We start from the raw sequence: 55,714 nt of genomic DNA, 5'->3' as shown, positions 1-55,714 counted from the left end.
GTGGCTGGGCGATGATGGATTTGGCCTTGTTGGGGCCATGCTTGGATGGCTTTTTGCTCATGGTCGATGCTCTTGATGGGGGGATGCGGCGCAAATAATCTGCCGAAGTCAGGCCGCTGTAAAGCCCATGAATTGTAAACGCAATCAAAAGTGTGGAAGGGGGCTTGCCCCCGATGATGGTGTTTCAGTCAATACATGTGTCGACTTCAGCTCCGCCATCGGGAGCAAGCCCCCTCCCACATTGGTTCTGTGGTGTGTGGAAACTAGGGTTATTCCGCTGGCAATGTCAGGCGCTGACCGGCCATCAACAGCGACAAACGGCTGAGGCTCATCCACGGTGAACCCGCCGCCTGGCCCTTGATCTGTGCATCAATGCGCTGCGCCTCCAGCAACAGCTGCGCCCAGCGTTGCGCCGAGTGCCGTTGCAGGGCTTTGCTCATCAGGGGTTTGCGCTTGTCCCACACCGGTGGCCGAGCCTGGCTGAAGCATTTGTCCAATGGCGTGCCTTGACTGTATTGCAGGGCAATGTTCGCCAGTACCCGCAACTCCCGGGCCAGGGCCCAGAGAATCACCGGTGGCTCCACCCCTTCGCCGCGCAGGCCTTCGAGCATGCGCAGGGCATGGGCGGGCTCGCCGTTGAGGATCGCATCCACCAGCCCGAACACGTCAAAACGTGCACTGTCTGCTACTGCGCCTTGGACGGTCTCGACGGTAATCTGCCCGTCTTCGGCCATCAGCTTGAGCTTTTCGATCTCCTGAGCGGCGGCAAGCAAGTTGCCTTCGACCCGCGCGGCGATCAGCTCCACTGCATCCTGTGTCGCGGACAGCCCCGCCTGGGACAGGCGCTGGCGAATCCATTGCGGTAACTGATTGCTGTCCACTGGCCAGATCTGGATGAACTGGGTGTGCGCCCCCTCCACCAGGGCCTTGCCCCACTTGGTCTTCTGCGCGCTGCCGTCGAGCTTGGGCAGGCTGATCAGCAACACCGTGTCTTCGGCGGGCCGCGAGCAGTATTCCATCAGTGCCGCCGCGCCCTTATCGCCGGGCTTGCCCGACGGCAGGCGCAGCTCCAGCAGGCGTTTTTCGGCGAACAGCGACATGCTTGCACCGGCTTGCAGCAGCGTGCCCCAGTCGAAACTGGCGTCGGCGCTGAATACCTGGCGTTCATCGAAGCCCTGCTGGCGTGCGGCGGTACGGATGGCGTCGGCGGCTTCCTGGCACAGCAGCGGGTCATCACCGCTGACGATGTAGACAGGCGCGAGGCCACCTTGCAGGTGTTTGGCGAGTTGGGCGGGGGCGAGTTTCATAGGCAGGGTGAGCGGGGCGCCTGGGGCGCCCCGTCTGGCTTACTCGACAGGTACTTCAACAGGCGATTGTTTCGGCGTGTTGTCTTCGTACTCTTTCGCGGCTTTCAGCGCGTCGGCATCGGCCTTGGCCTTGTCGTCAGCGCGTTGCTGCAAGGTTTCGAGTTGTTGCGGAGTCAGCAGCGACAGGCGCAGGACCATGCGTTGCACCAGCTCGCGACGCATCTCCTTGCGCACCTGGATGATTTCGGAGTCCGAACCCACCAGGTTGTTACCATCGTGGCTGACAATCTTCTGCACCTGAATGTCGTCATTCATCAAGGGCAGGCGATCGCGGCCCTGGATTTCAAAACTGAGCACGGTGCTCAGTTCGATATCGGACGCGCGCCCGGCGCTGGCGTAGCTCAGGTTGCGCTGGGTTTCTTTCTCGTTAGCCAGGAACAGCTTGTAAGTCGCGCCGGTGTAGACGTGCACGCCGCTGTTTTGCAGGACCTGGCGCAGCTGGGTCACGGTCTCGCTGTAGGCGTCGCGAGCGCTGACGTCCAGTTCCTTGATCGTCAGGTCATTGGTGCCGGTGCCGCGCAGCTGGAAGCCGCAAGCGCTCAGCAGTACGGCAAGGCCCATAACCAGCAGATTGCGTTTGATCATTTTTGTTGCTCCCCTTGAAACCATGTGGGCCTTATCGAGGCCCTGAAGGCTTTGTTCGGCGCAGGGCTTGAGCCCCACGCCCGATCCGATTAGCTAGCGACGATATTGACCAGTTTGCCAGGCACCACGATCACTTTGCGGATCGTCAGGCCTTCGGTAAAGCGCAGCACGTTCTCGTTGACCCGTGCGGCCGCTTCGACTTCTTCACGGCTGGCACTGGCCGGCATGTCGATCTGGCCACGCAGTTTACCGTTGACCTGGATGACCAGTTGCAGCGTGTCCTGTACCAGGGCGCTGTCATCCTGCACCGGCCAGCGTGTATCGATGACCGCATCGCTATGGCCCAGGCGGCTCCACAGTTCGTGGCTGATGTGCGGCGTGATCGGCGCCAGCAGCAGGGTGACCGTTTCCAGGCCTTCCTGCACCAGTGCGCGATCCTGTTCGGTCGCTTGCGGGGCTTTTTCCAGCACGTTCATCAGCGTCATCACCTGGGCGATGGCGGTGTTGAACTTGTGGTTCTGGCCCACGTCCTGACTGGCTTGCTTGATGGCCAGGTGAGTGCTGCGGCGAATGAGTTTCTGCTCGTCGCTCAACGACGCTACGTCGAGCTTGGCCGGCAGGCCCTGGCTGACATGGGCGTGCGCCAGGCGCCAGACGCGCTTGAGGAAACGGTGCGAACCTTCGACGCCGGAGTCGGACCATTCGGCGCTCATGTCAGGCGGCGAGGCGAACATCATGAACAGGCGGCAGGTATCGGCGCCGAACTGATCGATCATTGACTGAGGGTCGACGCCGTTGTTCTTCGACTTGGCCATCTTCTCGGTGCCGCCGATTTCCACCGGCAGGCCGTCAGCGATCAGTTTGGCGCTGATGACCTTGGCTTTGCTGTCGCGCTCAAGCTCGACGTCCGCCGGGTTGAACCAGGTGTAGGCGCCATTGGCTTCGCGACGATAGTAGGTCTCGGCGATCACCATGCCCTGGGTCAGCAGGTTCTTGAACGGTTCGTTGGAGCTCACCAAGCCTTCGTCGCGCATCAGCTTGTGGAAGAAGCGCGCGTACAGCAGGTGAAGAATGGCGTGTTCGATACCACCGATGTACTGGTCTACCGGCAACCAGTGGTCGGCTGCGGTTTTTTCCACCAGGCCGCCTTCGTAATGAGGCGACGCGTAGCGAGCGTAGTACCACGAGGACTCGACGAAGGTGTCCATGGTGTCGGTTTCACGCTTGGCAGGCTGGCCGCATTTCGGGCAACTGCACTCGTAGAACTCGGGCATGCGTGCCAATGGCGAACCGGCGCCGTCCGGCACCACGTCTTCCGGCAGGACGACCGGCAGTTGGTCTTCCGGCACCGGCACGTCACCGCAGGTTTCGCAGTGGATGATCGGGATCGGGCAGCCCCAGTAGCGCTGGCGGCTGATGCCCCAGTCGCGCAGGCGGAACTGGGTGCGCGAGGCACCGAGGTTCTTCTTGATCAGTGCAACTTCGATGGCGTCGAAGGCACCGGCGAAGTCCAGGCCGTCGAACTCACCGGAGTTGATCAGCGTACCGTGCTCGCCGTAGGCGTCTTGCCACGGCGCCGGGTTGGTGTCGCCCGAACTGGTGCGCACCACCGACTTGATCGGCAGGTTGTACTTGGTGGCGAATTCGAAATCGCGCTCGTCGTGGGCCGGCACAGCCATTACTGCGCCATCACCGTAGTGCATCAACACGTAGTTGGCGACCCATACCGGCAACTTCTCGCCGGTCAGCGGGTGCTCGACGAACAGGCCGGTCGGCAGGCCTTTTTTCTCCTGGGTGGCGACGTCGGCTTCAGCCACGCTGCCGCCTTTGCATTCGGCGATGAACGCCTGCAGCTCGGGGTTGTTCTGTGCGGCCTGGGTGGCCAGCGGGTGCTCGGCGGCCACGGCGACGTAGGTCGCGCCCATCAGGGTGTCGGGACGGGTGGTGAAGACTTTGAGTGCGCCCGCTTCGCCGATGGAGTCGACGTTGTACGGGAATTGCACTTCCATGCCCTTGGACTTGCCGATCCAGTTGCGCTGCATGGTCTTGACCTGTTCAGGCCAGCCCGGCAAATCGTCGAGGCTCGACAAGAGTTCATCCGCGTAGGCGGTGATCTTGAAGTAGTACATCGGGATTTCGCGCTTTTCGATCAGCGCGCCGGAGCGCCAGCCGCGACCGTCGATCACCTGTTCGTTGGCCAGGACGGTCTGGTCGACAGGGTCCCAGTTCACGGTGCCGCTTTTTTTGTAGATCACGCCTTTTTCGAACAGGCGGGTGAACAGCCATTGTTCCCAGCGGTAGTAGTCCGGCTTGCAGGTGGTGACTTCGCGGGACCAGTCCACCGCCAGGCCCAGGCTGCGCAGCTGGGTCTTCATGTAGGCGATGTTTTCGTAGGTCCACTTGGCGGGGGCCACGTTGTTTTTCATCGCGGCGTTTTCCGCCGGCATGCCGAAGGCGTCCCAACCCATGGGCTGCAGGACGTTCTTGCCTTGCATGCGCTGGTAGCGGGAGATCACGTCGCCGATGGTGTAGTTACGCACATGCCCCATGTGTAGCTTGCCGCTGGGGTAAGGGAACATCGATAGGCAATAGAAAGTCTCCTTGCCTGGCTGTTCACTGACTTCAAAGGACTTTTGCTCGTCCCAGAAGGTTTGGGCGGCATTTTCTATTTCACGGGGCTGATATTGTTCGTGCATGGCTACTTTTGAACTGAATAGGGGTGGCCTAATCCTCTTCGGTGCAACGTTCAGGTTGTTCGACACCAAAAAGCGGCGCGTCCGTGCCCAAACCCTGCGGGAAGTGGAGTTACAGGAAGCGCCGTAGCATACATGACCCCACTCTATCGAGGGAAACCCTGATTGCGCGGCGAGGGCCGTCTGTCGCGGCGCCGGGCAGGCGCAGCCACGGGGACTACGCTGTTTATTGGGGAGCAAGTCTTTCTTCAATGAGGTGAGGGGATGGTCGAATCGCAGCGAATCGCAACGAAACCGGAAATCTACGAAGGACTGATCGACCGATTGGGTCGTGCATTGGATGCAGCGAGGACCGCGGGCCGATTGCGTGATGAACGGCCCGTCGAGTTGGAACTGCGCGGTTTGAGCCGTGCGGAGCTGGAACTGATCAAAGCTTACCTGGAACGTAACAAGCGCAGTGCGCCTCCTTGGGTGGCAACCCCGCCAGCCAAAGAGCCTACGCACTCAGCCAAGGTGGTGTGGCTCAAGGACTTGTCGGCCGGTCGTGGCCCGGAAAGGCTCCGGTCCGCCCGCTTCAAGTAGTTCACTCGCCTGAATCACGTCATCGTGCCATGTCACTGTAAAGATTGTCGCTGAACCCCGTTACACCTTAGGCTTCGGGCATCTTTGGAGATGCCCGATGCCTATTCGTTATTTCATCAAACAACTGCTCCTGCCACCCGGCATCCTCTTGCTGCTGCTGGCCCTTGCCTGGTGGTTTCGTCGCAGTCGCCCACGTTTGGCCGGCTGTTGCTTTGCCCTGGGGTTTGGCGGCATGTGGTTGATCAGCCTGCCGGTGACGGTGGAGTGGGGCGCGCGTGCCCTGGAGGCCGAACCGCCGTTGGCCCGTGAAGACTGGTCGACCCTGGCCCAGCGCGCCGACGCCATTGTGGTGTTGGGCTCGGGACGCGAGCGCGGCGACCCGGCATGGGGTTCTGATCAGCCGACCGGTATCGGCCTGGAGCGCCAACGGTATGCCGCGCGATTGGCCAAGGCCTCCGGGCTGCCGGTGTTGACGACCGGCGGCCTGCATTACGGCACGCCGCCCAGCGAGGCACAATTGATGGCGGTGTCGATGCAGGATGACTTCGGCGTTGCCGTGCGCTGGAAGGAAGAGCGCAGCCGCACCACCTGGGAAAACGCGCAGATGAGTGCCGAGATTCTATTGCCTGAGGGCATCAAGCGTGTGGTGGTCGTGACCCAGGCCTGGCACATGCCGCGTTCGGTGTGGAGTTTTGAACAGGCCGGCTTCACCGTGGTGCCGGCGCCGGTGGGGTTCCTGGGCGTGGACAACGCCCGGCCGCTGGGCGGCTGGATGCCTGAGTTCAAGTCGGTGTGGCAGAGCGGGCAATTGATCAATGAGGCGGTGGGGCAGGTGGGGTATCGGTTGTTCTATCGATAACACCGTCCCTCCCACATTGGTTTTGCATTGTCTGTTAGACGGTTTTTGACATCCGGCCTGCCAGCAACGCCCAGCCAAACAACCCCAGGCACACGATGATCAGCGGCCACGAGCGCCATTGCAGGTACGGCGTCAGGTTATGCATTGGCACCACTTCGCCGTAGAGAATGCCGCGTTCGAACTGCGGGATCTGCACGGTGATCTGCCCAAACGGGTTGATCAACCCGGTCACGCCATTATTGGTGGCGCGGATCATCCAACGGCCAGCCTCCAGTGCACGCATCTGCGCCATTTGCAGGTGCTGCAAGGGGCCGATGGAGCGGCCGAACCAGGTGTCATTGCTGATGGTCAGCAGCAGGTCGCTCTGGGCTGAAAGGCCGGCGGCGAATTCCGGGTACACCACTTCGTAGCAAATGAACGGCGCAATCTGATAGCCCTTGGCTTGCAGCATGGGCTGGTCGGCAGGGCCACGGGCGAAGTCCGACATGGGCAGGTCGAAGAAGGCAATCAGGCCGCGCAGCATATCCTGCAGCGGCACGTACTCGCCAAACGGCACCAGCTTCTGCTTGAGGTAGGTACCGTCACCTTCACCCACCACGGTGATGCCGTTGAAGTAGCGCTTCTGGTGATGCACTTCCTGGCGTATCGGCACGCCGGTGATCAACGCGGTGTGCCGGTCGGCCGCAAACTTGCCCATCATCCCCAGGTAGCCCTCGACGGACTCCTTGAGCACCGGCACCGCCGTTTCCGGCCACACCAACAGGTCGACCGGCTTGGAGCTGAAGCTCATGTCGCGGTACAGCGCGAGCTGCGCATTGAGCTGCTCAGGGTCCCACTTCATGCTTTGTTCGACGTTGCCCTGGATCGCGGCGACGGTCAGCGGCGCGCCGGAAGGCGTGGTCCAGGCATGATGCTTGAGCGCCAGGCCGATGGCCCAGGGCGCTACCAGCAACACCAGGCCAGCGCCGATAAAGGCATTGCGCTTGGCCGCCAGCAGGCGCGGCAGGTTGCACAACAGGGCCGCCGTCAGTGCCAGGGCAAACGAAATCAGCCACATGCCGCCCACTGGCGCCAGGCCGGTGAGCGGGCCGTCGAGCTGGCTGTAACCGGAGTACAGCCACGGGAATCCGGTGAGGAACCAGCCGCGAAAGGCTTCCTGGCCGACCCACAATGCGGCAAACGTGAGCGCATCTGCCAACGGTGCTTCATTGCGACGCAACCAGCGCGCCCATAGCCAGGCGGGCAGGGCGAAGAACCAGGCAATGGCGGCGGTGAACAACAGCATCAGGAGCCCCGCCAGCAGCACCGAAGCGCCGCCGAAGTGGTGGATGCTGTAGTAGATCCAGCTGGTACCGGCGCCAAACAGCCCGAAACCGAAGCACCAACCACGGCCCAAGGCCTGACGCGGCGTCAGTTCCCGCAGTCCGATATAGAACAATCCGACCGCGACCAGTGCAAATGGCCACAGGTCGAACGGCGCCAGCGCCAGGGTGGTGATGGCGCCGGCCACCACGGCCAGCAAATTACCGGGCCAGCCGGGGCGGGTCAGACGGCGCATATCAATCCTTAGCGGGCTATAGGTGTCAGGCGAATCAAGTGGATGCGGCGGCTGTCGGCATTCAGGATGCGGAAGCGATAGGCGCCGATCTCGGTGGTTTCGTTACGCTTTGGCAGATGCCCGAACGCACTCATTACCAGGCCACCGACGGTGTCGAACTCATCGTCGGAGAATTCGCTGTCGAAGAACTCGTTGAAGTTCTCGATCGGCGTCAGCGCCTTGACCAGGAAGTCACCACTGGGCAGCGGCTTGATGTAGCTGTCTTCTTCGACGTCGTGCTCATCTTCGATGTCGCCGACGATCTGTTCCAGCACGTCTTCGATGGTCACCAGGCCCGCCACGCCGCCGTATTCGTCGATCACAATGGCCATGTGATTGTGGTTGGCGCGAAATTCGCGCAGCAGCACATTCAGGCGCTTGGATTCGGGCACGAAGGTGGCCGGACGCAGCAGGTCCTTGATGTTGAAGCTGTCACCGTTCTCCTTGAGGATCAGCGGCAGCAGGTCCTTGGCCAGCAGGACACCCATGACGTCGTCATGGCTTTCACCGATCACCGGGTAGCGCGAGTGCGCCGAGTCGATCACGGCCGGGAGGAATTCCCGTGGGGTCTGGGTCGCCTTGATGCTGATCATCTGCGAACGCGGGACCATGATGTCCCGAACCTGCAGGTCAGCCACCTGGATGGCGCCTTCGACGATGGCCAGCGCTTCGCTGTCCAGCAACTTGTTCTGATGGGCCTCGCGCAGCAGCTCCAGCAGCTCCTGGCGGTTTTTCGGCTCGTGGGCAAAAGCCTGGGTCAGTTTACCCAGCCATGACTTTTGCCCGTTGCTCGATCGGTCTTCGCTCATAGCGATTACTCTAAATCCTTTGATGTGACAGTTGAGTGTTGATCAGTTTTCGTCGTCTGCATACGGATCAGGGTGACCCAATTCTGCAAGCAACGTTCGTTCCAGTGCTTCCATTTCCTCGGCTTCTTCATCGTCTATATGGTCGTAACCCAAGAGATGCAGGCAGCCGTGGATGACTAGATGGGCCCAGTGAGCCTCGAGTTCCTTGCCTTGTTCCTTCGCTTCACGCTCGACCACCTCGACGCAGATCACCAGGTCGCCCAGCAAGGGGATGTCCAGTAACTCATCGGGTACGTCAGCGGGAAACGACAGCACGTTGGTCGCGTAGTCCTTCTGGCGCCAGGTGTGATTCAGTTCGCGACCCTCGGGCTCGTCCACCAGGCGGATGGTCAGTTCCGAGTCGGCGGTGCGCTGGCGCAGGGCCAGGGCGCACCATTGCCGGAACTGTTCTTCGCTGGGGGCGGGCGCTTCGGTGGCCAGCTGCAGGTCAAGCTCAAGCATCGCGGCGAACGTCCTTGGCCGGTGCGTCATCGCGGTGGTCGAAGCGCTCATAGGCTTCGACAATGCGCTGCACCAGCGGGTGGCGGACCACGTCCTTGGGCATGAAATGCGTGAAGCTGATACCCGGCACATCCTTGAGCACCTCGATCACCTGGGCCAGGCCGGACTTGGTGCCTTTGGGCAGGTCGACCTGGGTGACGTCACCGGTGATCACGGCGGTGGAGCCGAAACCGATCCGGGTGAGGAACATCTTCATCTGCTCGACGGTGGTGTTCTGGCTTTCGTCGAGGATGATGAAGCTGTTGTTCAAGGTGCGGCCGCGCATGTAGGCCAGCGGAGCAATCTCGATCACCTGGCGCTCGATCAGCTTGGCCACGTATTCAAAGCCGAGCATCTCGTACAGCGCGTCGTAGAGCGGGCGCAGGTACGGGTCGATCTTCTGGGCCAGGTCGCCGGGCAGGAAGCCGAGTTTTTCACCGGCCTCGACCGCTGGGCGCACCAGCAGGATACGGCGTACTTGCTCGCGCTCGAGGGCGTCGACCGCACAGGCCACGGCCAGGTAGGTCTTGCCGGTACCGGCGGGTCCGATGCCGAAGTTGATGTCGTTGCCGAGGATTTCCTTGACGTAGCGCTGCTGATTCAAGCCGCGAGGGCGAATCATGCCTTTTTTGGTACGCAGGGCAACGCTGGCTTCGGCCACCGGGTTGTTGGCCAGGTCTTCCACGGCGGACTCCTGCAGGTACAGGTGCACCGTTTCCGGCGACAGTTCACTGCCCTTGGTCTCGCGATAGAGGCGACGCAGCAGGTTTTCTGCAGACGTGGTGTGTTGGGGGTCGCCAATAAGCTCGAACTGATTGCCGCGATTGCGGATCTCGATGCTCAGGCGTTGTTCGATCAGGCGTAGGTGCTCGTCGAACTGTCCGCACAGGTTGGCGAAACGGCGAGCCTCAAAGGGCTCGAGGAGAAAACGATGGGGTTCTGCTATGGGTGCGTTCAAGGTTGCTTTTAGCCGCCCTTTGGCTGTTTAAGTGAAAGAGAGGATAACGCCAGTGACGCGGGTACGAAAGCACTTACGTCATTGGAATGTTGCACGGTTCCAATGTGGGAGGGGGCTTGCCCCCGATAGCGGTGTGCCGGCAATCAATGAGTGCTCTGATTCGCCGCCATCGGGGGCAGGCCCCCTCCCACACTTATTGCACCAGCGACCCACGCAACGAGTGCGGTTGCGCCGCATCGATGTGCACATCGGCAAATTGGCCGATCAGGGTTGGATTGTCGCAACGGAAGTTGACGATCCGGTTGTTCTCGGTGCGGCCCTGCAATTCGCCAGGGTCTTTTTTCGAGTAGTCGGTGACCAGGATGCGCTGGATCGAACCGACCATTTGTCGGCTGATCTCGAAACCCTGCTGGTTCAGGCGATGTTGCAGCGCGTTCAAGCGCTCTTTTTTCAGCGCTTCCGGCGTTTCGTCCAACAGGTCCGCCGCCGGGGTGCCTGGGCGCTGGCTGTAAACGAACGAGTAGGAGAAGTCGAAACCGACGTCTTCGATCAGCTTCATGGTCTGCTGGAAGTCTTTCTCGGTTTCGCCGGGGAAGCCGACGATAAAGTCCGAACTGATGCAGATGCCTGGCACCGCTGCGCGCAATTTGCGCAGTTTGGATTTGTATTCCAGGGCGGTGTGGTTGCGTTTCATCGCCGAGAGGATGCGGTCCGAGCCCGACTGCACCGGCAAGTGCAGGTGCTTGACCAGTTCCGGCACTTCGGCATGGGCCTGGATCAGGCTGTCGGAGAATTCCAGCGGGTGCGAGGTGGTGTAGCGAATGCGTTCGATGCCATCCACCGCAGCGACCACGCGGATCAACTCCGCCAGGTCAGCCAGGCGCCCGTCGTGGGTCAGGCCGCGATAGCCGTTGACGTTCTGGCCCAGCAGGGTCACTTCGCGCACGCCGTTTTCGGCCAGGTGGATGATTTCTGCGAGCACGTCGTCAAACGGCCGGCTGACTTCTTCACCACGGGTGTAGGGCACTACACAGAAGGTGCAGTACTTGCTGCAGCCTTCCATCACCGACACGTAGGCGCTCGGCCCGTCGATGCGCGGCTCGGGCAGGTGGTCGAATTTTTCGATTTCCGGGAACGAGACGTCGACCTGGGGCAGCTTGGTGATGCGTGCGGCGTCGATCATTTCCGGCAGGCGGTGCAGGGTCTGTGGGCCGAAGACCACGTCGACATACGGCGCACGGTCGCGGATCGCGGCGCCTTCCTGGCTGGCCACGCAACCGCCGACGGCGATCACCATGTCGGGGTTGGCCAGTTTCAATTCGCGCCAGCGGCCCAGCTGCGAGTACACACGGTCCTGGGCTCGCTCACGGATCGAGCAGGTATTGAGCAGGATCACGTCGGCATCTTCGGCGCGGGCGGTGACTTCCAGGGCCTGGTGTTCACCCAGCAGGTCGACCATGCGCGAGCTGTCGTACTCGTTCATCTGGCAACCGTGGGTTTCGATATAAAGCTTCTTGGCCATGGGAATCGTCAACTGGTGGTAAAGAACCGCGCATTATAGGGGTCATGCCCATCGGTTCCTAGCGCTGTGCATCGGGTGCCATGCTATAGTTCGCGCCCTCTTTTATATCCCCCATGTGTTCCTCACCCACCATGACCAAACGTGAAGCTCCAATCTATAAGGTGATTTTCCTCAACCAGGGCCAGGTGTTCGAAATGTACGCCAAGCAGATCTATCAAAGTGATCTGTGGGGCTTCCTGGAAGTGGAAGAGTTCGTCTTTGGCGAGCGCACGCAGCTGGTCGTCGACCCTGGCGAGGAAAAACTCAAGGCCCAGTTCGAAGGCGTGGTGCGCAGTTTTGTGCCGATGCATTCGATTGTGCGCATCGACGAAGTCGAGCGCCTGGGCACGCCGAAAATCAGCGAAGCCCGGGGCATGAGCAATGTCATGCCGTTTCCGATGCCGATGCCTGAAAAGTGAATTTCAACTATTTTGTAGGGCGTTTCTGATTTTGCTCTCTCGTGCATAGACATTTTGTTTGAAAAATAGCAGATTTTGTTTATGCAGAGAGGGCGTCATGAATATACCAATAAGAAAGTGCCTCGACGTTTCCCCTGTTTTAGTGGCGTTTTAGTTTCGCTTGTTAATTAATGAGCCGTCAAAAAAGTTTGCTTTTGAAGCGTGGGCATTAGCGCGCTGTTGCACTATTACGCCACGCTATTAGTTAACACCGAGTTTCTTTTCACGCAGTCATCAACGGACTTATCTGTTCGGGAGTAGCCTTGTGCGCGATCCTCGTTATGACATTCTGTTTGAACCGGTACAAATAGGCCCGGTTCGCACCCGCAACCGTTTTTATCAAGTTCCCCACTGTAATGGCATGGGTCATGTGCATCCGTCTGCCATGGCCCGTATGCGCGGTGTAAAAGCCGAGGGAGGGTGGGGCGTGGTCTGTACCGAAGAATGTGAGATCAGCCCGCTGAGCGAGTTCTCTCCCTACATAGAGGCGCGTTTGTGGGATGAACGCGACATTCCGGCACTCGCTCGGATGTGTGAGGCGGTCCACGAGCACGGTTCTCTGGCCGGCGTCGAGTTGGCGTTCAATGGTTACTCCGCGCCCAACCGCTACAGCCGTGAAATCCCCTGGGCGCCCTCCAATACGCCAGTGCGTGGTTATGACCCCGTGCAGGCGCGGGCCATGAGTCGTGCCGATATCCAGCAGTTACGCGCCATGCACCGCGCAGCCGCCCTGCGGGCGCGGGACGCGGGTTTTGACATCATTTATGTCTATGCCGGGCATGACCTGAGCGTGCCATTCCATTTCCTCACGCCGCGTAATAACCGCCGCACCGATGAGTACGGCGGCCTACTGGAAAACCGCGTGCGCCTGTTGCGCGAACTGATTGAAGACACCCGCGATGCGGTCGGTGATCGGTGCGCCGTGGCGGTGCGCCTGGCGGTGGATGAGCAGATGGCCGGCGGTCTGTGTCGCGAGGGCGAAGGTACTGAAATTTTCTCGATGCTGGCGAACTTGCCGGACCTGTGGGATGTAAATGTCGCCGATTGGGCCAACGACAGCGTCACCGCGCGCTTTGCCTCGGAAGGTTATCAAGAGGCCTTCCTGCTGGGACTCAAGTCGCTGACCTGCAAGCCGGTCGTAGGCGTCGGGCGGTTCACCTCGCCGGACACCATGGCCTCCATGGTCCGCCGTGGCGTTCTCGACCTCATTGGCGCGGCCCGCCCTTCGATTGCCGATCCTTTCCTGCCAAATAAGATTGAAGAGGGGCGCGCTGAAGAGATCCGTGAATGCATTGGCTGCAATGTGTGTGTCAGTGGCGATCACACCAGCACGCCTTTGCGTTGTACTCAGAATCCAACCATGGGCGAGGAGTGGCGGCGCGGCTGGCACCCCGAGTCGGTGAAGCGTACGTATGAGCCTGGGCGCGCCCTGGTGGTCGGCGCCGGCCCTGCAGGGCTTGAGTGCGCGCGGATACTGGGCGCGCGAGGGATGGACGTTGCGCTTGTAGACAGCCAGCGCACGCTGGGCGGACGCGTAGCCCTGGAGGCGCGGCTTCCGGGGCTGGCGAGTTGGGCGCGAGTCATCGACTATCGACAGGATGCCTTGAGCCGCCTGGCATCGGTCGAGATATATCGGGAAAGCCCATTGCAGGCCCAGGACATCCTCGACTTTGCTGCCGAACATGTGTTTATCGCCACCGGCTCTCGCTGGCGGCGGGACGGGCTGGGGCGCGCCCTGCGGTGCACGTTACCGGGTCTGGAGTGCCTGCCCGTGCTGACGCCGGACGATCTGATGGCGGGTGTACTGCCGCCTTCACCGGTGCTGCTGTTCGACGACGATCACTATTACATGGGCAGTGTATTGGCCGAGCACTTGGTGGCGCGGGGCGTGGACGTGGTATTCGTCACCCCGGCGGCGGATGTGGCGGCGTGGACCCACAACACCCTGGAGCAGCATCGCATCCAGCGTCGGCTGCTGGAGTTGAATGTCACGATCATCCCGTCCCACACACTGGTCAGCGGTATGCCGGAAGGTGTGCTGGCCGGGTGCGTCTACACCGAGCGAACTCGCTTTATTCCAGCAGCGTCCCTGTTGTTGGTCACGTCCCGCGAACCCGAGCAGACGCTGTTTCACGCGTTGAATAACGCGCCCGAGCACCTGCGTGCGGCCGGCATCAGCACGCTGTCGTTGATCGGCGACTGCATGGCTCCCGGCACGATAGCCGCTGCGGTCTATTCGGGGCATCGAATGGCACGAGAGTTCGATGCGCCTGCTGATTCTTTATTTGTACGTCGAGAAATTCCGTTGATCGAGGTGTAGCGGTTACTGCTGTTTCATTAATAACGAGGAATACAATAATGAAAAAAATAATCCTGATGTTATTTGCCCTGTTCTTTATAAACGCGCCACTCGTTGCCGACGAATATACGGTAATTCGTTTCGGTGTCGACCCCAACTATGCTCCGTTTGCCTATAAGGACCGGACGGGAACTTTGACTGGTTTCGAAGTTGATATAGGCAATGCTGTTTGCGCACATTTGAATATTCGCTGCCAGTGGGTCGAGAGCGACTTCGACGGAATGGTCCCGAGCCTGAACGCCGGCAAGATCGACGCGATCCTGGCGTCAATGACGGTCACCGAAGCACGGCAAAAGGTGATCGATTTTTCCTCAGAGGTGTTTTCCAGTCCTACTGCCATGGTATTCCGCCCCGGCACTGAGCTGGCCAAGGGTACGGCCGTGGGCTATTTGCAGGGCAGTACTCAAGAAACTTACGCCCGCCAAGTGCTCGTTAAACAGGGCATGAAGGTCGTGGCGTACGCCGATCAGGAGCAGGTCTACGCCGATCTGGTAGCGGGACGTTTGCAGGCTTCGCTGCAGGATGCCCAGCAGGCGCAAAGCGGATTTTTGCGCCTGCCCCAAGGCGCGGGGTTCGTGCTGGGGCCGTTGATTGAAAGCGAACTGATGCCCTCCCAAAGTGCTATCGGTATCGCCAAGGGCAACCATATGTTGAAAGCCTTGCTAGACAACGGGTTGGCCGCCCTGCACGTCGATGGCACCTATGCCCGGCTGCAAGAACAGTACTTTCCGGGTGTGGATATGTTCAGCGGTCAATGATCGGCGAGGCCCCAACCATGCTACCGACCTTCACGCAATTCGCTGCAACCTTGGACGATTTCGCGCCGCTGTTGTTGCACGGTGTCTGGATCACACTGCAACTGGCGTTGTTATCACTGCTGTTGGGGCTGGTATTCGGCCTGGTGGGTGCAGGCGCCAAGCTGTCCGGGTGCAGGGCTTGTCGCTTCTGCGCACAGCTCTACACCACCCTGATCCGTGGGGTGCCGGACCTGCTTTTGATGTTGTTGATTTTCTACGGGGCACAAACCGGCTTGAGTCGTCTGACGCAGGAACTGGGCTGGGCCTACATCGAAATCGACCCTTTCAGCGCAGGAGTGCTCACCTTGGGGTTTATCTACGGCGCCTATTTCACCGAAACCTTTCGCGGCGCCTTGCTGGCCGTGCCTCGCGGTCAGTTCCAGGCCGCCAAGGCCTTGGGCATGACCTTCAGCCAAGCTTTCGTGCACGTGATATTCCCGCAAATGATGCGGTTCGCCCTGCCAGGGCTGGGCAATAACTGGATGGTTTTGCTCAAGGCCACTGCTCTGGTATCGATCATCGGCCTGGCGGATTTGATCAAAGTGGCCCAGGTAGCGGGCAAGAGCAGCCAACAGGTGTTGGCCTTTTTGCTGATGGCGGCATCGGTCTACCTGTTGCTCAGCAGCGTTTCAAGCCTCGCGTTGCGCTGGTTGGCGCGTCGCTACTGCGGCGGTGTGCAGGAGTCATCACGATGATCGAGTTGATCCAGGAGTACTGGCGGCCGTTGCTCTATTCCGACGGTCAACAACTGACAGGCCTGGCCATGACCCTGTGGCTGACCAGTGCCTCGCTGTGTTTCGGCCTGCTGCTTGCACTGCCACTGTCCATTGCCAGGGCGTCCTCCCGACGCCGGTGGCGTTGGCCGGTGCAAAGCTTCACCTATCTGTTTCGCGGCACGCCGCTGTATATCCAGTTGCTCATCTTCTACACCGGTATCTACAGCATTGCTGCGGTTCGTGAGCAACCACTGCTGGATGGGTTTTTCCGCGAGGCACTGAACTGCACGCTGTTGGCGTTCGCCCTGAATACCGCGGCCTACACCACGGAAATACTGGCGGGTGAGATTCGAGCGATGCCGCGCGGTGAAATCGAGGCTGCGCGGTCCTTGGGGTTCGATGGTTGGAAGCTGTATGTCCACTTGATCATGCCTTCGGCCCTGCGCCGCGCATTGCCCTACTACAGCAATGAAGTGATTTTCATGCTGCACTCCACCACGTTGGCGTTTACGGCCACCGTGCCGGACATCCTCAAAGTGGCCCGGGATGCCAACGCTGCCACCTTCCTGACCTTCCAATCCTTCGGCCTCGCCGCAGTCCTTTACCTGTGCATCACCTTTGCCTTGGTCGGTCTGTTTCGCCTGGCAGAACGGCGTTGGCTGCGCTTTCTTGATCCAGGCCGATAGGAGGCCGATATGCAGGCTCACATACACGAGTTACTGGCGGCTGTGCCGGGTACGGCACGACAGATCCATAGCTTTCATTACGGTCCAGACAATGCGCCTGGCAAGGTCTACCTCCAGGCCTCGCTGCATGCCGATGAATTGCCGGGGATGCTGGTCCTATGGCATCTGAAGCAACGGTTGGCGCAGCTGGAGGCGGCCGGATTGTTGCGTTGGTCGGTTGTGCTGGTGCCGTTGGCCAATCCGCTGGGGTTGGAACAGGTGCTGATGGACGTGCCTCAGGGGCGCTTCGATAACGACAGTCGGGAGAACTTCAACCGTTTCTTCCTTGATGTGAGCCAGCAGGTCGGTGATTGTGTGCAAGACCTGTTGACCGATGATCCTGCCAACAATCTGCAACTGATCCGTTCCAGCCTGCGGCAAACGCTTGCCTGCCAAGTACCGGCGACGCAGTTGCAATCGATGCGCTTGGTCCTGCAAACGCTGGCCTGTGACGCTGATATCGTACTGGACCTGCATTGTGATTTTGAAGCCGTGCAGCACTTGTACCTGTCACCGGATTTCTGGTCACAGGTGGAGCCCTTGGCTTGCTACCTGGGCGCCAGGGCATGCTTTCTCACCAAGGAGGCAGGAGGGCAGTCGTTCGATGAGTGCTTTACGTTGTTCTGGGCACAGATGCAGGCGCGGTTTACCGGGCGCTTTACAGCGCCGGGGTTCGCGGTGACGGTGGAATTGCGAGGTGTTGCCGATGTGGACCACGGCCTGGCGCGGCAGGATTGCCAGGCGCTGATTAACTACCTGATTCAGCGCGGAGCCATTGATGGCCATGCGCCGCCCCCGCCGCCATTACTCCACGCGCCGACGCCGTTGGCCGGGGTAGAGCCCGTGATAAGTCCGGTGGGAGGTTTGATTGTGTTTTGCGCGCAGGTGGGCGATTCCCTGGAGGCGGGGCAAGTCCTGGCCGAAATCATTGATCCGATCACCGACCACGTAACACCGGTCGTTTGTACGCGCGGGGGGCTTTTGTATGTTCGGTCACTACGGCGAATGGCTACCGCTGGTATGACGATTGCTCATGTCGCAGGCCCGAAGGCATATCGACAGGGTTATCTGTTATCGCCTTGATCAGGGCAGGGGGGAGAAGGGCGAGCGCCCATCGGCACTCTGCAGCTCCAGCAGGTAGTTGCGGAAAATCTGCCCCAGGACCTGGGTGGCCACTTCCAATTCATCGCGTTGCATGTGCTCGGCGACTTCGTCGGCGGTGTCCAGCGCGTCTTCGGCGCCGTTGACCGCGGCCATTTTCAACACGATATAGGCCTGGACGTTATTGGCCGGCACGCCTTCGCCTTTGAAGAACATGGTACCCAATTGGAATTGCGCCTGGGCGTGGCCCTGCAACGAGGCTTTCTCGAAGTAGCTCAAGGCTTTGTTGAGGTCACGGGCCGGGTTTTTGCTGTCGTGGTAGTACTCGCCCAACTCGTATTGCGCCTGCGCATCCCCGCCGTCGGCCTGTTTCTGACACGCGCTCAGGGCTTCGGCCTGGCTGTCTGGCTGGGTATTGAGGGTGCAACGACCCATCGCTGGGATTAACAACGAGTTGCCGCCTGCCTGGGCATGTGCCAGCAGCGGCTGAAGGAGCAACAGGCAGCCCAGTACCAGGGTGCGGCCGGTGCGTTTCATGGGAATCGACTTACCTCTGACGGGGCGCGCGGATCCTCTCGGGATCCAATAAGCGCGCATTATGAAATAAGCAGGCCTCTGCTTACAAAGTCTTTACTCGTTTTTCTGCTGCTTGGGCAAGTTATCTGCCGGATTGCAGGTAAATTCTCGGAAAAATAAGGAAATGCCTGTCAGCAAAGTAGCAAATCTGACGCCGCCTACAGCAACGCCAGATTTTTTCAGCGGCTATTTCAGTGCGGCAAACGCGCGCTCGGCGGCATCCAGGGTCAGTTTCAGCTCGGCATCGCCATGGGCGATCGAGGTGAAACCGGCTTCGAAGGCACTCGGCGCCAGGTACACGCCGCCCTCCAGCATCAGGTGGAAGAAGCGCTTGAACAGGTCGGCATCGCTGCCCATCACATCATCAAAGGTGACGATGTCATCGGCGCCGCTGAAGTACAGGCCAAACATGCCGCCCGCTTGCGTGGTCACGAACGGGATACCGGCGGCATCGGCGCGCTGTTGCAGGCCGTCCAGCAGGCGGGTGGTGTAGTCGGTCAGTTCGGCGTGGAAGCCCGGGCGGCTGATCAGGCGCAGGGTGGTCAGGCCGGCCGCCATGGCCAGCGGGTTACCCGAGAGTGTGCCAGCCTGGTACACCGGGCCCAGCGGCGCGATGTGCTGCATGATTTCGCGTTTGCCGCCGAAGCAGCCCACCGGCATGCCGCCACCGATGATCTTGCCGAACGTGCTCAGGTCCGGCGTGACGCCGTAGTGCGCCTGGGCACCGCCGAGGGCAACGCGGAAGCCGGTCATCACTTCGTCGAAAATCAGCACCACGCCGTGCTTGTCGCACTGTTCGCGCAGGCCTTGCAGAAAGCCAGGGGCGGGCGGCACGCAGTTCATGTTGCCGGCCACCGGCTCGACGATGATGCACGCCACGTCCTGGCCGACTTCGCTGAGCATCTGCTCGACGGCGCCGATGTCGTTGAACGGCAGGGTCAGGGTGTGTTTAGCGAACGCTGCCGGTACGCCGGCCGAGCTGGGTACGCCTTGGGTCAGCGCGCCGGAACCGGCTTTGACCAGCAGGCTGTCGGAATGGCCGTGGTAGCAGCCTTCGAACTTGATGATGCTGTCGCGGCCGGTGAAACCACGGGCCAGGCGGATCGCGCTCATGGTGGCTTCGGTGCCGGAGCTGACCATGCGCACCATCTCCATCGACGGCACGATGCTGCAGACCAGGTCGGCCATCTCGGTTTCCATGGCGGTCGGCGCGCCGTAGGACAAGCCGTGTTCCAGTTGCTTGCGCACGGCGTCCAGCACGTCCGGGTGGCTATGGCCGAGGATCATCGGCCCCCAGGAACCGACGTAATCCACGTAGCGCTTGTCATCTTCGTCGGTGACGTAGGCGCCTTCGGCATGCTTGAAGAACAACGGCGTGCCGCCCACGCTCTTGAACGCACGCACGGGGGAGTTCACACCGCCGGGGATGTGTTTCTGGGCATTGGCAAACAGGGTTTCGGAACGAGACATGGTGAGGGCTCTCTGAATTCAGGATTTGATGAGTTCGTTGAAGGCGCGGGCGCGGCGCGTGACTTCCTGGGTGCTGTCGGCACCGAACAGGCCGTGGACCACGGCCAGCAGGTCGGCACCATGAGCCACCAGCGGTCCGGCGTTCTCCAGGGTGATGCCGCCGATCACGCAGATCGGCACATGCAGGCGCTTGCGGGCCTCGGCGAGCATTTCAACGGTGGCGGCCGGAGCGCCCGGCTTGGTGTTGGAATTGAAGAAGCGGCCGAAGGCGACATAACTGGCGCCTTCTTTTGCCGCCTGTTCGGCCAGTTCGATCTGGCCGTGGCAGGTGGCGCCGATGATCGCCTTGGAACCGAGCAGCGCACGGGCCGGCGTCAGTGGGCCGTCGGTCTGGCCCAGGTGCACGCCGACGCCCAGGCGCGCGGCCAAGTCAAAGTCATCATTGATAATAAGCTGGGTCTTGTAGCGCGAGCACAGCTCCCGCAGTTTTTCGGCTTCGCGCAGGCGCCGGGCTTCGTCGCTGCTTTTGTCGCGGTACTGCAGCAGGGTCACGCCACCGTCCAATGCCGCTTCGACGTAGGCGAGGAACTTGCCGGCCAACAGTTGGCTGTCGGTAATGGCGTAAAGGCCACGTAGTTTCATCGGGCAGGCCTCTTGCTTTTAAGAGCAGAAAGTTACGAACAGAAATCCAGCGGCAGACGGCGCGGTACAAACTGGCCCTGGCCGAGTTGTTCGGCGTCACGCAGGGTGCGCCAAGTGTAGTTAAGTGCCGACTGCACCGCACTCACCAGCCCTTCGCCTTGAGCGATCCGTCCGGCCAGGGCGCTGGCCAGGGTGCAGCCCGAACCGTGATAGCTGCCGGGCAGGCGCTGGCAGGTAAAGGTCTGGCGCGTGCCATCACGGCTGTAGAGGCGGTTGTGCACTTCGTGCTCATCGCCATGGCCGCCGGTGATCAACAGATGCTTGATAAACGGCAACAGCTTCTCGGCACATTCGTCGGCGGTGCCCTCGGGCAACTCGGCGAGGATACGGGCTTCAGGCAGGTTCGGCGTGGCGATCAGCGACAGCGGCAACAGCCGCTCGCGCATGGCGTAGCCGACTTCGTCCTTGCCCAGGCTGCCGCCGCCGCCGGCACGCAGCACCGGGTCGCACACGACCGGCAGGTGCGGGTGCGCCTGCAGCAGTTCGACTACGGTGTCGACCATTGCGGTAGAGCCGAGCATGCCCAGCTTGACCGCCGCCACTTCGGAGTCGCCGAGCACGGCATTGGCCTGGGCCAGTACCCACTCACGGTCGAGCACGCGGAAATCGCTGACATTGACGGTGTTCTGCACAGTCAGGGCAGTGACGGCCGGAGCCGCGTGGCAGCCTTGGGCGAGCAGGGCTTCGATATCTGCCTGCAAGCCGGCGCCACCACTGGGATCATGGCCGGAGAGACAGAGGACAACGGGGCGAGAGCTGTAGATATTCATGGTGCGCGAGCTTACCACCAAACGCTTTTGGCGGGGCCTTCGGGCGATGGTTGAATTTTGTCCAAAGAATGACGATTTTTTGGCGCTTTTCTTCTCGCAAAAAAGCGCTGAAAGCCTTGTTCTAGAGCCTTAAGGAAAATTATTTCAATGGTGTCCAATGGCCTTTGGTGGCTATGCTAAAGTGGATCCAAACAACTTACTGTACCGCCGGTGTACGTCTTCTCAAAAGGATGGGGGGCTTTTGACATAACCGGACAGGCCACGCTGGGGCTCTATGCGCTATTTGCTGATCTTATTGTTGTGCGGGCTGCCGATGCTCGCCAGCGCCATCGAGTTCAACCAGGACACCCGAAGCCTGCCGCTGGGCCGAGCCATGCAAGTGCTCGAAGACCCGACCGATGCCCTCACCATCGCCGAAGTAAGCTCTCCCGCCTACGCTGCTCAATTCAAGCACCATGACAAAGCCACCCTCAACGCCGGCTATTCGCGCTCGGTGTTCTGGCTCAAGATCGACCTGCATTACATGGCCAAGGACCCCCGTGCCCCCCGCACCTGGTTCCTGGAGTTGGCTTATCCACCGCTCAATCATCTGGACCTGTACCAGAACGATGGCACCGGCAATTATCGGCTGGCCAGCCGCACCGGCAGTGCGCTGCCTTTTTCCAGTCGTGACGTCAGCCAGAGCAACTATCTGTTCAAGCTCAACTTTGTGCCCAACCAGCAACAGACGCTCTACCTGCGCCTGCAAAGTGAAGGCTCGATCCAGGCGCCGCTGACGCTCTGGTCCGGCACCGCTTACCTGGAGCAACAACCGCTGCGCCTGTCTGTGCTTGGCGTGATCTACGGCGTATTGCTGGGGATGCTGGTCTACAACCTGTTCATCTACCTGAGCGTGCGCGACACCAGCTACCTGTATTACATCCTCTATATCGCCTCGTTTGGCCTGTACCAACTGTCGGTCAATGGCGTGGCCGTGCAGTACTTCTGGCCGAACAACCCGTGGTGGGCGAATGCAGCGGTACCGTTGCTGATCGGTTCGGCGGCGCTGTTCGGCAGCCTGTTCGCCCGTAGCTTCCTGCATACCGCGCAGCACAGCCGCTGGCTCAACCGGGTCTTGCTGACACTGGCGGTATGCGGCGGCGTAGTGATGGCGCTGGCGCTACTGACCAGCTACGCCCTGGCCTTGCGCCTGGCGACCGGTTTGGCGCTGGTATTCACCGTGACCATCTTCGTCGCTGCCATCAAGGCCTGGTATTGCGGCCAGCGGGTGGCGCGGTATTTCATCATCGCTTGGTCGGCGTTCCTGTTGGGTGGGGTGGTGAATACGCTGATGGTGCTGGGCTACTTGCCCAATGTGTTCCTCACCATGTACGCCAGCCAGATCGGCTCAGCGATTGAAGTGGCGCTGTTATCCCTGGCCCTTGCCGACCGTATCAACGCCATGCGTGAACAACAGGCGCAAATCCTGTTCGATGCCAGCCAGAAGCTCGAAGTGCTCAACCAGCAACTGGCCCGCAGCAACCGTCTCAAGGATGAATTCCTCGCAACCCTGACCCATGAACTGCGCACGCCCATGAACGGTGTGATCGGCTCCCTTGAGCTGATGCAAACGGTACCGTTGGACGACGACCTGGCGCAGTACCAGCAAACTGCCGCCGGTTCGGCACGGGACATGATGCGCATGGTCGATGGCATCCTCACCCTTACCGAATTGCAGGCCGGCCGCCTGAGTGCCCAGCCTCGGGTGTTCAGCCTGCGCGGCGTGCTCGACACCTTGCGCCAGCAATTCAACGCCAGCGCCCAAGGCAAAGGCCTGGCATTTTCCATCGATGTGGCCGATGAGCTGCCGGACCGCGTGGTGGGTGACGTCGACAAACTGATCCAGTGCCTGGATTGCTTGCTGGACAACGCTTTCAAGTTCACCCGCGAAGGCTCCGTGCGCCTGCGAGTGGTGGGTGTACCTCACAGTGATGGCGGCGTACGCCTGAGCTTTATTGTTACCGACACCGGTATTGGCTTCGCCTTCCTCGACGAGGCGACCTTGTACCAGCGCTTTTTCCAGCTCGATGGCTCCATGACCCGCGAATACGGCGGCCTGGGTATCGGCCTGGCCATCTGCCGGCAATTGATCGAGCTGTTGGGCGGACGCCTTACCCATCATTCCGAGCCGCACAAGGGCAGCCGCTTCCAGCTGGACGTGAAAGTCAGCCCGGTGCCGCCCGAGGCAAAACCGGCGCCCGACCGGCAACGCGCGCCCCAGGATTGCGCGGTATTGCTGGTGGATGACCACAGCGTCGGCCAGTTGGTGGTGCGCGGCATGTTGCTTAAGTTGGGCTACCGGGTGAAAACCGTGGAGAGCGGTCCGGCGGCGTTGGCGGCCTTACAGGGGCAAAACTTCGACGCCGTCTTGTTGGATATACCTGAAGGCGGTTTCTCGTTGTGCTGTCAGATTCGTGCACTGCCGGGCTGTGGTGAATTGCCGGTGATCGCCTTGAGTACGTCGCTGAATACGTCTGAGCGCGAGCGCTGCCACGGCATCGGCATCACCGACCGCCTGGCCAAGCCGGTGCGCTTCGAGGCGCTGCAGGCGGTACTGGAACGCCACTTGTTGAGCGCGCCAGAGGGCGAAAGCGCCGGGCATTCGGCGCGTATGCCACTTTTTTAACCCGGATGACGGTGCTTAACTGAAAAAACCGGCCTCAATCGATCTGCGCCTTCATGGGTAGGTGTGCATTCGACAGGGCCTTTTTCCAGGAGGCCCGTCATGAACCTGCATCAGTTCGCCGAAACCCACGACGTCACCAACCAGCCGCCCTCCCTGGACGGCACCAACCTGTACCGCATCGACGTGCCCCTGCAAGACTGGTCGCGGCGCTTTGGCGCCGGCTGGGCGCAGGCGCGCATCGATGCATACGGAGCGTTGGCCGGCGGGCCGCTGATGACGGCCGGGTTCCTGGCCAACCAGAACAAACCGCTGTTCAGCAGCCATGACCGGTATGGGCATCGTATCGATCTGGTGGAGTTTCACCCGGCCTACCATGAGCTGATGCGCACGGCAGTCGAGCATGGCCTGCCGTCGCTGCCGTGGGCCCATCCACAGTCTGGCGCCCATGTGGCGCGCGCAGCCATGACCTACCTGCACAGCCAGGCGGAGGCCGGCACCGGCTGCCCACTGACCATGACCTTCGCCTGTGTCCCGGCCCTGCGCTTGCAACCCGACCTGGCGCAGACCTGGCTGCCGAAAATCCTCAGCACCCAATACGACCCGCGCAATGTCGGCATTGCCCACAAGGCCGGTGTAACCATCGGCATGGCGATGACCGAGAAACAGGGCGGCACCGACGTGCGCGCCAACACCACCCGCGCCTATCCAGTGGGCGCGGGCGGGCCCGGGCAAGCCTATGAGCTGGTGGGCCACAAGTGGTTCTGCTCGGCGCCGATGTGCGATGCCTTCCTGACCCTGGCCCAGACCGACAAAGGCCTGACCTGTTTCCTGCTGCCCCGGCACCGCCCGGATGACACCCGCAACGAGTTCTACATCCAGCGCCTGAAAAACAAATTGGGTAACTGCTCCAACGCCTCCAGTGAAGTGGAGTTTCGCGGCGCCCTGGCCTGGATGATCGGCGAAGAGGGGCGAGGCGTGCCGACCATCATCGAGATGGTTGCCATGACGCGTTTCGATTGCATGGTCGGCTCCAGCGCCTTGATGCGCCAGGCGTTGACCCAGGCCAGTCATCATTGCGCCCATCGTCTGGTCGGTGGCCGCGTACTCAGCGAGCAACCTTTGATGCAAAACGTGCTGGCCGACCTGGCCCTGGAAAGCGAAGCCGCGCTGGCCTTGAGCATGCGCATGGGCTGCGCCCTGGACAACCTGGGCGATGAGCGCGAAGCCAAGTTCGCTCGGCTGGTGACGGCGGTGGGCAAGTATTGGATCTGCAAGCGCGCCCCGGCGATGATCAACGAAGCCGCCGAGTGCATGGGCGGCGCGGGCTACGTGGAGGACAGTATCCTGCCGCGCTTGTACCGTGAGGCACCGGTGAATTCGACGTGGGAAGGTTCCGGCAATGTGCAATGCCTGGATGTGCTGCGCGCACTGTCCAAGGAGCCCGGCGTGCTGGAAGCGCTGTTTGTCGAACTCGGTGACGGGCATGGTGATAAGCAACTGGCGCGGCATATCGAACACCTGAAGTCGGCGTTCATGGACACCCAGGACATCCAGTACCGCGCGCGGCAGTTGACCGAGGATATTGCCGTGGCGCTACAGGCCAAGTTGCTGCTGGAGGCCGGTCATGGGGCGGTCAGCGATGGTTTTATCGCCAGCCGTTTGGGCCAGTCGTCTGGCCGCGTCTACGGCACCTTGCCGCGTGGCGTCGATGTCGGGGCCATCGTCGCGCGCTCAAGCCCCAATGTATCTGAATAAACACGGTCCAAATGTGGGAGGGGGCTTGCTCCCGATGGCTGAGTGTCAGTCAGCCTATCTATAAACTGACCCACCGCTATCGGGAGCAAGCCCGCTCCCACCGGGATTGCAGCCATCTTGAGAGGGCACTCCAATTCAAGGTTTGCGTCTGACAGGGATACAGGCAAGATAAAGGCCTGCAAGTCAGAACACAGGATGCTTACCGTGACCGAAGCTTTTGTTGTCGTTCAAACCGCCGAAGAAGCCGTGGATCGGCTGGCGGCCCTGCATGAGCGGGCTACCGGCGCGCTCAATCAAGCCCTCAAGCAATACCTCAAGGACCGCGTCGAACCCGACGCTGAACAACGCGCGCTGTTTCGCTACCCGGAACTGCGCCTGACTTACCACTGCCACGGCGAAGTCCCACAGACTACCCGGGCGTATGCCAAGGTCCAGTTACCGGGGACCTACAGCGTTACCGTTACTCATCCGGCGGCGTTTCGTAAGTATTTGCTGGAACAACTGGTGCCGCTGATGCACGACTTCACCGTGACGGTGGAAGTGGGCGTCAGCCAGCAGAACATTCCGTACCCGTATGTGGTGGAGCAGGGCGACGAACTGGCCGGCTCCGGGGTGACCGCCGCGACCTTGGCGCGCGTGTTCCCCAGCACCGACCTGTCGGCCGCCACCGACGGCATCGCCGATGGCTTGTACGACTGGGAAAACACCGATCCGCTGCCCCTGGCGCTGTTCGATGCAGCGCGCGTGGACTTTTCCCTGCGTCGGCTGGTGCATTACACCGGCAGCGACTGGCGCCACGTGCAGCCGTGGATCCTGCTGACCAACTATCACCGCTATGTCGACCAGTTCATCCTGCATGGCCTGGAACAACTGCGCAGCGACCCGCGCTTTATCCGCATGGTGCTGCCGGGCAATGTGATCATCGACAAGAGCATGGACCACGGTGAAGCGTCGGCGATTGCCGCGGGCGTGGTGTGGCACCGCTACCAGATGCCGGCCTATCACCTGCAGGCCAGCGATGGCCACGGTGTGACCCTGGTGAACATCGGTGTCGGCCCGTCCAACGCCAAGAACATCACCGATCACCTGGCAGTGCTGCGTCCACACTGCTGGCTGATGATTGGCCACTGTGGCGGCCTGCGCCAATCCCAGACCATCGGCGACTACGTACTGGCCCACGCCTATATGCGCCGCGACGGGATTCTCGACCGCGTGGTACCGCCGAACATCCCGATCCCGGCCCTGGCTGAAGTGCAGATGGCCTTGCAGCAGGCGGCGGCGAATGTCACCGGTGAAAAAGGCGAAGAGCTGAAAAAACGCCTGCGTACCGGCACCGTGTTGACCTACGACGACCGCAACTGGGAGCTGCGCTGGGCTCAGGAACGGCCGTTGATCAACCTGTCCCGCGCCGTGGCGGTGGACATGGAAAGCGGCACCATCGCCGCCCAGGGCTACCGCTTGCGCGTACCGTACGGCACGTTGTTGTGTGTGTCGGACAAGCCGCTGCACAGCGAGATCAAGCTGCCGGGGTCGGCCAACGCGTTCTACGAACGTGCGGTCAGCCAGCACTTGAAGATCGGCATCGAGGCGGTCGACCTGTTGCGCACCGAACTCAACTCGCTGCACTCGCGCAAGCTGCGCAGCTTCGACGAGCCGCCGTTCCGCTAAGCGGTTGGGATGGTCATTTAGCGGTCAGGCCACTAGCATTGTCGGTCCTGACCGTTAGATGTTCCTTTGCCATGTCCCGTCCCACCCGTCCCGATTCACGCCGCCCCGGTGTGAAACCTCCGTATTCTGCTGCGCGCCGTGTTGCCAAGGCGCCGCCGGCCGAGCCGAAGTTGATCCTGTTCAATAAACCTTTCGATGTGCTGACCCAGTTCAGCGACGAAGGCGGGCGCGCGACGCTTAAGGACTTTATCGACATCCCCGGCATTTACCCGGCCGGTCGCCTGGACCGTGACAGCGAAGGCCTGTTGCTGCTGACCAACGATGGCCAGTTGCAGGCGCGTATTGCCGACCCCAAGCACAAGCTGGCGAAAACCTACTGGGTGCAGGTGGAAGGCGAACCCACCGAAGCATTGCTGCAACGCCTGCGCGACGGGGTAGAACTTAACGACGGCAAAACCTTGCCCGCCGAGGCCCGGCGTTTGGATGAGCCTGAGTTATGGCCGCGCAACCCGCCGGTGCGCTTTCGCAAAAACCTACCGACGTACTGGCTTGAACTGGTGATTCGAGAGGGGCGTAACCGCCAGGTGCGGCGCATGACCGCCGCCGTGGGCCTGCCGACCTTGCGTCTGGTGCGGGTGCGTATTGGCGATTGGACAATCGACGGCCTGGACCAAGGCCAATGGAAGGAAGTACCGGCGCGTTTATAAAGCGCCGGACTCGATGAGGCCGATCACCACGCTCTTGATGATGAATGCGGCCACGCCCAGGCCCAGCACGAAAAACAGGATGAACGAACCAAAGCGCCCGGCCTTGGATTTCTTCGCCAGGTCCCAGACGATAAAGCCCATGAAAATGATCAGGATAGTGACCAGGCCGGTCATCATCCATTCTTCAAACAGGGCGGGGTCAATGTTGTTCATGGGCTCTTCCAACGGGGCAGGCGGCAAGTATACGGCAGCGTCACAGGTGCAACATTGACCTGGATCGAAGTGCGTTCCAAATGTGGGAGGGGGCTTGCTCCCGATGGCGGTGTGTCAGTCAGCTAATCTGTGGCTGACACACCGTCATCGGGAGCAAGCCCCCTCCCACAGTTGACCTTCACCGATCTTAAGTACGCAGGTGGGTCAGTGGCAGCTCGGTGCTGTTCAATACCTGGTTCAGCACAAAGCTCGAGCGCACGCTGGTCACGCCTTCGATCCGAGTGAGGTGGCCCAGCAGCAGTTTCTGATAGTGGTCCATGTCCGGCACCACCACTTTCAACTGATAGTCCGCATCCATCCCGGTGACCAGGCTGCATTCCAGCACCTGGGGCAGGGTGCGGATGGCCGCTTCGAAGTTCTCGAAACGCTCGGGGGTGTGGCGGTCCATGCCGATCAGCACATAGGCGGTGAGGCTCAGGCCGAGCATCTTGCGGTCGAGCAGGGCGACCTGGCGCGCGATGTAGCCGTCGTCTTCCAACTGCTTGACCCGGCGCGAGCAGGGCGAAGGCGACAGGCCGATGCGCTCGGCCAACTCCTGGTTGGAGATCCTCGCGTCGCGCTGCAATTCCGCCAAAATACTCAGGTCGTATCGGTCAAGCTTGCTCATCGGGTTGGCCTTTGTCGTAACTATTGCGGTGAATTATCCATGAAGGGTTAAAAATTGCGCAAGCACTGTTTATTGACGCAATCTTCGCAATCATCTGTCGGGCGCGGGCCTGTATCTTTATCAACAGAATCACCGCCTGGACAACAGTCCACAGCAGCTCGCCCAATCAGGCGCGCTGCGGCCGCCACCCCAGCAGGGTTGAGCCGGCCTCCAGGCTGCACACTGTCCACAAGGCGGCGTGAGGTGAGCCAACGTCAAAAGCGTTGAGCATGGACGAAGTTCTCAAGGGGTGGCCGACGGGTCACCCCTTTTCTTTTGCCTCAAGAAAATTGTTCTTGTGACTGATAACCTGTCTCAGAACCGGACGAGGCTTTTCCAGTCTCATCTATGAGGCCGGACCTTCCAGGCCCTATCCGCAGTGAGGAATAGCATGAAGCGCATCTGGCGTATGGCAGGTGTAGGTTTGCTGATGGTCACCGTCGGCACGCAAGTGATGGCCGAAGACCCACGCCCTGAAGGGGGCGGCCAGCATGAAAGAGGGCCGGAGGGCGGTCGGCAAGGTCAAGGTAACGAACAACCGCGCCCGCAAAATAACCAACCGCGCCCGCAGCCGCAGAACAATCAACCACGGCCGGAAAACAATCAGCCGCGTCCACAGAACCCGCATTTTGATCGCGCCGAGCAACAACACGGTGGCGGGCAGTGGCAAGGTCGCCCGCAAGGTGCCGAACAGCCTCGGCCAGCCCCGCAGCCTGCGAATAACCTGCCGATCCAGGGTCGCCCCGATACCGTGCGCCAGACCCAGGAACCGCGTCAGGGTTACTACCGTGACATTCCTCGACGCAACGACGACAACCGCAATTGGGAGGCCGGTGGCCCAGGTTCGCGGCCGGGCTACAACGGGCATCCCAACGACAACCGCTGGCCAGGTCGCCCCGATGGGCATGGCAACGGCTGGGGCCCTGGCCCGCAATATCGTCCCGGTTATACCGTCGACCGCTTCCCCGACCGCAATTACCGCGTGCCGTACCGTGGCCAGGATTACTTCTTCTCCGGCGGCTACTGGTACCGCCCCCAAGGCCCGCGCTATGTGGTCGTGGCGCCGCCGTATGGTATCCGCGTGCATTACCTGCCGGACTATGCGCGCGAAGTGTGGGTAGGTGGCTCGCTGTTGTTCCTGGCCGCCGGCGCCTACTACGCCTACGAACAAAGCACCCAGCAATACGTGGTGGTGCAACCGCCGACGCAAGTGCCGGCGCCGCAGCCAGCACCGCAAGGCAATGGCTATGACGTGGTGGCCTATCCCACCAACGGGCAGTCACCGGCGCAAGTCCAGCAGGACGGTTACGACTGTTATCGCTGGGCGGTGCAACAAAGCGGCTTCGACCCGCAGGCGGTCACCTACGCCCCTGACCCGGCGGTGGTGCAAACCTACCGCCAGGCCCAGGGCAACTGCCTGAGCAGTCGCGGGTATCAGGTGCAGTACTAGGCCTTGGCGCCCGTGACCACTTCTCGCGGGTCGGCGTGCACCAGCACTTCGGCGCGCGGGTAGGCTGCGTGAATGGCATCGGCGGCCTGGTCGCTGATGCCGTGGGCCACTGACAACGTCAACTCCCCCGGCAGCTCCAGGTGCAACTGCACAAACCAGTGGTTGCCCGAGATGCGCGTGCGCAAGTCATGGGCACCCAGCACCCCCGGCACGCCTCGCGCCAGTTCCAGCATGTGCTGGCTGACGTCCGGCGGCAGTTCCTCGTCCATCAACACCGCAAAGCTTTCCTTGGCGATGTGGATCGCGCTCCACAAAATGTAGGCAGCGATGCCCAGGCCGAACCAGGCGTCGACCTGATGAAAGCCCATGCCCGCCAGCACCAGCGCCACCAGGATGCTGCCGTTGAGCAGCAAGTCTGAGCGATAGTGCAACGAGTCCGCCCGCACGGCATTGGAGCCGGTTTCGCGCACAACCCGGTGTTGCAGCATCAGCAGCGCCACGGTCAGCACCAGGGAAAACACGATCACCCCAATGCTCAGCCACGGCGCGCCGACCGGTTCCGGATGCTGCATACGCTCATACGCCTGCAAGGCGATCAACACCGCGCTGCCACCAATGAACAACGCCTGGGCCATGCCCGCCAGCGACTCTGCCTTGCCATGGCCGTAACGGTGATCGTCATCGGCCGGGCGCAGGGCGTAATGCACTGCCAGCAGGTTCAGCAGCGAGGTCACGCCATCGAGCAGTGAGTCGGTCAACCCGGCGAGCATGCTCACCGAGCCGCTGAGCCACCAGGCGATGGCCTTTGTAACGATCAGCGCACAGGCCACGCCCACCGAGGCGCGGGTGGCCAGGCGTAACAGCCGGGCGTGTTCGGGACTGCTGGTCATAAACGTTCCTTAGCCGGCGGGTTGCAGGCCCAGGGACGCGAGTTGTTGCACGCTGCCCTTGAACTGGATCATGCGCGGGTCGTCCAGCGGCAGGGTGCGGCCGGTTTCCTTCTGGATGATGCTTTGCAGCTTGGCGTTGTCGACCTTGCCGTCGGCGCCGATGGCTTCGTGGAGTTTTTCCGGGGCGACCTGGGCGGTCTTGCCGGGTTCGAAATAGATCGCGCCCGTGGCGAAGTCGACGCCGAACGCGATCAGGCCAGGGATCACGTAGAACAACAGGCCTACGGCATCGAGCACGGCAATGGTCGGGTCGATCTTGCCGTCGATCTGGCCACGGCGGTCCGGGTAGAAAATCGAACCGCAGGCCGTCAGTTGGCTCAGCAGGGTGATGGCGAGGACACCGCCGATGACACGGGAAGCGATACGCATGGAGACTCTCCTGAACACGGTTGATACGGGACTATATAGCACTGCCATTGAGACCAGCGTCGGCATCCGGCAGTTCGCCGTTATACTCGCCGCTCTGCTTTGGAGCCAGTATGAATTCGTTGCCGATCGATGATGTTTTACCCGCCCTGCGTGACGCCTTGGCGAATCGCCATGAAGCCGTGCTGGAAGCGCCGCCCGGCGCCGGTAAAACCACCCGCGTACCCTTGGCCTTGTTGAATGAGCCTTGGCTGGCCGGGCAGACCATCCTGATGCTCGAACCCCGGCGTTTGGCCGCTCGCGCCGCCGCGGAACGCTTGGCCAGCGAACTGGGGGAGAAAGTCGGTGAGACCGTCGGCTATCGCATCCGCCTCGACAGCAAAGTCGGGCCCACTACACGTATCGAAGTGGTCACCGAAGGCATCCTTACCCGCCGCCTGCAGGACGATCCGGCACTGGACGGTGTGGGCCTGCTGATCTTCGACGAATTCCACGAACGCAGCCTCGACGCCGACCTGGCACTGGCCCTGAGCCTGAACGGCCGCGATGTGTTTCGCGACGAGCAACCGCTGAAAATCCTGCTAATGTCCGCCACCCTCGAAGGCGAGCGCCTGGCCAGCCTATTGGACAACGCGCCGATCCTGCGCAGCGAGGGGCGCATGTTCCCGGTGCAGATGCGCTGGGGGCGGCCGTACCAGCCGGGTGAATTCATCGAGCCGCGCGTGGTGCAAACCATTCTGGAAGCCCTGCACGATGAAACCGGCAGCGTGCTGGTGTTCCTGCCGGGCCAGGCGGAAATTCGCCGGGTCAACCAGCAACTGGCCGACGCCCTGGGGAATAGCCCTGACGTGTTGCTCTGCCCGCTGCATGGCGAACTGGACCTCAACGCCCAGCGCGCAGCCATCGATCCTGCCCCTGCCGGTAAACGCAAAGTGGTGCTCGCCACCAACATTGCCGAGACCAGCCTGACCATCAACGGCGTGCGCGTGGTGATCGATGCCGGGTTGGCGCGGGTGCCGCGTTTCGACCCCGGCAGCGGCATGACCCGCCTCGACACCCAGCGCATCTCCCGCGCCAGCGCCACCCAGCGCGCGGGCCGGGCCGGGCGATTGGAGCCGGGGGTGTGTTACCGGTTGTGGTCCGAAGACCAGCATGAAGGGCTGGCCGCGTATGGCAGTGCGGAAATCCTTGCGGCCGACCTGGCAGGGTTGGCCTTGCAGCTGGCGCGCTGGGGCGTCACGCCCACGCAGCTCGTGTGGCTCGACGTACCACCGACCGCTGCGTATGCCCAGGCCCAGGACTTGCTGGTGCGCCTCGGGGCTTTGAATGAAGAAAGACTCACGGCTCATGGCCAGAAGATGGCCGAGTTGCCGGCCCATCCACGCATCGCCCATTTACTGCTGCGCGGCCAGGACCTGGGGCTTGCGGCCACCGCCTGTGATGTCGCTGCACTGTTGGGCGAGCGCGATATTTTGCGCGGTGGCGGCGCGGATCTGCACAGCCGCCTGGCGCTGATGTCCGGCGAAGAGCGTGCGCGCGGTACTCAAGGTGGCGTGCAGCGCGCCAAGCAACTGGCGCGGCAATACCGTGGCTATTTAAGAGGCCAGGCGACTCAGCCGGTGGCCGACCCCGACCACCCGCGCTGGCTCGGTGCGTTGCTGGCGCTGGCCTACCCGGACCGTGTCGCCCAGCAACGCCGCCCCGGTGGTGCCGAATACCGTTTGGCCAACGGCCGCGCCGCGCTGTTCGCCGAGGCCGACAGCCTGATGAAACAACCTTGGCTGGTGATCGCCGACCTCGGCAGCCGCCAGGGCCAGCGCGAAGAACGCATCTACCTCGCGGCAGATTTTGACCCGACGCTGTTCGACACGGTCCTCGCCGAGCAAGTGTGCAACGTCGACCAACTGGACTGGGACGAGCGCGAAGGCGTGCTGCGCGCCGAACGCCAGCGCAAAGTCGGCGAGTTGGTGCTCAGCCGCGAACCGCTCACCGGTCTCGACGAATCCGCACGCAGCCAGGCGCTGGTTAACCTGGTGCGGCGCAAGGGTCTGGAGCTGCTGCCCTGGACCCCTGAACTGCGCCAATGGCAATCCCGCGTCCTGCTGCTGCGCCAGTTGGACGCGGGCAAAACCAGCGAATGGCCCGATGTCAGCGACCGCGCCTTGCTCGCCGGCCTGGAGCATTGGCTGATGCCCTACCTGGGCAAAGTCTCGCGCCTGAGCCATTTCGCCAACCTGGATATTTCCAGCTACCTGCACAACCTGTTGCCCTGGCCGCTGCCCCAACGCTTGGACGAACTGGCGCCGCAGCATGTGAAAGTGCCGTCTGGCTCATCGGTGCGTTTGGACTACAGCGAACATCCGCCGATCCTGGCGGTGCGCTTGCAGGAACTGTTCGGCCTGGCCGACACCCCGCGCATTGCCGGCGGGCGCCAGGTGGTGAAGTTGCACCTATTGTCGCCGGCGCGGCGGCCGGTGCAGGTGACGCAGGATCTGGCGAACTTCTGGCGCAGTACCTATGCCGAAGTGAAGAAGGATCTGAAGGGCAGGTATCCCAAGCATTACTGGCCGGATGATCCGCTGATAGCCGAGCCGACCGCGCGGATCAAACCCCGAAAGTCGTAACGCTAAGGATCCCAATGTGGGAGGGGGCTTGCTCCCACATTAATCTTGTTGTGTGGGTTATTGCGCGGCGGGCAGCAGGAAGCGTGCAATCACCGGCAAATGGTTGGAAATACGCAACGTATCCTCCTGCCTAACCTTGGCCTCCACCCGCTTGATTCGCGGGCTGTAGAACAGGTAATCCAGGGTGCGATCCGGGCCGTCGATGCTCGGGTCATTGGGGAAATGCGTCAGCCATTTCTCACGATCAATCCCGCTGGATTGGCTGTTGCTCGGGATCATTGGGTACTTGTCCCACAGTAAATGCAGCTCACTGTCCGGCGAATACTGCCCGCGCTTGCCTGCATCCAAACGCAGGAACTGCCCCAGGGGCAGCAGGTTGAAATCACCGCCGATCAGCCAGGGCGTGCCACGGCCTTCGAATTTATCCAGCAGCTTCACTGTCGTTTGCACCTGCTCCTGCACCGCACTGCGCCCTGGTGCATCACCGTCCAGGCGGGTGTTGAGCACGGCCAGTTGGCCGCCATCGCTCAGTGGCAGGTAGGTCAACAGCAAGGCCGGCTTGGGTTGGAACTGGCGGCTGATGATATTGGCCTCGGGCGCCGGTAATTGCAGGCGCTCGGCGTGTTCGATCTGGTAGCGGCTCAGGGTCGCCAGCTTGCGGCCCACGCTGCCGAAGATATGCCGGTCGGGTACGAAGTCGGCTTTCCAGTCGAACGCCTGGGCGCTGCACGGGTAGAGGTCGACCAGGCGCTCCTGCAAAAGCGCTAGCTGGTCCTGATAGTGGGAAGGCTTGGCGTTCTCGTCGAGTTCCTGCAACAGCAGGATGTCGGGCTGTTCGTCACGAATCACCCGCGCCACTTCGTCGAGGCTGACGGCCATGTCTTCGACGGTAGGTCGTTCGTCCGGGCCGCTGCCGTCGGCGGTGTCGTACCAGAACACGTAGTTCTTGCCCGCCAGGTATTGCACGTTCCAGGTCATGACCTTGAGCGCCTGCCCGGGCAACAGGGTTGGCGCACGGGGCGCGACGCAGCTGACGGGCAGGGTTTCCTTGGCGGCGGGGCGCCAGGTCAGGCTGTAGATCAGGGCCGTCAGCGGGCCCGCAACGATCAGCAGGCCCAGCAGGGTGATGCGCAATAAACGGGTCATCGGCTCGGCTTATAGCGTTTCAGGAGTGGCGTGGAGCATATCACCGCGCGTCGGCATCGCCACCGATCAGCATGAATAAACGGAACAGGACTACGCTGGTAAACAGTTGCAGGAAGCTGTGGGCGCTGTCCATCAGCAGCCCCAGCAACGGCGCGGGGTTGGGATAGGCCGCGACGCTGGCGCCTTTGAGCAACCACAGCGGTGTCATCACACACAACAGGCACACCAGGATTCGCCAGAAATGCCCACGGGTCAGGCGCAGACTTTCCTTCATCGCCTCCAGCGCCGACATGCCGCGCAGCACCAGCAGGTACTCGGCGAACGCCAGCACCACCATCAGCCACAGGCCCGGCAGGAAATACAGCGACAGGCCCAGCAAAATCAGCAAGGTACTCATGGCGGTCAGCAGGGCGAAGCGCGGCCACAGGGTCAGGGCCATGGCCCAGATGTCCTTGGTGCGCGGCGACTCGCCACGGGTGCGGGCGTCGAGAAACAGGATCAAGGCACCGGTGTACAGCGGGTACACCAGCAAGCCCACCACCACGCTGTAGCCGGGGAACGCATCCGCGCCGAGCGTGTGGTCGAGCAGCTGCTGCAGCAGGGCTTCGAGGATCACCAATGGCAGGCACAGTTGGACGATTGCGCCCAGGTTGCCTCGGGTAAAACGGAAGGAGTCGCGCAATACGTCTAACGGATTCATCGGGGTCATCGCAGGCCTGAAAGCAAGGGCAACACTTTAACCGATCATGGCCAGCGGTAAGCAAACGTAAACCTTGAGTAAAGACCATTGAAACAACTCGTAACACCCCCATAACTAGAACGCACCTGGCCTGATCACAGGCAGGACCACGATTTTTACCGGCAATCTAACGAGGTCGCCATGAACAGCGAAGAGCAAACCCTGATCGATGGACTGTTTTCACGGTTGCAACAAGCCGAAACGGACTCAGCCCCCCGCGACGCCCAGGCCGAAGCGCGGATCAAGGAGCACATGACTCGCCAACCGGCCGCCGGGTACTACATGACCCAGTCGATCCTGGTGCAGGAACACGCGCTCAAGAGTCTCGACGCGCAGAACAAGCAACAGGCGCAGCAGATCCAGCAATTGCAGGATGAGTTGCAGCGGGCCAAGTCCGCACAACCGGCCCCGGCGAGCAGCGGTGGTTTCCTGTCGAGCATTTTTGGCGGCGGTTCCCGTGACCCGCAACCGGCCCAGAGCGCTCCGGCCTCGTCGGGCGGTGGCTGGCGTGAACCGGCGCGGCCGTCCTTTGGCCAGCCAGCGCCGCAACAGAACTATCAACAGCCACAACAACCTGCCGCCGCCCCCATTGGCAGCGGGTTCCTCGGTGGCGCGATGAAAACCGCCGCGGGCGTGGCCGGTGGTGTGTTGCTGGCCGAAGGCATCAGCAGCCTGTTCAGCCACAACTCGCAACAGCCGCAGGTCGTGGAAGAAATCATCCGTGAAGAGCCGGCGCCCGCCAGTGACAACGGCAACTGGGGCAACGATGACCAGAAGTTCGCCGGCAATGACAGCTGGGGCAGCGACAACGCCTCCGACAGCTTTGCCGATAGCGACTATTCCGACGATTCTTCCTCCTTCGGCGACGACGATTCCTTCGTCTGACACTCCCGGTCCGGGGCGCTGAGCCGCCCCGGTCTGATTTTTCCCGGAAACGTTCTCGCGGCTGGCATACTGGCACCCTTTCCGGGCCCTGGCGCCTGGCTGTCATGAGGAAGTGCGGTGAAGAAAATTGCAGTGTTCGCCGATGTACAAAACCTCTACTACACCGTCCGCCAGGCCTATGGCTGCCATTTCAACTATGCCGCCCTGTGGGCTGATATCAGTTCACGGGGGCAGATCGTCGAGGCCTATGCGTATGCCATCGACCGCGGTGACAGCAAGCAACAGCAGTTCCAGCAGATCCTGCGCAACCTCGGGTTCACGGTAAAGCTCAAGCCGTATATCCAGCGCAGCGACGGCTCGGCCAAGGGCGACTGGGACGTGGGCATCACCATCGACATCATGGACGCCGCCGACCACGTCGACGAAATTGTGCTGGCCTCGGGTGACGGCGACTTCGACATGCTGCTCGACCGCATCATCCACAAGCACGGCGTCGAAGCCGTGGCCTACGGCGTACCGGGGCTGACGGCCAACTCACTGATACGTGCCGCAAGCCGCTACGTGCCGATCGAAGGCGCGTTGTTGCTTAAATAAGCGCTGCGGCTCAAAAAATAAATGGTTAGACGGAGTTGGAACAGGTTTGGAACGTATAGCGGTCATCGACTTTGAAACCACCGGCATCACCCCGAGCAGCCATTGCCGGGCCACGGAAATCGCGGTGGTTATCCTCGAACGCGGCCAGATTGTGGACCGCTACCAGAGCCTGATGAACGCAGGCGTGCGCGTGCCGGGCTTTATCGAGCAACTCACCGGCATCAGCAACGCCATGCTGCGCAGCGCCCCGCCGGCCGAGCGGGTGATGAACGAAGTCAACGAATTCGTCGGCACCACGCCGCTGATGGCGCACAACGCTGCGTTCGACCAGAAATTCTGGGATTTCGAACTCGGCCTGATCCGCCGCACCCGCCTGCAAAAATTCGCCTGCTCCCTGCTGCTGGCCCGCCGCCTGATGCCGGCGGCGCCCAACCACAAGCTCGGCACCCTCAACACCTACGCCCAACTGCCCCACACCGGCCAGGCTCACCGAGCGCTGGCGGATGCGGAAATGGCCGCCAACCTCACGGCGCACCTGGCCCAGGAACTGCGGCGTACCCACGGCTTGCGCGAACTGTCCCACGACCTGCTGTGCACCCTGCAGAAGGTGCCAGCGGCGAAGATCAATGAGCATCTGAAGAAGCATCGCGGGTTCTGATAGAACAACGCCGTTCAAAAAAATGTGGGAGGGTGCTTGCTCCCGATTGCAGTGTGTCAGCCAGTACATCTGGTGACTGACACTCAGCTATCGGGAGCAAGCCCCCTCCCACATTGGTTATCTGTCGTTCATCGAGGCTGCACACACTCCAACGCCCGATCCACCACCCCCTTCGCCATCTCCACCAAATGCATCACCGCCCGCTGCTGCACATCCATCGCCTCACCCGACGAGTGCGCAGTGCCCACCGCGCAATGCAGCAAATCCGCCGCATTGGCGAGGGCGTCCTCGAGGCTCAGGTTGTCATTCAGAATGAAGGGCGGGGCATCCGGGGCGCAGGCTTTGAGGTAGTAGTCGATGGCTCGGCGATTGAGCAGGGCGTCTTCGCTGAGGAACTTTGACTGAGTGTCGGTTGATGCGGAAGTTGCTTTGACCATGTTGAGAACTCCAAGATATTTGACTCGCTCCTTCCGTCAATTTCGGCTTGCACTTCCGGTCATCGAAGGGCCGATGACGCGGGCCAGATTAGTCGTGCAGCCTGGACGGAGCAAGGGATCAACACTCGCTCGGAAATTTCCCTCATATGAATGGGACCGATCTTGCTGGCAATTGAAAACCGCCCTCTGGTATCTGTTCAGTTATTCGGGACGAAGAAAAGGACGCTGACTAAATGAGAGCCGAGATCAGCGAAAAGGTGATTCAGCTATTCGTCGATATCATCGGTTTCATCGACCGAAGTCAGGTCACGGAGCAAACGGACTTCATCCATGACTTCAAGATTATTGATGATGATTTGACCTGCTTTGTCATGCAGATCAAGTGGCAATTCAACTTGCAAGCGACGCAGGAAGATTGGGATCACATCACTACCATCAAGCAGATAGTTGACTTGATTGTTGAACGCTCGAATTTGCAGTGCAGCCACTGACGCCATCGGGAGCAAGCCCCCTCCCACATTTTGAATGTATTCACACATCAAACTGTGGGAGGGGGCTTGCTCCCGATGGTGGTAGATCAGCCACCATTTTTGCCATTGGTTTCCAACTGCCCCAACGGCACCCGCCGCTCTATCGCGCTCGACAAAATAATCGAGGTCTTGCTGAACCCGAACTTCGCCAGCCGATTGATCAGATTCTCCAATTCCGGCATCGAGCCCACGGCCGCTTGCATGATCACGCACGGATCGCCCGTGACCCGGTGGCATTCGGTCAGTTCCGGGATTTCGGCCAAGGCGTCATAGACCTTCTGGCTGCCGTGGTTGGTCAGCCGCAGTTCAATCACGCACTGAATCGGCAGGCCCACCTTCGAAAAATCCACCTTGGCCTGGTACCCGGTGATCACTCCACTGGCTTCCAGCTTGGCCACGCGTTCGGCCACGGCGGGGGCGGAGAGGTTTACCGTGCGGGCCAGTTGCGCGTAGGAGGCGCGGCCGTCTTCGAGCAGGGCGCTGAGGAGCATGCGGTCGTATTTGTCCATATAAGGCTCCAGTTGCGCGTGGCTTTCGAAAGCACGGGTTATAGCCCTGATAACCATGCTTTGAAAAGTGTATGGGCGGTTTAAACAGGTTTTGTAACTTATGTTTAATAACCTGCTTTTTTAGAATAAACCTCTCTTATATCTGCCTTCGAGCCGCCCAATGCCTGGCCCACGTCGCTTTCCTTTACCGTTGATCGCCGCCTTTTTTGCGCTGTATGTCATCTGGGGGTCTACCTACCTGGTGATTCGCATCGGCGTTGAATACTGGCCGCCGCTGATGCTGGGCGGGATTCGTTTTTTGCTGGCCGGTGCGGCGATGTATGGCTTTTTGCGTTGGCGCGGGGCGCCGGCGCCGACCTGGGAGCAGTGGAAGGCCGCTGCCAAGATCGGCATTTTGCTGCTGACCTTCGGTAATGGCGCAGTGAGTGTGGCCGAGCACACCGGGGTGTCGTCCGGCGTGGCGGCGCTGGCGGTGGCGACCGTGCCGTTGTTCACCTTGCTGTGTGGTTATTTCTGGGGCGCGCGCAATACCCGGCTGGAATGGGCCGGGGTGATTCTGGGCATGATCGGTATCGCCATGCTCAACATGGGCAGCACATTGCAGTCGAGCCCCATGGGCGCGGCCTTATTGCTGTTTGCGGCGGCGTCGTGGGCATTTGGTTCGGTGTGGAGTCGGCGCCTGCCGTTGCCGCCGGGCGCCATGGCCAGTGCTGCAGAAATGCTGGTGGCCGGTGTGACGCTGTTGATCGCCAGCGTGCTCACCGGTGAACACTTGAAGGCCGTGCCGCCGTTGGAAGGCTGGCTGGCCTTGGCCTACCTGACGGTGTTCGGCTCGATCATCGCCTTCAACGCCTATATGTACCTGCTCAAGCATGTACGCCCGGCGGCCGCGACCAGCTATGCCTATGTGAACCCGGCGGTGGCGGTGTTACTGGGGATTGTGTTCGTGGGTGAATCCATCGGCCTGGAAGAGGGTTTGGCCATGCTGGTGATTATCAGCGCCGTGCTGTTGATCAGTCTGCCCCAGTGGCGAAAGCCCAAGCCGGAAATAAGGTAAACTGCCGCGCATTACGCCCTTGCGCTGAATTTTTCCTACGGTAAACACATGACTTTCGCCACACTTGGCCTGATCGAACCCTTGCTGCGCGCCCTTGAGACGCTTGGCTACCAGACCCCGACGCCGGTGCAGGCGCAAGCCATTCCGGCGGTGCTGGCCGGTCGCGACCTGATGGCCGCGGCTCAGACCGGTACCGGTAAAACCGCCGGTTTTGCCGTGCCATTGCTGCAACTGCTGACCATGGAAGGGCCGAAAGTGGCCGCCAACTCGGCGCGCGCGCTGATCTTGTGCCCGACCCGCGAGCTGGCCGAGCAGGTTCACGCCAGCGTTGCCGAATACGCCCAAAACCTGCCGCTCACCACCTACGCGGTGTACGGCGGCGTGAGCATCAACCCGCAGATGATGAAGCTGCGCAAGGGTGTCGACATACTGGTCGCTACGCCGGGCCGCCTGATCGACCTGTTCCGCCAGAACGCGCTGAAACTCAACCAGCTGCAAACCCTGGTGCTGGATGAAGCCGACCGCATGCTCGACCTGGGCTTCTCCGAAGAACTGGCGAACATCTACCGCATGCTGCCGAAAAAGCGCCAGACCCTGCTGTTCTCCGCGACTTTCTCCGATGACATCCGCCAGCTGGCCGGGCAGATGCTCAACGACCCGCTGACCATCGAAGTCAGCCCGCGCAACGTCGCCGCCAACACCGTCAAGCAATGGGTGGTGCCGGTGGACAAGAAGCGCAAGGCGGAGCTGTTTGTGCACCTGATGCGCAAAGGCCGCTGGAAGCAGGTGCTGGTGTTCGCCAAGACCCGTAACGGCGTGGATGCGCTGGTGGATAAGTTGCAGGGCCTGGGCATCAATGCCGATGGCATCCATGGCGACAAGCCGCAAGCCACGCGCCAGCGTGCGCTGGACCGTTTCAAATCGAGCGAAGTGCAGATCCTGGTGGCCACCGACGTCGCTGCCCGCGGCCTGGACATTGAAGACCTGCCGCTGGTGGTCAACTTCGACCTGCCGATCGTGGCCGAGGACTACATCCACCGCATCGGCCGGACCGGTCGCGCGGGCAACACCGGTGAGGCGATTTCCCTGGTGTGCGCCGATGAAGTCAACATGCTGTCGGCCATCGAGATGCTGACCCGCCAGACCTTGACCCGCAAGATGGAACAGGACTTCGAGCCGGAGCACCGCGTGCCGGACACCGATGCCAGCGGTCAGGTGGTGAAGAAACCGAAAAAACCGAAGAAGCCTAAGGCTTCCGGTGGTGGCGGTGGTAAGCGCAACCTCGGCAAGTGGGTGGACAGTGGTGAAGTGGCGCCGTCGGAGCCTTCGATCAAGCCGGTGCGTAAGGTGCCTGTTTTTAATACTGGGCCGCGTAAGAAGAAGTAAGTTTTGAGGTGCTGCTAAGGGCCTCATCGGGGGCAAGTCGAATCGTCGCACCGCCCCTCCCACAGTTTGAATGTATTCACAGATCAAAAATGTGGGAGGGGCGGTGCGACGATTCGACTTGCCCCCGATGGCGGCTTTGAATTCACCGCAGATCTCAGCGGTTGAGCCACTCCAACATCCCCCGCCCAGCCGCTCTGCCACTGGCAAAACACCCCGTCAGCAAATACCCGCCGGTCGGCGCTTCCCAGTCCAGCATCTCCCCCGCACAAAACACCCCAGGCAATTGCTTGAGCATCAAGCGCTCATCCAACGCTTCAAACGGCACGCCGCCTGCGGTGCTGATGGCTTCATCCATCGGACGTGTCTTCACCAATGTCAGCGGCAACGCCTTGATAGCCCCCGCCAACTGCGCCGGATTGTTGAAGTGTTCGGCGGGCGCCAACTCGCGCAACAGCGCCGCCTTGACCCCATCGAGGCCCAATTGACTGTGCAAATGCTTGCTCATCGAGCGTGAGCCACGCGGCTTGGCCAGCGCCGCCTGAACCTTGTCCAACGGTTTGCTGGGCAGCAAGTCGATATGCACCGTGGCCGAACCGTTGCGATTGATTGCCTCACGAATCGGCGCCGACAGCGCGTAGATCAAACTGCCCTCGATACCGGTGGCCGTGATCACGCATTCGCCGAGTCGCGGCTTGTCATCCCCCAGGCCGATGGCGACGTTTTTCAGCGGCGCGCCGGCGAATTTGCTGACCATCAATTTGCTCCAGCCTTCCACCTCAAAGCCGCAGTTGCTCGGTTGTAGCGCTACGTAGGGCACGCCTTTGTCTTCCAGCAGCTTGAGCCACGCGCCGTCGGAGCCCAGCCGCGACCAGCTGCCGCCGCCGAGGGCCAGGAGGAGCGCATCGCTACGGACGGTTTTCTCGCCTTCAGGGCTGTGGATAAGTAGATCACCGTCGGCGCTCCACCCCAACCAACGGTGTCGGGTGTGGATAACCACACCCTGGTCGCGCAGGCGCTTGAGCCAGGCGCGCAGCAGCGGGGCGGCTTTCATATCCGTAGGAAACACGCGGCCGGAGGTGCCGATAAAGGTCTGGATACCCAGGCCATGAATCCACTCGCACAACGCCTCGGCACCAAACCCCCGCAGCAACGGTGCGATGTTCGGTGCGCGCTCGGCGTAGCGCGACAGGAACGCCGAGTACGCTTCGGAGTGGGTGATGTTCATGCCGCCCACGCCAGCCAGCAGGAATTTGCGCCCCACCGACGGCATGCCGTCGTACAAGTCAACCTGCACCCCGGCCAGGCTCAAGACTTCGGCGGCCATCAGCCCGGCTGGGCCGCCGCCGATGATGGTGACGTGTCGTGAGGAAATGTCGGGCATGGGCAGGGCTACGATCGCGGAAAATAAGCCGAGCATTCTACCCGAGGAGCGCGGCGCTGCCTGATCAAAAAACGTACAGCTTTCTACAGGCTTTACGGATACAGGCTCTCAGACGCTTACGCTCAAGTTATCCACAGGCCGTTCCACAGGCATTGTGGGTAACGCCCACCTTTCAATGACAACCTGATGACGTCCATACCCGCTGGGCGCTGTGGTGCAGGATGCCGTGGCGACGGGCCAGGGCGGGACGGTCCTTGCTGTAGCCGCCGCCAATCACGCCCATCACCGGGATGTCGCGGCCCAGGCAATGGCGCATCACGCTTTCATCGCGAGCGGCTACGCCTGCGTCTGTCAGCTTGAGGTAACCGAGGGCGTCATCCTTGTGCACATCGACGCCGGCGTCGTACAGCACCAGGTCCGGCTGGTAGAGCGGCAGCAGGTAGTTGAGGGCATCGTCCACCACCTGGAGGTACTCGGCATCGCCCATGCCCATGGGCAGCGGGATGTCCCAATCGCTCTGGGCCTTGCGGGCGGGGAAGTTCTTTTCGCAGTGCAGGGACACGGTGATTGCATCCGGCGTGTCGTGGAGGATGCGCGCGGTGCCATCGCCCTGGTGCACGTCGCAGTCGAAGATCAGCACGCGGTTGACCCGGCCGCTATCCAGCAGATAACGGCTGATCACTGCCAGGTCATTGAAGATGCAAAAGCCCGCTGGGTAGTCGTAGTGGGCGTGGTGGGTGCCGCCCGCGAGGTGGCAGGCCATGCCGTGTTCCAGGGCTTGCTCCGCCGCCAGGATCGAGCCACCGACCGCACGCACGGTACGCCGGGCCAGGGCTTCGCTCCAGGGCAGGCCAAGGCGCCGTTGGTCTTCGCGGGACAACTCGCCGCTCATGTAGCGTTCGATATACCCAGGCTCATGGGCGAGGGCCAGAATCTCCCGCGGGCACAACGGCGGGCGCAGCAATTGGCTGTCTTCGGTCAGGCCGCTGGCCACCAGGTGGTCACGCAGCAGGCGGAACTTGTCCATGGGGAACCGGTGGTCTGCCGGGAACTCAGGGCTGTAGTCATCGTGGTAGATCAATGGCAAAGGCATGGGATTTTCTGACGGGGATCTGCGAAGGATCTTAACAGCGCTGTACACTCACGCACATGGCAAGGGGAGGGGACCCATGGAGGCGATATTGCAATTGGAAAGCGCGCGCCTGGTTATGCGCCAGTGGCGCGATGCCGACCTGACGGAATTTGCGCGCATGTGCGCCGACCCGCAGGTGATGCGCTATTTCCCGGCCAAATTGAGCCACCTGGAAAGTGCCGCCTTGATCGGCCGGATTCGCGGCCACTTCGCCGAATATGGCTTTGGCCTGTGGGCCTTGCAACGCAAGGACACCGGTGAGTTTATCGGCCTGACCGGGTTGCAGAACGTCAGCTTCGAAGCGGGCTTTACCCCGGCGGTGGAAATCGGCTGGCGCCTGGCCCGTGAGCATTGGGGCCTGGGTTATGCCAGTGAGGCGGCCTGGACCGCGCTGCGCTGTGGTTTCGACCGTTTGCAGTTGGACGAAATTGTCGCCTTCACCACTCAAGCCAATCTGCCATCACAAAAAGTCATGCAGGCCATCGGTATGCATTACGATCCCCTGGCAGATTTTGAACACCCCAAGGTCGCAGCCGATGACCCGCTGCGCCCCCACGTTTTGTACCGCATCACCCGCGCCCAATGGTTGGACACGCTGCACGGATAAGCAGCCCGGAATGCCCTATCGATTGTTGTAGGAGTTGCTCTATGAGCCAAGTATTGGAAGATCTGGTGGACTTGCTGACCCTGGAACCGATCGAGGAAAACCTCTTTCGCGGCCGCAGCCAGGACCTGGGTTTTCGCCAACTGTTCGGTGGCCAGGTGCTCGGCCAGTCGCTGTCGGCCGCGAGCCAGACCGTCGAAGAAGCGCGCCACGTGCATTCCCTGCACGGTTATTTCCTACGCCCCGGCGATGCGAAGTTGCCGGTGGTGTATTCGGTCGACCGCGTACGCGATGGCGGCAGTTTCAGCACGCGCCGCGTGACGGCGATCCAGAAGGGCCACCCGATCTTCACCTGCAGCGCTTCGTTCCAGTACGACGAGGCCGGCTTCGAGCACCAGACCACCATGCCCGTGGTGGTCGGCCCGGAAAACCTGCCGTCGGAGCTGGAACTGACCCAGCAGCGCGCGCACCTGATCCCCGAGCATATGCGCGACAAGCTGCTGTGCCCCAAGCCGATCGAAGTGCGCCCGGTCACCGAAAAAGACCCGTTCAACCCGCAGCCGTCCGACCCGGTCAAATACGTGTGGTTTCGGGCCGATGGTGCCCTGGCGGATACGCCGGCGCTGCACAAATACCTGCTGGCCTACGCCTCGGATTTCGGCCTGCTGACCACCTCCTTGCTGCCCCACGGCAAGACCGTGTGGCAGAAAGACATGCAGGTCGCCAGCCTCGACCACGCGCTGTGGTTCCACGCCGACCTGCGTGCCGATGACTGGTTGCTGTACGCCATGGACAGCCCGTGGGCCGGCAATTCCCGTGGGTTCTCCCGCGGTAGCGTGTACAACCGCGCCGGGCAACTGGTGGCGTCGGTGACCCAGGAAGGCTTGATTCGCCATCGCAAGGATTGGGCATGAGCCTGACGGACGTTAAGCACTGGGTGTTCGACATGGACGGCACCCTGACGGTAGCGGTGCATGACTTTGCGGCGATTCGCGTGGCCCTGGACATTCCCCCCGAGGACGACATCCTCACCCACCTCGCCGCCTTGCCGGCGGACATCGCAGCGGCCAAGCACGCCTGGCTGCTCGAACATGAGCGCGAGCTGGCGCTGGGTTCGGTCGCTGCGGACGGTGCGGTGGAGCTGGTGCGCGAGCTGGCCGGGCGCGGTTATCGCCTGGGTATCCTGACCCGCAACGCGCGGGAGTTGGCGCATATCACCCTGGAGGCGATTGGCCTGGCGGACTGCTTTGCCGTGGACGATGTGCTGGGTCGCGACGATGCGCCGCCTAAGCCCGATCCGGGTGGGTTGTTGAAATTGGCGGCGGCGTGGGATGTATCGCCGAGCGAGATGGTGATGGTCGGCGATTACCGTTTTGACCTGGACTGCGGCCGGGCGGCGGGGACCAGGACGGTGTTGGTCAACCTGCCGGAGAACCCGTGGCCGGAGCTGGCGGATTGGCATGCTGCAGATTGTGCTGCATTGCGCCGGATGATCTAACCCAAGCAATAGAGATCAAATGTGGGAGGGGCGGTTTCGTCAGTTATTGCTTAAACAGTACCTTCTGCCCTTCGGGCGAAGTAAACATCCCATCCCCGTCATGCCCCACCCCCGGCACTTCCACCAGCGTCTGGCTCAACTGCGGATGGCGCTGCTTGAGGTAGTCAAAGTAGTTGTGCCCGCGAATCAGCCGATACGCGCCCTGGGTCTCGGCTTCGCAGCTTTTATCCAGTGCCGGGTGGTTCGGGTCGGTGTCCTGCTGGCCCAGCAGGTAAGTGATGGGGCGTGATACGTAGGCTTGCTCCAGCTGCTCGGCATTTTGGCCGTTGGCGTAGGCCGGCAGGTGCTGCATGCCGTACTTCCAGGCGTTGAAGCCTGGACAACTGGCGATCTCGAACTTCACCGGCCGCTGTGGGCTGAAGTAGGCATAGGACGAGGGGTTGGCCACCACATAACGCAGGCGGATGCCCTCGGTTTGCAGGGTAGGGTGGGCGTGGCCGGTGAGGGCGAAGCGCTGCACCACCTGGCCACCGCCGGAGTGACCGGCGACCACGATTTCCTTGAGCGCCGGGAACAGCGTGCGGTTGCCCAGGTGCTTGATGAGCTGGTCGAGGGCGCCAAAAGAGCTGATCTGGCCCGGGCCGGTCGAGGTTTCGCCGGCCATCCAGTCATTGCCCTTCCAACGCAGCACTTGGCTGTCCAGGTGGTTGCGCTGCATGTCGGACCCGTTCAGAAACTGCGGCGCGATCACCAGGGTGGTGGCGGCAACCCCGGCGTGTTCGGCGGCATCGATTCCGCTTTTCAGATAGGTCTGCGCATTACGCAGGCGCCCGTGCACGATGATCAAGGCGCGGGTGACGTTGGGCAGTGGCTGGCGCCAGTCCTGGCTCACGCCGAGGCTGAGGTCACCAGCGTCGAGGTGAAAACGATCGGGACTGACCACCTTGACGCCATGCTCGGCGGCCCAGGCGGATGATGAGATGAGCAACAGGCCCAACAGCAGTCCCAATCGTTGATTCATTTATAGGCTCTTGGCAGCGAACGTGTCGCATTGAGTGATCTGGCCCTGGGCGAAGCCGGTCTTGAACCAGCGCACCCGCTGTGCCGAGGTGCCGTGGGTAAACGAGTCCGGCACCACGCGCCCCTGGCCCTGTTGCTGCAAGCGGTCATCGCCGATGGCGTTGGCCGCATTCAGCGCTTCTTCAATATCGCCAGGCTCCAGCCAGTTCAGGCGCTTTTGCGCACGGTTGGCCCACACACCGGCGAAGCAGTCGGCTTGCAGCTCCTGGCGCACCAGCAGGCCACCGTCGCCTTGCATCTGCCGGCCTTGCTGGCGTGCGGCCTGGATCTTCGACGAAATGCCCAGCAATGTTTGTACGTGGTGCCCGACCTCGTGGGCGATCACATAGGCCTGGGCGAAATCGCCGGCAGCCTGGAAGCGCTGCGACATTTCCCGGAAGAAATCCAGGTCCAGGTACACCTGCTGATCCGCCGGGCAATAGAACGGGCCGCTGGCCGAGGTGGCGCCACCACAGGCGGAATTGACCCGGCCACGGAACAGAATCAGTTTGGGGTTTTTATAGGTCAGGCCGTTTTCCTGGAACACCTGGCCCCAGGTGTCTTCGGTATCGCCCAGCACCGCCCGTACGAAGTCGGCTTGCTCATCGTTGGCCGGCGGCGCCTGGCGCGACTGCGTGCTCACCGAGGGCGCCTGCTCCATCTGGCCGGTCAACTGGCCGAGGATCTGCAACGGGTCCTGGCCGGTCAGCCAGCCGATGCCGACGATCAGCACAATTGCGGTCAGGCTCAGGCCCTTGCCGCCACCAAAACGCATCCCGCCACCGCCGCCGCCACTGTCATCGCGGGCATCCACCACGTTGTCGCTGCGTCGGCCTTTTTTCCATAGCATGGGGCAATCCTCTGTGTGCTAACCGTGATTGAGTATGGTCGGTATTAACGGCAATAGCCTTCGCCGGTGGCGACGATCAGGCAGTCTTTTTTATCCGCCAGCCATTTCAGCCCGGTCGCTTCGCCATCGCCGGCGCGCAGCAATTGCGGGCCGTCCGGGCGGGTGAAGGCGATGCCGTCTTCGGCCGCTTCACCCTTGAAGGTGCCCGAGTCGTCGGCGTCGAGGCCGTATTGCATGGTGAGGACGTAGTGGCCACGGCCGATGCTGTCGTCCTTGGCGATGGTCAGGTGCAGGCCTTCGACACCGATCCATTTGCCGACCCATTTATCCGTGGGCGGGGTTTCGGGTACCAGGGTGGCCTGCACGGAAGGCGGCGCGGGTTTGGGCGCTGGCGCGGATTCCTGGTTGCAGGCCGTCAGCAGGGCAAGGGCAGGAAGAACAAAGAGGATTTTTTTCATAGCGGCGAGGCCTTGGTTAAAAAGTACGCAATGCGAGGGCTAAGGTGCTGTGTTGGACTCGAATCCAGTGATTTAGTGCGCTGTTCGCCCGGTGTTTGGTTATGCTCTTGGGGCAGACTCCAGCCCGGCTGCTAGATTACCGGGTTGAGCACTGCTTCGTTCAGTGCTCAGCGTTCCGCTCGCCACGCAAGAGAATTCCATGACTGTCAGCACCCCCCTTTCCGGCGTCAACCATCCCTTCAAAGGCATTTTGCTGATCGTGTTGGCGACATTCCTGTTCTCCAGCCACGATGCCTTGTCCAAATACCTGGCCGGGTTCTACCCGATCGTGATGGTGGTGTGGGCGCGCTACGTGGTGCACACCTTGCTGATGGCCGGGATTTTCCTGCCGCAATCGGGGCTGCGCGTGCTGCGCAGTAAACGCCCGGGGATGCAGGTGGTGCGCGCCTTGTGCCTGTTGGGCACCAGCCTGTTTTTCACCACGGCGTTGCATTACATCCCGTTGGCGGAAGCCACGGCGGTGAACTTCCTTGCGCCGATCCTGGTGACAGCACTGTCGGTGCCGCTGCTCGGCGAGCACGTGACACGCGGCCAATGGCTGGCGGTGATCTGCGGGTTTGTCGGCGTGCTGGTGATCATTCACCCAGGCGGTGAGTTGTTCACGCCTGCGGTGTTACTGCCGCTGTGCTCGGCGCTGTTCTTCTGCTTCTACCAACTGCTCACGCGCATCCTCAGCCAATACGACACGCCCACCACCAGCAACTTCTTCGCCGGGCTGTGCAATACCTTGGTGATGAGTGCGATGGTGCCGTTCTTCTGGCAGGTTCCCACGCTGTGGCATGGGGTGTTGATGCTGGCGCTGGGCACCTTTGGGATGACCGCACACTTGATGCTGACCCAGGCGTTCCGCTTCGCGGCACCGGCCTTGCTGGCGCCGTTCGGCTATTGCCAGATCGTCTTCGCGGGGTTGTTGGGTTGGCTGGTGTTCAACCATACCCCCGATGTGACCACGGTGGTCGGCATCGGGGTGATCTGCATGAGCGGTCTGGCCGCTGCCTGGCAGCAGCGGCGCAGGTGATCACACCTCTACGGCAGGAATCTTGCGCGGTGCCATGAAGTACATCCAGGTCAGCGCAATGAAGTACATCGCCGGGATCAGGGTGAACAACACGGTGTAGTTGTTATTGGTCACGGTAAGGATGTGGCCGACGATCTGGGTCATGAACATGCCGCCGATGGCCGCACACATGCCGCCAAAACCGAACACTGTGCTCATCATGTGCTTGGGCGTGTAGTCCATCACCAGGCTCCAGATGTTGGCGGTCCAGGCCTGGTGCGCGCCGATGGCCAGGGAGATGGCAAACACCGCGACCCACAGCTGGCTGGAGCCGGCCGCCATGATCACGCCGACGATGCAGCAGGCAAACAGCAGCATCGACAGCAACCGCGCCTTGATCGAGTTCATCCCGCGGCCGATCAGGAAGGACGAGAGAATCCCCCCACCCACACTGCCGAAGTCGGCGGTCAGATAGATGATGATCAGCGGGATACCCATCTGTGTCACGTTGATGCCCAGGTTGTACTGCTGGTTCAGGAACGGCGGCAGCCAATACAGGTAGAACCAGAATACCGGTGCGGTGAGTGCATAGGCGACGGCAAAGGCCCAGGTGCCGCGCATGCGCAGGATGCGGCTGAACGGTACGCCAGGTTGTTCCGGCTCGACTTCCCGTTGCACGTAGTCCAGTTCGGATTGTTTGACGCTCGGGTGGTCTTCCGGGTTGTAGTACTTCAAACCCCAGAACACCAGCCAGATCGCGCCCAGCGACGCCATGCACAGGAACGCAGCCTGCCAGCCCCACACATGCAGGATCAGCGGCAGCAGCATCGGCGTCATCATTGCGCCGACGTTGGTACCGGCGTTGAAGATACCGGTGGCCACCGCACGCTCACCGGCGGGGAACCACAGGCGCGTGGTCTTCACGCAGGCCGGGTAGTTGGCGGCTTCGGTCAGCCCGAGGATAAAGCGGCAGACCATAAAGCCGACGGCCGAAGTGGCCAGGCCATGGGCACCGGTGGCCAGGCTCCACAGCAGTACTGCGCAGAAAAACACGCGCTTGACGCCCACGCGGTCGATCAGCCGGCCTTGCAGCACAAAACCGATGGCGTAGCCGACCTGGAACCAGAAGTTGATGTTGGCGTAGTCCATCGCCGTCCAGCTCATTTCCTTGGCCAGGATCGGTTGCATCACGCCCAGGGCGGCGCGGTCGATGTAGTTGAGGGTGGTGGCAAAGAACACCAGGGCCAGCATGCCCCAGCGGGTTTTACCCACGGCAAGGGCGCCGCGGATCTTGTTGCCGATGCCGGCGTGCGGGGTGCCCGGGCGCGCGGCCAGGGTGGAGTTTTGCGAAGGCATGTGGTTGTACCCGTTTTTTGAAATTTTTATGAGGTGTTGTGGGTCTTCTTTTGGGTGTCGCTGCGTGATTGATGGTGCGCAGTGGCTAAAAAATCGTCAATTCGCCAAAGAGGCTTAGTGTTCGATAATCGCACCAAAAACTAACCGGTTCGTACATTTTAATTGCTGCGGGTAGTCTGGGGGCGAATAATTTGCCACAAACAACAATTGCCGGGAGTCGTCCATGCAACGTTCCATCGCCACCGTGTCCTTGAGCGGTACCCTGCCGGAAAAGCTCGAAGCCATTGCTGCCGCCGGGTTCGATGGGGTCGAGATTTTCGAAAACGACTTGTTGTATTACGACGGCAGCCCCCGGGAAGTCAGGCAGATGTGTGCTGACCTGGGCATTGCCATCACCTTGTTCCAGCCCTTTCGCGACTTTGAAGGTTGCCGCCGCGATCGCCTGGCGCGCAACCTGGAGCGCGCCGAGCGCAAGTTCGACCTGATGCAGGAACTGGGCACCGACCTGGTGCTGGTGTGCAGCAATGCCTCGGCCGATTGCGTCGGGGATGAACGCATCCTGCTCGATGACCTCAGCCTGTTGGCCGAACACGCCGGGCGTCGCGGCCTGCGCATTGGTTATGAGGCGTTGGCCTGGGGCAAGCATGTTAATACCTGGCAGCAGGTGTGGAACCTGGTGCGTCAGGTCGATCACCCGAGCCTTGGGGTGTTGCTCGACAGTTTCCATACGCTGTCGCTCAAGGGCGACCCGAGTGCTATCGCGCAGATCCCCGGCGACAAGATCTTCTTTGTGCAAATGGCCGACGCGCCGATCCTGGCCATGGATGTGCTGGAGTGGAGCCGGCATTTTCGCTGCTTCCCCGGCCAGGGCGAATTCGACCTGGCGGGGTTCCTCGCGCCGATCATCAAGAGCGGCTACACCGGGCCGTTGTCCCTGGAAATTTTCAACGATGGCTTCCGCGCCGCGCCGACCCGCGCGAATGCGGCAGATGGCCTGCGTTCCTTGCTGTACCTGGAAGAGAAAACCCGCGAGCGCTTGCAACAGGAGGCGCCCGCACAACCTGTCGAGATTCTGTTTGATACCCCAGCGGCCAGCGAGTACGACGGTATCGAGTTCCTCGAGTTCGCCGTGGATGAAAACCTCGGCGCCAAGCTTACCCATTGGCTGGAACGCCTGGGTTTCGTCAAGGCCGGCCAGCACCGCTCCAAGAGCGTGAGTCTGCTGCGCCAGGGCGATATCAACCTGATCCTCAACTGCGAACCCTATTCCTTCGCGCATAACTTTTTCGAGGCCCATGGACCGTCGTTGTGCGCCACGGCGATTCGAGTCAAGGACAGCGCCAAGGCGCTGGAACGGGCGGTGGCCTACAAGGGCCAGCCCTATCGCGGCCTGGTCGGGCCCAACGAGCTGGAGCTGGCGGCAGTACGTGCGCCGGACGGCAGCCTGATTTACCTGGTGGATCAGGGTGAGGGGGGGATCTACGACACCGATTTCAATCTGCAGCCGGCCAATGCTGCGAGCGGTGGTTTGCTGCGCATCGACCATATGGCCATGGCCTTGCCGGCCGACAGCCTCGACAGCTGGGTGCTGTTCTACAAGAGCCTGCTGGATTTCGAAGCCGATGACGAAGTGGTGCTGCCCGACCCCTACGGCCTGGTGAAAAGCCGTGCGCTGCGCAGCCGTTGCAGCTCGATTCGCTTGCCGCTGAATATTTCCGAGAACCGCAACACCGCGATTTCCCACGCGTTGTCGAGCTATCGCGGCTCGGGTGTGCATCACATTGCCTTCGATTGCGCGGATATTTTTGCCGAAGTGCGCCGCGCCAAGGAGGCCGGGGTGCCGCTGCTGGATATCCCGCTCAACTACTACGATGACCTGGCAGCACGCTTTGATTTTGATGATGAGTTCCTCAGCGAACTGGCGTACTACAACGTGTTGTACGACCGTGACGCCCAGGGCGGTGAGTTGTTTCATGTGTACACCGAGCCCTTCGAAGGACGGTTTTTCTTCGAGATCATCCAACGCAAAAACGGCTACGCCGGCTACGGCGCGGCCAACGTGGCGGTGCGCCTGGCGGCGATGGCCAAATCCCGCAGCGGCGCAGTGCGCCAGGCGCGTTTATAACGGTGGGCCAAGTGCTTCCTTCGTAGGACGCCTCGGCCCATAATCGCGGCCTGCACAATAAAAATGGCCGTGAGCGCACCATGACCTCAAGTCCCGAACTCCCGGCGGTGTCAGACGCACCGCGCAAGAGTCGTAAGAACAACCCGGAAAAGACCCGGGAGAACATTCTCCAGGAAGCCATCGTCGAGTTTGTTCAGCAGGGCCTGTCCGGCGCTCGCGTGGATGCCATCGCCGAGCGTATCCACACCTCCAAACGCATGATCTATTACTACTTCGGCAGTAAGGAGCAGTTGTACGTCGAGGTGCTGGAGAAGCTCTACGGCGATATTCGCAACACCGAAACGCGCATGAACCTCACTGCCCTGGAACCGCGTGAGGCGATCCGGCGGCTGGTGGAGTTCACCTTCGACCACCATGATCAGAACGTTGATTTCGTGCGTATTGTCAGCATCGAAAATATCCACAATGCCGAGTACGTGAAACGCACCGACACGATCAAGGCGATGAACAGCAAAATCCTCGAGGGGCTGGGGGTGACGTTGCGCCGGGGCGCCGAGATGGGGCTGTTCCGCGAAGGGCTGGAACCGTTGGACGTGCACTTGCTGATCAACTCATTCAGCTTTTACCGGGTGTCCAACCGCCATACGTTCAGTGAGATCTTTCAGATCGACCTGTCGGATGAGACGGTTAAACAGCGGCATCGCGAGATGATTTGCGAATCGGTGTTGCGCTACCTGCAGGCCTGAGTACACCGTCTAACCCAATGTGAGAGGGGGCAAGCCCCCTCGCACATTTCAGGTATTCATGCTCTTGAAGTGCGCGAGCATTCGCTGCGCATCCGGCACTTCACCACTGAATAACTCAAACGCCTTCACCGCCTGGAACACCGCCATGTTGCCGCCATCCAGGGTGCGGCAGCCCAAGGCGCGGGCATCGCGCAGCAGTTCGGTTTCCAGTGGGAAATACACAATTTCAGCCACCCACAGTTCGGCTCTCAGCAGGACCGCTGGCACCGGTGTGCCGGGCAGTTTGGCCATGCCCATCGGCGTGGTGTTGACCAGGCCATCGGCCTCGGCCATGGCGTTTTCAAGGTGGGTGCCGACCTGGGCGCGGCCGGCGCCGAAACGCTGGGCGAGGTTATCCACAAGGTCGCGGGCGCGGCTGGCGTCCACGTCGAAAATACTCAAGTGTTCGACACCTTCGGCCAATAGCGCATGCGCCACTGCGGCACCGGCGCCACCCGCGCCCATCTGCACCACGCGTTGGCGCGGCACATCGCTGAGGTTGCGGCGAAAACCCTCGGCAAACCCCAGGCAGTCGGTGTTATGGCCGATACGCTTGCCGTCCTTGAAGACCACGGTGTTGACCGCTCCGATGCCTCGGGCCTCGTCGGACAAATCATCGAGCAGCGGCAGGATTGCCTGCTTGCACGGGTAGGTAATGTTCAATCCGGTGAAGTGCATCAACTCGGCAGCGTCCAGCAGGTCGGGCAGGGCGTTGATGTCCAGGTGCAGGGGCTCAAGGTCAATGAGGCGATACAGGTAACGCAAGCCTTGGGCGTCTCCTTCCTGCTCATGCAGGGCAGGGGTGCGGGAAGCCTGGATGCCGGCGCCGATCAGCCCGGCGAGGATGCGCGGCTTCATCGGGCCGACCCCTTCAACAACTGGCTGAAATGTTCCAGGGCCAAGTGGTAGCCATGGCTGCCAAACCCCGCGAGCACGGCCTTGGCGATGGGCGACACAAACGAGTGATGCCGAAACGCCTCGCGCGCATGCACATTGGATAAGTGCACCTCGATCACCGGCACTTCACTGGCTACCAAGGCGTCGCGAATCGCCACCGAGGTGTGCGTCCAGGCGGCCGGATTGATGACGATACCGGCGCAGCGGGCGCGGGCGCCGTGGATCCAGTCCAGCAGTTCGCC

Annotated in this window: 55 protein-coding genes (2 of these 55 only partly in view); 26 read left to right on the top strand and 29 right to left on the bottom strand. The window is 61.5% G+C overall.

What is annotated here, in order from left to right; all coding sequences use genetic code 11:
• From arfA to leuS, 4 genes are all read right to left on the bottom strand, one after another.
• Positions 1 to 61, bottom strand: partial view of an alternative ribosome rescue factor ArfA gene (arfA, locus tag ACHPFG_RS27745; RefSeq protein ID WP_003176285.1) — the start only. The gene continues 104 nt to the left of window position 1, outside the view; the window shows 61 of its 165 coding nt (coding positions 1-61); its start codon is at positions 59 to 61; its stop codon lies beyond the left edge, outside the window.
• 208 nt (positions 62 to 269) lie between these two features.
• Positions 270 to 1,307: a DNA polymerase III subunit delta gene (holA, locus tag ACHPFG_RS27740; protein ID WP_431701010.1), complete on the bottom strand. Its 1,038-nt coding sequence runs from the start codon at positions 1,305 to 1,307 to the stop codon at positions 270 to 272.
• Positions 1,308 to 1,346: 39 nt separating this feature from the next.
• Positions 1,347 to 1,952 (bottom strand): LPS assembly lipoprotein LptE, encoded by a 606-nt coding sequence (gene lptE, locus ACHPFG_RS27735; protein ID WP_339542683.1) that lies wholly within the window; start codon positions 1,950 to 1,952, stop codon positions 1,347 to 1,349.
• An 89-nt stretch (positions 1,953 to 2,041) separates the two neighbouring features.
• Positions 2,042 to 4,648: a leucine--tRNA ligase gene (gene leuS, locus ACHPFG_RS27730; protein WP_431701009.1), complete on the bottom strand. Its 2,607-nt coding sequence runs from the start codon at positions 4,646 to 4,648 to the stop codon at positions 2,042 to 2,044.
• A 261-nt stretch (positions 4,649 to 4,909) separates the two neighbouring features.
• On the opposite strand from leuS, the gene ACHPFG_RS27725 reads away from it, so the two are divergent.
• Entirely contained in the window at positions 4,910 to 5,227 is a 318-nt protein-coding gene (locus ACHPFG_RS27725) for a hypothetical protein (protein ID WP_053138081.1), read from the top strand.
• A 97-nt stretch (positions 5,228 to 5,324) separates the two neighbouring features.
• Positions 5,325 to 6,086, top strand: a complete 762-nt coding sequence (locus ACHPFG_RS27720; RefSeq protein ID WP_431701008.1) for a YdcF family protein — start codon at positions 5,325 to 5,327, stop codon at positions 6,084 to 6,086.
• A gap of 34 nt (positions 6,087 to 6,120) precedes the next feature.
• Here ACHPFG_RS27720 and lnt read toward each other — a convergent pair whose 3' ends face one another.
• The 5 genes from lnt to miaB all read right to left on the bottom strand — a co-directional run bounded on the left by lnt (position 6,121) and on the right by miaB (position 11,512).
• Positions 6,121 to 7,644 (bottom strand): apolipoprotein N-acyltransferase, encoded by a 1,524-nt coding sequence (lnt, locus tag ACHPFG_RS27715; protein WP_431701007.1) that lies wholly within the window; start codon positions 7,642 to 7,644, stop codon positions 6,121 to 6,123.
• A gap of 8 nt (positions 7,645 to 7,652) precedes the next feature.
• A complete protein-coding gene (locus ACHPFG_RS27710; RefSeq protein WP_005791724.1) occupies positions 7,653 to 8,492 on the bottom strand; it encodes an HlyC/CorC family transporter in 840 nt (279 codons plus the stop codon).
• Positions 8,493 to 8,534: 42 nt separating this feature from the next.
• Entirely contained in the window at positions 8,535 to 8,993 is a 459-nt protein-coding gene (ybeY, locus tag ACHPFG_RS27705; protein ID WP_053138075.1) for an rRNA maturation RNase YbeY, read from the bottom strand.
• Positions 8,986 to 9,990, bottom strand: coding sequence for a PhoH family protein (locus tag ACHPFG_RS27700; protein ID WP_131700106.1), 1,005 nt, complete (start codon positions 9,988 to 9,990; stop codon positions 8,986 to 8,988). The genes ybeY and ACHPFG_RS27700 overlap by 8 nt, the downstream gene beginning before the upstream one ends.
• 193 nt (positions 9,991 to 10,183) lie before the next feature.
• Positions 10,184 to 11,512: a tRNA (N6-isopentenyl adenosine(37)-C2)-methylthiotransferase MiaB gene (gene miaB / locus ACHPFG_RS27695; protein WP_053138071.1), complete on the bottom strand. Its 1,329-nt coding sequence runs from the start codon at positions 11,510 to 11,512 to the stop codon at positions 10,184 to 10,186.
• 131 nt (positions 11,513 to 11,643) lie between these two features.
• Between miaB and ACHPFG_RS27690 the strand changes: the two genes are divergently transcribed.
• The 6 genes from ACHPFG_RS27690 to ACHPFG_RS27665 all read left to right on the top strand — a co-directional run bounded on the left by ACHPFG_RS27690 (position 11,644) and on the right by ACHPFG_RS27665 (position 17,689).
• The gene (locus ACHPFG_RS27690; protein ID WP_003215457.1) at positions 11,644 to 11,970 is read left to right on the top strand and encodes a DUF1820 family protein; all 327 of its coding nucleotides are present in this window, start codon (positions 11,644 to 11,646) and stop codon (positions 11,968 to 11,970) included.
• Between the two features lie 304 nt (positions 11,971 to 12,274).
• Positions 12,275 to 14,329, top strand: a complete 2,055-nt coding sequence (locus ACHPFG_RS27685; RefSeq protein WP_431701006.1) for an FAD-dependent oxidoreductase — start codon at positions 12,275 to 12,277, stop codon at positions 14,327 to 14,329.
• Positions 14,330 to 14,367: 38 nt separating this feature from the next.
• Positions 14,368 to 15,126, top strand: coding sequence for a transporter substrate-binding domain-containing protein (locus tag ACHPFG_RS27680; protein WP_431701005.1), 759 nt, complete (start codon positions 14,368 to 14,370; stop codon positions 15,124 to 15,126).
• 17 nt (positions 15,127 to 15,143) lie between these two features.
• A complete protein-coding gene (locus ACHPFG_RS27675) occupies positions 15,144 to 15,860 on the top strand; it encodes an ABC transporter permease (RefSeq protein WP_431701004.1) in 717 nt (238 codons plus the stop codon).
• Positions 15,857 to 16,567 (top strand): ABC transporter permease, encoded by a 711-nt coding sequence (locus tag ACHPFG_RS27670; protein ID WP_145336718.1) that lies wholly within the window; start codon positions 15,857 to 15,859, stop codon positions 16,565 to 16,567. Before ACHPFG_RS27675 ends, ACHPFG_RS27670 begins: the two co-directional genes overlap by 4 nt.
• 9 nt (positions 16,568 to 16,576) lie before the next feature.
• Entirely contained in the window at positions 16,577 to 17,689 is a 1,113-nt protein-coding gene (locus tag ACHPFG_RS27665; RefSeq protein WP_431701003.1) for a succinylglutamate desuccinylase/aspartoacylase family protein, read from the top strand.
• Here ACHPFG_RS27665 and ACHPFG_RS27660 read toward each other — a convergent pair whose 3' ends face one another.
• From ACHPFG_RS27660 to ACHPFG_RS27645, 4 genes are all read right to left on the bottom strand, one after another.
• Positions 17,690 to 18,244, bottom strand: coding sequence for a tetratricopeptide repeat protein (locus ACHPFG_RS27660; RefSeq protein WP_065924979.1), 555 nt, complete (start codon positions 18,242 to 18,244; stop codon positions 17,690 to 17,692).
• Positions 18,245 to 18,469: 225 nt separating this feature from the next.
• The gene (gene hemL, locus ACHPFG_RS27655; RefSeq protein ID WP_131700113.1) at positions 18,470 to 19,753 is read right to left on the bottom strand and encodes a glutamate-1-semialdehyde 2,1-aminomutase; all 1,284 of its coding nucleotides are present in this window, start codon (positions 19,751 to 19,753) and stop codon (positions 18,470 to 18,472) included.
• Positions 19,754 to 19,771: 18 nt separating this feature from the next.
• On the bottom strand, positions 19,772 to 20,395 hold the full coding sequence (gene thiE, locus ACHPFG_RS27650) for a thiamine phosphate synthase (protein WP_131700114.1): 624 nt from the start codon (positions 20,393 to 20,395) through the stop codon (positions 19,772 to 19,774).
• 32 nt (positions 20,396 to 20,427) lie between these two features.
• Positions 20,428 to 21,225: a hydroxymethylpyrimidine/phosphomethylpyrimidine kinase gene (locus ACHPFG_RS27645; RefSeq protein WP_124418525.1), complete on the bottom strand. Its 798-nt coding sequence runs from the start codon at positions 21,223 to 21,225 to the stop codon at positions 20,428 to 20,430.
• 274 nt (positions 21,226 to 21,499) lie between these two features.
• Between ACHPFG_RS27645 and ACHPFG_RS27640 the strand changes: the two genes are divergently transcribed.
• From ACHPFG_RS27640 to ACHPFG_RS27625, 4 genes are all read left to right on the top strand, one after another.
• The gene (locus ACHPFG_RS27640) at positions 21,500 to 23,890 is read left to right on the top strand and encodes a hybrid sensor histidine kinase/response regulator (RefSeq protein WP_431701002.1); all 2,391 of its coding nucleotides are present in this window, start codon (positions 21,500 to 21,502) and stop codon (positions 23,888 to 23,890) included.
• 99 nt (positions 23,891 to 23,989) lie between these two features.
• Complete coding sequence (locus ACHPFG_RS27635) at positions 23,990 to 25,645, top strand: acyl-CoA dehydrogenase family protein (protein WP_431701001.1); 1,656 nt, start codon at positions 23,990 to 23,992, stop codon at positions 25,643 to 25,645.
• A gap of 195 nt (positions 25,646 to 25,840) precedes the next feature.
• The gene (amn, locus tag ACHPFG_RS27630; RefSeq protein ID WP_024077553.1) at positions 25,841 to 27,313 is read left to right on the top strand and encodes an AMP nucleosidase; all 1,473 of its coding nucleotides are present in this window, start codon (positions 25,841 to 25,843) and stop codon (positions 27,311 to 27,313) included.
• 71 nt (positions 27,314 to 27,384) lie between these two features.
• Entirely contained in the window at positions 27,385 to 28,020 is a 636-nt protein-coding gene (locus tag ACHPFG_RS27625) for a pseudouridine synthase (RefSeq protein ID WP_131700118.1), read from the top strand.
• Here the strand turns inward: ACHPFG_RS27625 and ACHPFG_RS27620 are convergent.
• Positions 28,015 to 28,224: a DUF2788 domain-containing protein gene (locus tag ACHPFG_RS27620; protein ID WP_025999909.1), complete on the bottom strand. Its 210-nt coding sequence runs from the start codon at positions 28,222 to 28,224 to the stop codon at positions 28,015 to 28,017. The two genes, ACHPFG_RS27625 and ACHPFG_RS27620, sit on opposite strands and share 6 nt — an antisense overlap.
• 196 nt (positions 28,225 to 28,420) lie before the next feature.
• Positions 28,421 to 28,900: an Lrp/AsnC family transcriptional regulator gene (locus ACHPFG_RS27615; RefSeq protein WP_003194418.1), complete on the bottom strand. Its 480-nt coding sequence runs from the start codon at positions 28,898 to 28,900 to the stop codon at positions 28,421 to 28,423.
• A 430-nt stretch (positions 28,901 to 29,330) separates the two neighbouring features.
• Here ACHPFG_RS27615 and ACHPFG_RS27610 point away from each other — a divergent pair, with 430 nt between their 5' ends.
• Entirely contained in the window at positions 29,331 to 30,389 is a 1,059-nt protein-coding gene (locus ACHPFG_RS27610; protein WP_259244722.1) for a DUF6515 family protein, read from the top strand.
• Here ACHPFG_RS27610 and ACHPFG_RS27605 read toward each other — a convergent pair.
• Positions 30,386 to 31,279, bottom strand: coding sequence for a cation diffusion facilitator family transporter (locus ACHPFG_RS27605; protein ID WP_131700120.1), 894 nt, complete (start codon positions 31,277 to 31,279; stop codon positions 30,386 to 30,388). The genes ACHPFG_RS27610 and ACHPFG_RS27605 overlap by 4 nt on opposite strands.
• Positions 31,280 to 31,288: 9 nt before the next feature.
• The gene (locus tag ACHPFG_RS27600; protein WP_131700121.1) at positions 31,289 to 31,708 is read right to left on the bottom strand and encodes a polyribonucleotide nucleotidyltransferase; all 420 of its coding nucleotides are present in this window, start codon (positions 31,706 to 31,708) and stop codon (positions 31,289 to 31,291) included.
• Between the two features lie 110 nt (positions 31,709 to 31,818).
• Between ACHPFG_RS27600 and hrpB the strand changes: the two genes are divergently transcribed.
• A complete protein-coding gene (gene hrpB, locus ACHPFG_RS27595; RefSeq protein ID WP_431701000.1) occupies positions 31,819 to 34,329 on the top strand; it encodes an ATP-dependent helicase HrpB in 2,511 nt (836 codons plus the stop codon).
• A 57-nt stretch (positions 34,330 to 34,386) separates the two neighbouring features.
• Here the strand turns inward: hrpB and ACHPFG_RS27590 are convergent, their stop codons facing one another.
• Together ACHPFG_RS27590 and ACHPFG_RS27585 are read right to left on the bottom strand one after the other, a co-directional pair.
• Positions 34,387 to 35,475 carry an endonuclease/exonuclease/phosphatase family protein gene (locus ACHPFG_RS27590; protein WP_431700999.1) on the bottom strand — a complete coding sequence of 363 codons (1,089 nt, stop codon included), beginning with the start codon at positions 35,473 to 35,475 and terminating at the stop codon, positions 34,387 to 34,389.
• 40 nt (positions 35,476 to 35,515) lie between these two features.
• The gene (locus ACHPFG_RS27585) at positions 35,516 to 36,175 is read right to left on the bottom strand and encodes a YciC family protein (protein WP_092488567.1); all 660 of its coding nucleotides are present in this window, start codon (positions 36,173 to 36,175) and stop codon (positions 35,516 to 35,518) included.
• 180 nt (positions 36,176 to 36,355) lie between these two features.
• Between ACHPFG_RS27585 and ACHPFG_RS27580 the strand changes: the two genes are divergently transcribed.
• The 3 genes from ACHPFG_RS27580 to ACHPFG_RS27570 all read left to right on the top strand — a co-directional run bounded on the left by ACHPFG_RS27580 (position 36,356) and on the right by ACHPFG_RS27570 (position 38,351).
• A complete protein-coding gene (locus ACHPFG_RS27580) occupies positions 36,356 to 37,099 on the top strand; it encodes a DUF2076 domain-containing protein (protein WP_223013462.1) in 744 nt (247 codons plus the stop codon).
• Between the two features lie 117 nt (positions 37,100 to 37,216).
• A complete protein-coding gene (locus tag ACHPFG_RS27575) occupies positions 37,217 to 37,693 on the top strand; it encodes an NYN domain-containing protein (RefSeq protein WP_024077544.1) in 477 nt (158 codons plus the stop codon).
• Between the two features lie 46 nt (positions 37,694 to 37,739).
• On the top strand, positions 37,740 to 38,351 hold the full coding sequence (locus ACHPFG_RS27570) for a 3'-5' exonuclease (protein WP_115487532.1): 612 nt from the start codon (positions 37,740 to 37,742) through the stop codon (positions 38,349 to 38,351).
• 128 nt (positions 38,352 to 38,479) lie between these two features.
• Here the strand turns inward: ACHPFG_RS27570 and ACHPFG_RS27565 are convergent, their stop codons facing one another.
• The gene (locus ACHPFG_RS27565) at positions 38,480 to 38,788 is read right to left on the bottom strand and encodes a DUF6124 family protein (protein WP_431700998.1); all 309 of its coding nucleotides are present in this window, start codon (positions 38,786 to 38,788) and stop codon (positions 38,480 to 38,482) included.
• Positions 38,789 to 39,021: 233 nt separating this feature from the next.
• On the opposite strand from ACHPFG_RS27565, the gene ACHPFG_RS27560 reads away from it, so the two are divergent.
• Positions 39,022 to 39,279 carry an acyl carrier protein gene (locus tag ACHPFG_RS27560; protein ID WP_431700997.1) on the top strand — a complete coding sequence of 86 codons (258 nt, stop codon included), beginning with the start codon at positions 39,022 to 39,024 and terminating at the stop codon, positions 39,277 to 39,279.
• A gap of 86 nt (positions 39,280 to 39,365) precedes the next feature.
• Here the strand turns inward: ACHPFG_RS27560 and ACHPFG_RS27555 are convergent, their stop codons facing one another.
• Positions 39,366 to 39,827: an Lrp/AsnC family transcriptional regulator gene (locus ACHPFG_RS27555; protein ID WP_431700996.1), complete on the bottom strand. Its 462-nt coding sequence runs from the start codon at positions 39,825 to 39,827 to the stop codon at positions 39,366 to 39,368.
• 160 nt (positions 39,828 to 39,987) lie between these two features.
• Here ACHPFG_RS27555 and yedA point away from each other — a divergent pair, with 160 nt between their 5' ends.
• Both yedA and ACHPFG_RS27545 read left to right on the top strand, forming a co-directional pair.
• Positions 39,988 to 40,884: a drug/metabolite exporter YedA gene (gene yedA, locus ACHPFG_RS27550; RefSeq protein WP_431700995.1), complete on the top strand. Its 897-nt coding sequence runs from the start codon at positions 39,988 to 39,990 to the stop codon at positions 40,882 to 40,884.
• A 48-nt stretch (positions 40,885 to 40,932) separates the two neighbouring features.
• The gene (locus tag ACHPFG_RS27545; protein ID WP_340053782.1) at positions 40,933 to 42,270 is read left to right on the top strand and encodes a DEAD/DEAH box helicase; all 1,338 of its coding nucleotides are present in this window, start codon (positions 40,933 to 40,935) and stop codon (positions 42,268 to 42,270) included.
• 154 nt (positions 42,271 to 42,424) lie between these two features.
• Here the strand turns inward: ACHPFG_RS27545 and ACHPFG_RS27540 are convergent, their stop codons facing one another.
• Both ACHPFG_RS27540 and ACHPFG_RS27535 read right to left on the bottom strand, forming a co-directional pair.
• The gene (locus ACHPFG_RS27540) at positions 42,425 to 43,651 is read right to left on the bottom strand and encodes a TIGR03862 family flavoprotein (protein ID WP_431700994.1); all 1,227 of its coding nucleotides are present in this window, start codon (positions 43,649 to 43,651) and stop codon (positions 42,425 to 42,427) included.
• 172 nt (positions 43,652 to 43,823) lie between these two features.
• The gene (locus ACHPFG_RS27535; protein WP_431700993.1) at positions 43,824 to 44,744 is read right to left on the bottom strand and encodes a histone deacetylase family protein; all 921 of its coding nucleotides are present in this window, start codon (positions 44,742 to 44,744) and stop codon (positions 43,824 to 43,826) included.
• 76 nt (positions 44,745 to 44,820) lie between these two features.
• Between ACHPFG_RS27535 and ACHPFG_RS27530 the strand changes: the two genes are divergently transcribed.
• The 3 genes from ACHPFG_RS27530 to ACHPFG_RS27520 are packed head-to-tail and all read left to right on the top strand — an operon-like array spanning position 44,821 to position 46,885.
• A complete protein-coding gene (locus ACHPFG_RS27530) occupies positions 44,821 to 45,390 on the top strand; it encodes a GNAT family N-acetyltransferase (RefSeq protein WP_431700992.1) in 570 nt (189 codons plus the stop codon).
• Positions 45,391 to 45,431: 41 nt separating this feature from the next.
• Positions 45,432 to 46,301 (top strand): acyl-CoA thioesterase II, encoded by an 870-nt coding sequence (gene tesB / locus ACHPFG_RS27525; protein ID WP_027605282.1) that lies wholly within the window; start codon positions 45,432 to 45,434, stop codon positions 46,299 to 46,301.
• Positions 46,298 to 46,885 carry an HAD family hydrolase gene (locus tag ACHPFG_RS27520; protein WP_431700991.1) on the top strand — a complete coding sequence of 196 codons (588 nt, stop codon included), beginning with the start codon at positions 46,298 to 46,300 and terminating at the stop codon, positions 46,883 to 46,885. The genes tesB and ACHPFG_RS27520 overlap by 4 nt, the downstream gene beginning before the upstream one ends.
• Before the next feature lie 43 nt (positions 46,886 to 46,928).
• On the opposite strand, the gene ACHPFG_RS27515 is transcribed toward ACHPFG_RS27520, so the two are convergent.
• From ACHPFG_RS27515 to ACHPFG_RS27505, 3 genes are read right to left on the bottom strand one after another with little or no spacing between them, the layout of a single operon-like run.
• Positions 46,929 to 47,906, bottom strand: coding sequence for an alpha/beta fold hydrolase (locus ACHPFG_RS27515; protein WP_431700990.1), 978 nt, complete (start codon positions 47,904 to 47,906; stop codon positions 46,929 to 46,931).
• A complete protein-coding gene (gene ypfJ / locus ACHPFG_RS27510; protein WP_431700989.1) occupies positions 47,907 to 48,794 on the bottom strand; it encodes a KPN_02809 family neutral zinc metallopeptidase in 888 nt (295 codons plus the stop codon). It lies immediately after the preceding gene.
• Positions 48,795 to 48,838: 44 nt separating this feature from the next.
• The gene (locus ACHPFG_RS27505; protein ID WP_431700988.1) at positions 48,839 to 49,252 is read right to left on the bottom strand and encodes a membrane lipoprotein lipid attachment site-containing protein; all 414 of its coding nucleotides are present in this window, start codon (positions 49,250 to 49,252) and stop codon (positions 48,839 to 48,841) included.
• 199 nt (positions 49,253 to 49,451) lie between these two features.
• Between ACHPFG_RS27505 and ACHPFG_RS27500 the strand changes: the two genes are divergently transcribed.
• A complete protein-coding gene (locus tag ACHPFG_RS27500; protein ID WP_431700987.1) occupies positions 49,452 to 50,330 on the top strand; it encodes a DMT family transporter in 879 nt (292 codons plus the stop codon).
• Here ACHPFG_RS27500 and ACHPFG_RS27495 read toward each other — a convergent pair whose 3' ends face one another.
• A complete protein-coding gene (locus ACHPFG_RS27495; RefSeq protein WP_431700986.1) occupies positions 50,331 to 51,665 on the bottom strand; it encodes an MFS transporter in 1,335 nt (444 codons plus the stop codon).
• A gap of 223 nt (positions 51,666 to 51,888) precedes the next feature.
• Between ACHPFG_RS27495 and quiC the strand changes: the two genes are divergently transcribed.
• Both quiC and ACHPFG_RS27485 read left to right on the top strand, forming a co-directional pair.
• Positions 51,889 to 53,790: a 3-dehydroshikimate dehydratase QuiC gene (gene quiC / locus ACHPFG_RS27490; RefSeq protein ID WP_431700985.1), complete on the top strand. Its 1,902-nt coding sequence runs from the start codon at positions 51,889 to 51,891 to the stop codon at positions 53,788 to 53,790.
• Between the two features lie 80 nt (positions 53,791 to 53,870).
• On the top strand, positions 53,871 to 54,536 hold the full coding sequence (locus ACHPFG_RS27485) for a TetR/AcrR family transcriptional regulator (RefSeq protein WP_281113639.1): 666 nt from the start codon (positions 53,871 to 53,873) through the stop codon (positions 54,534 to 54,536).
• 48 nt (positions 54,537 to 54,584) lie between these two features.
• On the opposite strand, the gene ACHPFG_RS27480 is transcribed toward ACHPFG_RS27485, so the two are convergent.
• Positions 54,585 to 55,433: a shikimate dehydrogenase gene (locus tag ACHPFG_RS27480; protein WP_431700984.1), complete on the bottom strand. Its 849-nt coding sequence runs from the start codon at positions 55,431 to 55,433 to the stop codon at positions 54,585 to 54,587.
• A protein-coding gene (aroQ, locus tag ACHPFG_RS27475) for a type II 3-dehydroquinate dehydratase (protein ID WP_010206717.1) crosses the window boundary here: on the bottom strand, positions 55,430 to 55,714 show its 3' portion. Its footprint extends 165 nt past the window's final position; only the last 285 of its 450 coding nucleotides appear in the window; its start codon lies off the right edge, out of view; its stop codon occupies positions 55,430 to 55,432. The genes ACHPFG_RS27480 and aroQ overlap by 4 nt, the downstream gene beginning before the upstream one ends.

The organism is Pseudomonas sp. BR20, assembly GCF_050780135.1.
Lineage (GTDB): Bacteria > Pseudomonadota > Gammaproteobacteria > Pseudomonadales > Pseudomonadaceae > Aquipseudomonas.
This window is presented reverse-complemented; position numbering and strand designations above follow the sequence as displayed.

Coding starts and splice junctions, on each gene's coding strand:
- holA (WP_431701010.1), bottom strand. CDS start 1,307: ATGAAACTCGCCCCCGCCCAACTCGCCAAACACCTGCAAGGTGGCCTC.
- lptE (WP_339542683.1), bottom strand. CDS start 1,952: ATGATCAAACGCAATCTGCTGGTTATGGGCCTTGCCGTACTGCTGAGC.
- leuS (WP_431701009.1), bottom strand. CDS start 4,648: ATGCACGAACAATATCAGCCCCGTGAAATAGAAAATGCCGCCCAAACC.
- ACHPFG_RS27725 (WP_053138081.1), top strand. CDS start 4,910: ATGGTCGAATCGCAGCGAATCGCAACGAAACCGGAAATCTACGAAGGA.
- ACHPFG_RS27720 (WP_431701008.1), top strand. CDS start 5,325: ATGCCTATTCGTTATTTCATCAAACAACTGCTCCTGCCACCCGGCATC.
- lnt (WP_431701007.1), bottom strand. CDS start 7,644: ATGCGCCGTCTGACCCGCCCCGGCTGGCCCGGTAATTTGCTGGCCGTG.
- ACHPFG_RS27710 (WP_005791724.1), bottom strand. CDS start 8,492: ATGAGCGAAGACCGATCGAGCAACGGGCAAAAGTCATGGCTGGGTAAA.
- ybeY (WP_053138075.1), bottom strand. CDS start 8,993: ATGCTTGAGCTTGACCTGCAGCTGGCCACCGAAGCGCCCGCCCCCAGC.
- miaB (WP_053138071.1), bottom strand. CDS start 11,512: ATGGCCAAGAAGCTTTATATCGAAACCCACGGTTGCCAGATGAACGAG.
- ACHPFG_RS27690 (WP_003215457.1), top strand. CDS start 11,644: ATGACCAAACGTGAAGCTCCAATCTATAAGGTGATTTTCCTCAACCAG.
- ACHPFG_RS27680 (WP_431701005.1), top strand. CDS start 14,368: ATGAAAAAAATAATCCTGATGTTATTTGCCCTGTTCTTTATAAACGCG.
- ACHPFG_RS27675 (WP_431701004.1), top strand. CDS start 15,144: ATGCTACCGACCTTCACGCAATTCGCTGCAACCTTGGACGATTTCGCG.
- ACHPFG_RS27670 (WP_145336718.1), top strand. CDS start 15,857: ATGATCGAGTTGATCCAGGAGTACTGGCGGCCGTTGCTCTATTCCGAC.
- ACHPFG_RS27665 (WP_431701003.1), top strand. CDS start 16,577: ATGCAGGCTCACATACACGAGTTACTGGCGGCTGTGCCGGGTACGGCA.
- ACHPFG_RS27660 (WP_065924979.1), bottom strand. CDS start 18,244: ATGAAACGCACCGGCCGCACCCTGGTACTGGGCTGCCTGTTGCTCCTT.
- hemL (WP_131700113.1), bottom strand. CDS start 19,753: ATGTCTCGTTCCGAAACCCTGTTTGCCAATGCCCAGAAACACATCCCC.
- thiE (WP_131700114.1), bottom strand. CDS start 20,395: ATGAAACTACGTGGCCTTTACGCCATTACCGACAGCCAACTGTTGGCC.
- ACHPFG_RS27645 (WP_124418525.1), bottom strand. CDS start 21,225: ATGAATATCTACAGCTCTCGCCCCGTTGTCCTCTGTCTCTCCGGCCAT.
- ACHPFG_RS27640 (WP_431701002.1), top strand. CDS start 21,500: ATGCGCTATTTGCTGATCTTATTGTTGTGCGGGCTGCCGATGCTCGCC.
- ACHPFG_RS27635 (WP_431701001.1), top strand. CDS start 23,990: ATGAACCTGCATCAGTTCGCCGAAACCCACGACGTCACCAACCAGCCG.
- amn (WP_024077553.1), top strand. CDS start 25,841: ATGCTTACCGTGACCGAAGCTTTTGTTGTCGTTCAAACCGCCGAAGAA.
- ACHPFG_RS27625 (WP_131700118.1), top strand. CDS start 27,385: ATGTCCCGTCCCACCCGTCCCGATTCACGCCGCCCCGGTGTGAAACCT.
- ACHPFG_RS27615 (WP_003194418.1), bottom strand. CDS start 28,900: ATGAGCAAGCTTGACCGATACGACCTGAGTATTTTGGCGGAATTGCAG.
- ACHPFG_RS27610 (WP_259244722.1), top strand. CDS start 29,331: ATGAAGCGCATCTGGCGTATGGCAGGTGTAGGTTTGCTGATGGTCACC.
- ACHPFG_RS27605 (WP_131700120.1), bottom strand. CDS start 31,279: ATGACCAGCAGTCCCGAACACGCCCGGCTGTTACGCCTGGCCACCCGC.
- ACHPFG_RS27600 (WP_131700121.1), bottom strand. CDS start 31,708: ATGCGTATCGCTTCCCGTGTCATCGGCGGTGTCCTCGCCATCACCCTG.
- hrpB (WP_431701000.1), top strand. CDS start 31,819: ATGAATTCGTTGCCGATCGATGATGTTTTACCCGCCCTGCGTGACGCC.
- ACHPFG_RS27590 (WP_431700999.1), bottom strand. CDS start 35,475: ATGACCCGTTTATTGCGCATCACCCTGCTGGGCCTGCTGATCGTTGCG.
- ACHPFG_RS27585 (WP_092488567.1), bottom strand. CDS start 36,175: ATGAATCCGTTAGACGTATTGCGCGACTCCTTCCGTTTTACCCGAGGC.
- ACHPFG_RS27580 (WP_223013462.1), top strand. CDS start 36,356: ATGAACAGCGAAGAGCAAACCCTGATCGATGGACTGTTTTCACGGTTG.
- ACHPFG_RS27565 (WP_431700998.1), bottom strand. CDS start 38,788: ATGGTCAAAGCAACTTCCGCATCAACCGACACTCAGTCAAAGTTCCTC.
- ACHPFG_RS27560 (WP_431700997.1), top strand. CDS start 39,022: ATGAGAGCCGAGATCAGCGAAAAGGTGATTCAGCTATTCGTCGATATC.
- ACHPFG_RS27555 (WP_431700996.1), bottom strand. CDS start 39,827: ATGGACAAATACGACCGCATGCTCCTCAGCGCCCTGCTCGAAGACGGC.
- yedA (WP_431700995.1), top strand. CDS start 39,988: ATGCCTGGCCCACGTCGCTTTCCTTTACCGTTGATCGCCGCCTTTTTT.
- ACHPFG_RS27545 (WP_340053782.1), top strand. CDS start 40,933: ATGACTTTCGCCACACTTGGCCTGATCGAACCCTTGCTGCGCGCCCTT.
- ACHPFG_RS27540 (WP_431700994.1), bottom strand. CDS start 43,651: ATGCCCGACATTTCCTCACGACACGTCACCATCATCGGCGGCGGCCCA.
- ACHPFG_RS27535 (WP_431700993.1), bottom strand. CDS start 44,744: ATGCCTTTGCCATTGATCTACCACGATGACTACAGCCCTGAGTTCCCG.
- ACHPFG_RS27530 (WP_431700992.1), top strand. CDS start 44,821: ATGGAGGCGATATTGCAATTGGAAAGCGCGCGCCTGGTTATGCGCCAG.
- tesB (WP_027605282.1), top strand. CDS start 45,432: ATGAGCCAAGTATTGGAAGATCTGGTGGACTTGCTGACCCTGGAACCG.
- ACHPFG_RS27520 (WP_431700991.1), top strand. CDS start 46,298: ATGAGCCTGACGGACGTTAAGCACTGGGTGTTCGACATGGACGGCACC.
- ACHPFG_RS27515 (WP_431700990.1), bottom strand. CDS start 47,906: ATGAATCAACGATTGGGACTGCTGTTGGGCCTGTTGCTCATCTCATCA.
- ypfJ (WP_431700989.1), bottom strand. CDS start 48,794: ATGCTATGGAAAAAAGGCCGACGCAGCGACAACGTGGTGGATGCCCGC.
- ACHPFG_RS27505 (WP_431700988.1), bottom strand. CDS start 49,252: ATGAAAAAAATCCTCTTTGTTCTTCCTGCCCTTGCCCTGCTGACGGCC.
- ACHPFG_RS27500 (WP_431700987.1), top strand. CDS start 49,452: ATGACTGTCAGCACCCCCCTTTCCGGCGTCAACCATCCCTTCAAAGGC.
- ACHPFG_RS27495 (WP_431700986.1), bottom strand. CDS start 51,665: ATGCCTTCGCAAAACTCCACCCTGGCCGCGCGCCCGGGCACCCCGCAC.
- quiC (WP_431700985.1), top strand. CDS start 51,889: ATGCAACGTTCCATCGCCACCGTGTCCTTGAGCGGTACCCTGCCGGAA.
- ACHPFG_RS27485 (WP_281113639.1), top strand. CDS start 53,871: ATGACCTCAAGTCCCGAACTCCCGGCGGTGTCAGACGCACCGCGCAAG.
- ACHPFG_RS27480 (WP_431700984.1), bottom strand. CDS start 55,433: ATGAAGCCGCGCATCCTCGCCGGGCTGATCGGCGCCGGCATCCAGGCT.